We start from the raw sequence: 57,671 nt of genomic DNA on the forward strand, positions 1-57,671 counted from the left end.
TTAGCGAGTATTGATGCTGCCGAAATTGCCTGCACCTTATCGTCCCCTTTAACAATTGCCTCAGCGCGCACAGCCATCACCGGGCAACGGTTACCATCAATTAGGGCCAGCGTCGGCAACAACGATAAACCTTCGACTGCCCGCCGCATCGCCAACATGCTGGCTTGTAAAATATTCATCGTATCGATTTCCTTCTCGGAGCATTCGGCAATGGACCAAGCTAACGCGCACTCTTTGATTTGCACAGCCAATAGCTCACGTCGTTCAGCGGTCAACTTTTTTGAGTCGCGCAAGCCCACAATGGGGCGCGCTGGATCGAGTATTACCGCAGCTGCAAAGACCGGTCCGGCTAGTGGCCCGCGCCCGGCCTCATCGACTCCGCAAACAATTTCATCTGGGTAATCGTAATCAAATAACGGTAGTTTATTTACAGGAGGTTTAGAGGATTTCAAGGAAGGGTCCGTACAGGTGACTATTAAAAATATTGAAATCCATCAGAAGCGCCAGGCAAACAAAATTAAAAATCACGTACGTCGTTGCTCTATGATTTTTAATATTACTTGTGCGCTCTCATTGGCTGTGTCGCGCAACAGGGCATGATGCATCTCGGCAAAGCGCTCACGTAGCTTCACTTGATGCGGTACGTCTTGTAATTGCGCCCATAAAGCATCGGCTAGTGCTTGAGGCGTCGCAGCGTTTTGGAGGAGCTCTGGCACAAGGAACTCACGGGCCAGAATATTTGGCAGTCCGATCCACGGCTGGTAGCTCATATGGCGCAAGATTTCCCATGTGGCACGCATCATCTTGTAGGCAATCACCATCGGCTTTTTGAATAGCGCGACTTCTAATGAGGCAGTGCCGGAGGCGACCAATACGATATTCGCAGCCGCCATTGCAGTATGTGATTGACCATCAAGCAATTGGATCTGAACGTCTTGCAAGCCAGCATCTTTAACTAACTCAGCAAACAAATGACGTTGTTTGTCACCAGCCATCGGGGCGATAAACCGTATATTCGGGTCCCGTAACGTCAGCAATTTAGCGGCAGCGACAAAACTCACCGCGTTGTATTTTAACTCTGACATCCGGCTACCGGGCATGATCGCCACCACGGTTGCGGTGGCTGGCAAGCCGAGCGCCGCGCGCGCCGCGGCAACATCAGGCACCATCGGAATGACTTGCGCCAGCGGATGACCGACGTAAGTTGCAGGTATCCCCGCCTTGCGATAAATGTCTTCTTCGAATGGAAATACCACCAGCATATGCGAGCCGGAACGCGCAATTTTCTTGATACGACCACCGCGCCAGGCCCAAATCGATGGCCCTATAAAATGGGCGGTGGGAATACCAGCATGATTGAGTTGCGTTTCGAGACCAAAATTAAAATCTGGGGCATCGACGCCAATAAAAATATCCGGTTTTTCAATTAGCAGGCGATCACGCAAAGCGATCTGGATACCTTTGAGCTCGCGATAATGCGCAAGCACTTCAAATAAACCATTCACGGACAGTTTATCCATCGCCCATTGGCTAACGAATCCATATTCAGCCATCTTCGGGCCGCCGATACCGTACATCGATGCCTCCGGCAGATGCGGCCGCAGTCCAGATAACATACGGCTCGCCAGCAGATCACCGGAGGCTTCCCCTGCAACCATTGCAATTGAGATGGGAGATGTGATTGGCACGTTAGCGAATAATGCCGCGGCTCGATGAGGCGATAAATTCGCGCAGCATGTAGAGATATTGTGCAGAATCGGTTGACTTGGCTTCTTCTGTCGCGAGCGCGACTTTGGCGTCTTCCAAAGAAAGACCTGAGCGGTAAATCAATTTATAAGCACGCTTGATGCTCAAAATTTGTGCATCAGTAAAACCTCGTCGCCGTAGACCTTCACTATTAATCCCCGCAGGGACAGCCCGATTACCGGCGGCAGTCACAAACGGTGGAATATCCTGGCTTACAGCCGCTGTGAAGGCGGTCATTGCATGAGGGCCGATGCGACAAAATTGATGTATGGTCGTAAAACCACCGAGCAACACCCAATCGCCTATATGGACATGTCCGGCCAACGTAGCATTATTGGCAATAATTGTGTGACTACCGATCTGACAGTCATGCGCCACATGGACGTAAGCCATCATCCAATTGTCATTGCCAAGCCGTGTAACACCACCATCTTGGGTCGTCCCACGATTAAGGGTCACAAACTCACGGATTGTATTGCCGTCACCAATTTCCAGGCGCGTTGGTTCACCAGCGTATTTTTTGTCCTGAGGGGCTGCACCGATCGAACCAAATTGAAAAAAATGATTGTCGCGACCAATGCTGGTATGGCCTTCAATCACGATATGCGGACCAATTTTGGTACCGGAACCGATAGTAACGTTGGGGCCAATAATCGAATAAGCGCCAACTTCAACAGTACTATCAAGCATCGCATTCGGATCAACAACGGCAGTAGGATGGATTCGGTTCATCGGCGATCACGCAGAAGGATAGTTCACAGTGGCTACCGCTGACGAATGATCCGGCGTTACTGCATGGCGCATGGTGCACATAAATTCTGCTTCAACGGCCAATTCGCCATCAACACTGGCGACTGCTTTGTACTTCCAGATACCACGAACAACACGCAGAATTTCAACTTCCAGCCTAATTTGATCACCCGGTTCGATAGGACGACGAAAACGCGCTTTATCAATACCAAGGAAATACACAACGGTATTTTCATCAGGCTTGCGCCCCTCCGTCAAAAATGACAGTAGCGCGGCAGTTTGTGCCAGCGCCTCAATCGTCAAAACGCCCGGCATGACTGGCTTGTTCGGAAAGTGTCCATTGAAGAACTCTTCATTGATCGTCACGTTTTTGATCGCAGTAATTGTTTTACCGCTTTCCCAATTCAACACACGATCCACCAACAAGAGCGGATAGCGATGTGGCAAGTATTCCTTGATTTGGCTGATATTGAGACCGTTATTAAGACTGTTCATTGGATTTTTCTGTAAGCTGATTAATGAGTTTTTCCATAGCCCGGATTTTTTCGCGCATGGTGCTCAAATTACGCACCAACGCGGCCGACTTTTCCCAGGCACCATGTTTTGCAATTGGATAAAAACCTGTGTATTGGCCTGGCTCAAGAATGGAACGCAGAGCCAGCGTACCAGCCGATACATGCACATGATCGACAATGGTGATGTGACCATGGATCATCGCAGCACCACCAATAGAGCAATATTTTCCAATTTTTGCGCTACCCGCGATTCCCGCACATGCTGCAATTGCCGTGTGTGCACCGATATGACAGTTGTGAGCAATCTGTATCTGATTATCTAACTTCACCCCATCTTCGATCACGGTATCGGCTAAAGCCCCACGGTCAATCGTCGTATTCGCACCGACTTCAACATCATCACCGATTAGGACACGACCGCTTTGAGGGATTTTCACCCAAGCGCCACCATCGTTGGCGAAACCAAAACCGTCAGCACCAATCACTGCACCGGAATGAATCACACCACGCTGGCCAATTTCACAGCCAGCATAAATCGTGACATGCGCGTGCAAGCAGGTCATTTCCCCTATCTTTACAGCGCGACCAATCACGCATCCTGCAGCGATGTGTACATCGTCGCCTATCACAGCCTCAGCATCGATCACGACGTTTGGGCCAATAAAAGCTGTTGCGGCAACCCGCGCGGATGGATCAATTACTGCAGACAAATGAATACCGGAAGCCACCGATGGTGCGTTCAACGCCGCAAAAAATTGCGCAGTACGCGCAAAATAAGCGTACGGATTAGAGGTCACGATCCGTGCACCCTTATAGAGAGGGCTCACGATGACATCATCAGCAGCAGACAAAATCATTGCTGCTGCCTGACTTTCAGTAGCTTGGGATCGAAACTTGGGGTTGGAGAGAAAAGTAATTTGTGTCGCCGTTGCATCGTTCAACGGTGCGATGCCGGATATCTGAACATCCGCATCGCCAATTAACTGCCCGCCCAAGCTTTCGACCAGTTGTTTCAGCCGAGTGCTCATTGTGGCCCTGTATGATTATTTGTTGAGTGCTTTCAGCACTTTATCGGTGATATCGATACGCTTGTTAGCATAAACTGCATCTTGAAAAACGATATCGTATTTTTCTTCATCAGCAATTTGCTTGATAACCTTGTTGGTGCGCTCCAGCACAACTGCCAACTCCTCGTTGCGGCGTTGATTCAAGTCCTCTCGGAACTCGCGTTGCTTACGCTGAAAATCTTTATCCAGATCTGCCAACTCTCGTTGACGTTTGAGTCGCTCGGACTCTGCAATTGTGGCTGAATCCTTATCCAATTTATCAGCCATGCCTTTAAGACGGGCCGCCAAATCCTGTAGGTCTTTATCGCGTTTGGAAAATTCCGCCTGGATTTTTGCATCGGCAGCCTTCGCAGGAGCTGCCTCACGGAAAATGCGCTCGTTACTGACAAAGGCGATTTTAGAACTTTCCTGCGCATGAACAGGTGCCACTGAGGTTAAGCAAAGCGCCAGAATAGCAACCGGCTTGAGCGAAGCGAATAATTTTGTAAGGGACTTCAAAGCTGTTCTCCGCTATTCAAATTAAGCATTATGGCATTTATGTACAATTGTGCTCCCTAAGAGTTTGTCGGCCTCAGGAAATCAAAGCAAGAATAGGCTAATTGAAGACTGATTTTCCCAGTTTCTTGACTGATAGCCAATGTCAGTCAAGAAACTTGTGAAATACATACCATTCAAATCATTTTATAGCCGATTTTCCTAAGACCGACAGGATCCTAGAATCCAGTACCTAACTGGAATTGAAAATGTTGCACTTTATCTGCGACCGAAGTTCCATTTATAATTTCTGTTTTGGCATTCAAAGGCATACCCCAACTTAACTTCAATGGTCCAATTGGAGACACCCAGCTCAAGCCAAAACCTGTCGAGTAACGCAAATCCTTGAAAGCCATCGGGGTCTTGTCAGCAAATACCTGACCACCATCAAGAAAAGTGAACCAGCGCAATGTACGATCATTACCTGAACCCGGGAATGGAAATTGGAGCTCAAGATTACCAAACACACGCTTTGCGCCACCTAAAGAATCGCCATATTGGTCGACCTTAGAGCCTAGTGTTGAACCCTCAAAACCACGTACAGTGCCAATACCCCCAGCATAATAATTTTTAAATACTGGATATGCCGCACCACCAAGTCCAGCACCGTAATCAACTTCACCATTCATCGCTAACGTTACAGCATTACCAAACAAAGGCTGAAAATACTGATGCTGATAACTTGCGCGGTAGTAACGTAAGCTACCTACAGCAGAAACTTCAAGATTGGCACGTTGATAACGGCCCTTAGTCGGAACAAGTGCACTATCGCGACTATCACGCTGCCAGGCAGCCGTCAGTGGGAAACTCGTTGTCCCTGCTGAACTTGGATTTGTAAGAAAACCCGTTGTAGGATCAATCTTGCCATTACCAAAGTCTGCAACATATTGCTGATAAAGGCTTGGACTGAGACCATCTGCATACACTTTGGTATTTTCAACACCTATGCCAAAGAAAATGGTATCAAGTTCTGAAAATGGCACACCAAATTTGATATCACTACCGATAGTACGTACCTTATAACTACCTTGTGTGTACACAGAAGGGCTCACGGTACGCAGATACAGATTATAGGTCCGACTAATACCATCGTCCGTGAAATATGGATTAGTCTGCGATAAAGCGATGGTCCGATTAGTCTTGCTGGTATTAACGTCGAGACCAATTGTGTTGCCACTACCAAATGCATTTTGTTGTTGAATCGAACCAGTCAGACTGACTTTGTCCGTTTGCGAGAAGCCAGCACCGACCATAATATTACCCGTCGGTTTTTCAGTCACAGCCATCGTTATATCAACCTGATCGGTAGTTCCTGGAACTTCCGGCGTTTCAATACTGACATCCTTAAAATAACCTAGTCTATCAACGCGGTCACGTGACAGCTTAATATTTGACCCGTCATACCAAGAGTCTTCAAATTGCCGAAACTCACGTCGCACTACTTCATCACGTGTCTTGGTATTGCCGACAACATTAATATGCCTAACGTAGACGCGCTTACCCGGATCCACCAAAATCGTGAACGCCACTTCTTTTTTATCGCGATTGAGTGTGGGATTGGCGTTAACATTGGCAAAGGCATAGCCGAAGTTACCTAAACGCTCAGAAATTTTCTTGGTGGTGTCCGTCAACTTCTGACCGGAGAAGACTTCACCCTTTTTCAGTTGCACCAGAGATTTGAGCTCTTCCTCGCGTCCAAACATCTCACCTTCGAGCTTGATGTCTGAAACTGTAAACTTTTCACCTTCATTAATATTTAATGTGACGTAAATATCTTTTTTGTCTGGTGTAATCGATACTTGACTAGACTCAATTTGCATTTCGATATAACCACGATTCAAATAATATGAACGTAAAGTCTCGATATCGCCAGCCAACTTTTCTTTGGAATATTGATCCGCTTTGGTGTACCAAGTAAACCATCCAGGTGAGCGTAAATTGAGTTGTTCACGCAATTGTTTGTCTGAAAAAACCTTGTTACCCACAAAATTAATTTGCTTGATGCGAGATACATCACCTTCATCAACTGCAAAATTAATATTGACGCGATTCCGCTCTACAGGGGTTACTGTCGTAGTGACTTTCATGCCATATAAGCCGCGCGACAAATATTGGCGTTTTAGCTCCTGCTCGGCACGATCCACCAAAGCTTTATCGTAAATGCGGGATTCACCCACGCCGATTTCTTTCAATGCTTTAGTTAGTTGGTCTTTATCAAATTCTTTGGTCCCAGAAAACGCAACCCCAGCGATTGCCGGCCGCTCCTCGACCATGACTACTAAAACATTACCATCCGACTCGACACGTACGTCCTTAAAAAAACCGGTAGCGTAGAGTGCCTTGATGGAGGAAATTGCCTTTTCATCATCAAATGTTTCACCGACTTTTACCGGCAAATAATTGAAAACGGTACCCGCTTCGGTCCGTTGAATGCCTTCAATCCGAATGTCTTTGATGACAAAAGGCTGCACTGCCATTGCTTGTCCTGAGCAAAAGGCGAAAGCTGCGACAGCGATCAAACGAAGGGGAAGAATCGACAAAGGGAAATGCTGGGAATGTAATTTCATTAGCGATCGTTTGTTATCAATGTCCTTGTCGACTACGATTGTCGTACAAGTGGAAAAACCATGGGTGAATTTTGCCATCAAAAATCAACAGCAAAGTACAACACTAAAATATAAGCCTGACGATGTCATTAAACATAGCAACTACCATCAACGTCAATAAAATACCGATTCCTGCACGCTGAGCAATCTCCGCAAATCGTTCTGGAACGGGACGTCCGGTCAAAACTTCCACCGAATAATACAGCAAAAGACCGCCATCTAAAACTGGGATAGGGAGCAAATTCATCACACCTAAACTGATGCTGATAAATGCAATAAAACTAAGATAACTAATTGCCCCAACACGCGCAGTCTGACCTGCATAGTCGGCAATAGTAATTGGGCCAGTAATGTTTTTCCAGGAGACCTGCCCAACCAACATCTTTCCGATCATTTTCAGCGTCAAAACACTGCTATCCCAGGTTTTTTTCACACCTTTGGCGAGTGCAACCAAAGGTGGACTACTCGCAACGATCATTTCTGGCGCCAGAGGTACTTCAACCTTAATAAGTCCAAATGCTTCACCGTTGGTATCCTGCCGCTCTGGCGTAACATCTAAAAGGAATGTCTGTCCATTCCGCACGCCAGCGATATGTAGCTTTTGGCCTGGTGAGGCCCTTACTTTTTCAACCAGCGCCAAACCATCGTTGACAACGAGTCCATTAATACTAGTAATTAAATCGCCGTCTTGTAAACCAGCCTTCATCGCAGGACCATCCGCGATTACCTTACCTAAAACCGCTTTTGGTCTTGCTAGTGAAATACCTAATTTACCTAAAAAATCGCCCTCCAAATCCTTGGCATCAATACTATCCATCGGTAAATTTACCGTATCCAACAGGTAACCATCAGACGGGCCAGGATTTGGCTGCTGAACATTCAGCGCTACATTTCCCTTCTCCAAAGCAGCTTGCATCAACTTCCAGCGCAAGTCCGACCAAATTTGGATAGGCTCACCATTGACCGCGGTAATGAGTTCACCACCACGCAGACCCGCTTGATAGGCGGCAGATTGTTCAGGGACAGCGCGTAGTTTCGGAGTTGGCTCTGGTATTCCATGCACATACAAACCGGCGAATAACAAAATGGCGAGGATAAAATTTGCCAATGGACCTGCAGCAACGATTGCCATACGACGCCATACAGATTGGCGAGTAAATTCACGCTTTAGATCGGCTGGAGACAGGTTGCCAATGTCTTGCTCACGCGCATCCAGCATTTTTACATAGCCGCCTAATGGCAAAATGGAAATTACCCACTCAGTCTGGTCTGGCCCGAAACGCCGTGAAAAAATAATTTTTCCCATACCGACGGAAAAACGCAAGACTTTGACGCCGCACAGGCGCGCAACGGAGTAGTGACCTAGTTCGTGAATGATGACAAGCGATCCCAGTGCAACCACAAAAGCTAATACTGTTTGTATAAAAATCATCAGCAGACTATCCAGCGATAAGTGAGCGAACTGTCCGACGAGCAAGTTGGTCCTGCTCAAGCAGTGATTGGATGTCGGACACGGGACACAACGGCAACTGATCCATGGTACGAGCGATTAATTGATCAATCATGCGAAATCCAATTTTTTCATCTAGAAATGCTTCCACAGCAACTTCATTCGCTGCATTCAATAGCGTCGCCGCAGATCCACCAGCCAACAATGCATCATATGCAAGTTTTAAGCAGGGAAAACGATCCAGATCCGGTTTGGCAAACTGCAATTGACCGATAACAGTCAGGTCTAGCGGAGATACACCAGATGCTATCCGCTCAGGGTAAGCCAACGCAGACGCAATTGGTGTACGCATATCAGGATTACCAAGCTGGGCCAAGACAGATCCATCTACGTAAGACACCATTGAATGAATCACACTTTGAGGATGAATCACCACTTCAATTTGGCTTGCTGGCGCACCAAATAACCAATGCGCCTCGATAACTTCCAGTCCTTTATTCATCATCGTCGCAGAATCAACTGAAATTTTGCGGCCCATTACCCAATTAGGGTGGGCAACAGCCTCAGCTGGAGTGACTGATTCCAGCGTGCTGACTTCTCGATGCAAAAATGGACCACCGGACGCCGTCAATAAAATTTTAGCGATGCCTACGGAAGCCGGATCGCGCTGATACGCATGTGGCAAGCACTGAAAAATAGCATTATGTTCACTATCAATTGGCAATAGCGTAGCGCCACTATTACGCACAGCATCAATGAACAATTGACCAGACATGACGAGCGCTTCTTTATTCGCCAAAAGGATCTTTTTGCCTGCATGCGCCGCCGCTAACGATGGAGCCAGTCCCGCCGCACCGACAATTGCAGCCATAACGGTATCGCAACTGGTATTACTAGCTACATCGCATAGAGCATGCTCACCATACACAACCTGAGTTTTCAAGCCTTTTTCTAGCAACAGCTGCGACAATAATTTTGCAGAGTCGGCACAACCCACTACTGCAACTTGCGGCTTAAATTGCTCGCATTGCGCAGCCAGTTGATGAACTCGGCTGTGCGCGGTCAATGCATATACTGAATAGCGCTCTGGATGGCGCGCAAGCACATCTAGTGTGGACACACCGATTGAACCAGTTGAGCCAAGAATTGTAATATTCTGCATGCTTAACCTTAAAACCAGTAGCCAAGCAACGCCACCAGCGGTAGTACAGGAATGAGCGCATCAATTCGATCTAGTACACCGCCATGCCCTGGCAATAAATGACTACTATCTTTGATACCCGCTCGACGCTTGAGTAATGACTCAAATAAATCGCCGATGACACTTGCCACGACCAAGACTGTCATAACACCCAACAGACCAGCCCAGCCCCAAACTGCAAAAAGCTGCACCGGGAAGGTATCTGCCAACGGTATCGCAGCAGGGCTTATGCAGATGCCACCCGCGACTGCCAATACAAGCAACCAACCTCCGATAGCACCTTCCCACGATTTACCCGGGGAAATCGACTGCGCCAATTTATGTGATCCAAAAGCTTTACCACAAAAATAAGCGCCAATATCTGCAGTCCAGACAATAACCATTACTGATAATAAATAAAGCGGTGAATGTAGGAATAATCCGAGAATAGCAAGAAAACAACCAAAAATTGATATACCGTAAGTAAACCCAACGATGCGATTGCCAATACTGTTGAGCGGCGGCAAACCGAGGGCTAACGAGGGAGTAAACCGTAAACACCAAATCGCTACGCAAAGTGTAAACAGCAGACCAAGGTTTGCACCGCCACCTCTGACTAATACTAAAATCAACAGTGCTACTGCAGCAAGCGCACAAGCCAAAGCACGATTCCCAACGGCACCAAAAATACGAGCGCACTCCCAAATAGCAGCGCCAAAGAAAAGCACTGAAACAACAGCAAATGCGGGGAAATGATTAAAGTAAAGAATAGGAAGCAGCACTATTAACAATAATAACGCTGTGATGACACGCGTTTTTAACATCAGGACGCCTTATTTTTATTTACCAATTGTTCACTAGTACGTCCAAAACGACGTTCACGTTGCCGGTAGGAAGCGATCGCTTTATCCAGTTCAGCAGCGTCGAAATCAGGCCAATAAGTATCGGTGAAATAGAGCTCACTGTAAGCGAGTTGCCATAGTAAAAAATTAGAAATTCTCTGCTCGCCACCGGTCCGAATAAATAAATCAGGCTCTGGTGCATAGGCCATCGCGAGGTGCTGTGCCAGTTGATCCTCGGTAAAAGATGGGCCATTGCCTGAACCGTCCACACCTTCATTCAACATTTTTTGAATCGCCTGCATAACATCCCAACGACCGCCATAATTGGCACAAATCGTTACGGTTAAATTCGTATTATTCGCAGTTTTACGCTCTGCATTAGCGATCATTTCTTGTAACTTAGTATCAAAACGACTGAGGTCGCCGACGACCTTAAGACGAATGCCGTTGTTATGCATTTTTCCGACTTCACGTTCAAGCGCCTTCACAAAAAGACGCATCAACAACGACACCTCCTCTTCTGGACGACGCCAGTTTTCAGAGCTGAAAGCGAATAAAGTGACGTATTCAACTCCGCGCTCGACGCAAGCCTCAACGATGTTACGCACCGCCTCAACGCCTTTTCCGTGACCCGCAAAACGCGGGAGAAATCGGCGCGTTGCCCAGCGACCATTACCATCCATAATGATCGCAATGTGTCGAGGAACTGCCGTATTTGTCGGCACCGATAGGGTCGAGCTTGAATGTTTCATGAAGATTGAGATAAGAATGATTGTTTAGAACCTGACACATGTAGTTAAATACATACATCAGGCTTTCAGACGGTACTGAAGGCGTTATACCGTCAAAATCTCTTTTTCTTTATCCACAACCTGCTTGTCAATATCTGACACTGCTTTATCAGTCAATTTCTGAATATCATCTTGCGCACGGCGCTCATCATCATCAGAACATTCTTTATCCTTGACGAGTTTTTTCAGACCTTCGTTGGCATCGCGGCGAATATTCCGAATGGCAATTTTTGCATCTTCGGCTTCACTTTTTACCAGCTTGACCATTTCTTTGCGGCGCTCTTCCGTCAACGGCGGTGTTGGCACGCGTATGATTTCACCTTGCGTTGATGGATTCAGACCAAGATCGGCCTCACGAATAGCTTTTTCAACCGCGGCGATCATTTTCTTATCGAATGGCTGAACACCGATAGTACGCGCATCAATCAAAGTCACGTTCGCTACCTGACTTAATGCTGCTGGGCTACCGTAATATTCGACCTGCACATGATCCAGAATGCCTGTATGCGCACGACCAGTACGCACTTTGGCAAGATCTGCACGCAAAGTCTCAAGCGACTTCTGCATTCTCAGATCAGTATTTTTTTTAACGTCAGCAATGCTCATGCTGCACTCCTATTCTTAAGCTTAATTTTTAACAATCAACCCTACAGCGACTATCATCACACTTCGAGTCATCTATATTTAATACTAAGAGTATCTCTTAGCTAACTTAAACGTGCACCAGCGTTCCCTCATCTTCACCCATAATCACGCGCAATAATGCACCAGGTTTATTAATGGAAAATACTTTAATTGGCAATTTTTGATCACGGCACAAGGCGAATGCCGTAGCATCCATTACTTGCAGATGCTTGGTAATAGCCTCATCAAATGTAATGGTTGTGTAACGTGTCGCTGTTGGGTCTTTCTGTGGGTCAGCGCTGTAGACGCCATCAACTTTAGTCGCTTTAAGCACAATTTGTGCCCCAATTTCAGAACCACGCAGTGCTGCGGCGGTGTCCGTAGTGAAAAATGGATTACCTGTACCGGCTGCAAAAATCACGACTTTTTCTTCTTCCAGGTATTGCAATGCCTTAGGTCGCACATATGGCTCAACAACCTGCTCGATACTGATGGCCGACATGACCCGTGCAGTGAGCCCTGCTTGACGCATGGCATCAGCTAAAGCAAGCGCGTTCATTACTGTGGCCAACATTCCCATGTAATCAGCAGTCGCCCGATCCATTCCTTGCGCACCAGGTGCCACGCCCCGGAAAATATTACCACCGCCAATCACTATCGCAAGTTCCACGCCTAGCGCGGTAATTTCGGCAACATCCGCCACCATCCTGTCGATAGTTACGCGATTAATACCATAGGCATCATCGCCCATCAGCGCTTCACCGGAGAGTTTAAGGAGAACACGCTTATATGCTGGTTTGGTCATGATCTGAGTCCTTCGTTCTATTCCGATTAACAATTAATCATTACGTATTTTTATTATCCTGCTCACCAGACAATGATGCCACTTTTGAGAAAGATAGCATCACACGGTAGTGACCACCACGGACTACAAACTTTGAGGGTTTATCAGCGTACAACCAAGGAGTACGGATAACCAAAAAAACGGGCCTTACGGCCCGCTCTTTCTTTTCATTTAAGCTTGTTTAGCAGCAGCAACGGTTGCTGCAACCTCCGCTGCAAAATCGTCCACTTTCTTCTCAATGCCTTCACCAACCACAAACATAGCGAATGACTTGACGCTAGCGTTTGCTTGTTTGAGCATTTGCTCAACGGTTTGCTTATCGTTTTTGACGAAAGATTGATTTAACAACGAAACTTCTTTCAAGAACTTCTGCACCGATCCTTCGATCATTTTCGCGGCAATATCAGCAGGCTTGCCGGATTCGGCAGCCTTTAAAGTGGCTACCGAGCGCTCTTTTTCGATCAACTCTGCAGGCACTTCATCCGAAGACAACGATACAGGCTTCATGGCAGCAATATGCATCGCAACATCTTTACCAACTTGCTCGTCGGCACCATCATACTCAACCATCACACCGATACTTGTACCGTGCAGGTAAGAAGCCAGCTTAACGCTAGTTTCAAAACGCTTAAAACGACGAATCGACATGTTTTCACCGATACGGCCGATCAATTCGGCGCGCTTTGATTCGACAGTACCACCATCCAATGGCAGTGCAGACAACGCAGCAACATCCACCGGATTGTTTTCTGCCACCAACTTGGCGCATGCATTTACCAATGCGATGAATTCGTCATTTTTGGTCACGAAGTCAGTTTCGCAGTTAACTTCGACCAAAGCGCCAACGCCACCTGCTACGAAGGAAGCGACAACACCTTCGGCAGTAACACGTGAAGCTGCCTTGGAAGCCTTACTACCTAATTTAACGCGCAAAATTTCTTCAGCTCTGACCAAATCGCCATCGGCTTCCGTCAGCGCTTTTTTGCACTCCATCATAGGTGCATCAGTTTTTGCGCGTAATTCACCCACCATTGCTGCAGTAATTACTGCCATTTCATTCTCCTAGAGGTATCGGTGCAGACTTGCCGCGTTCGTCATCAGTCTTTTAAGAATGCAACGCGCTATCGCTAGCAATCATCCACACCATCAACAATCAAAATTATTCAGTTATACAAAAAAAGGGGCCATCTCTGCCCCCTTTTAATGTTGAAACATATTACTTCGGGCGCAAGCTATGCGCCTGATTTGTATTAGTTATTAGCAACTTCAACGAAGTCATCACCAGCTGCATTCTTGATCGACTCAACAACGTCGTTGACGGCGTTAGCACGACCTTCAAGAATTGCATCAGCAACGCCGCGTGCATACAAAGCAATCGCTTTGGACGAATCGTCGTTACCAGGAATAACGTAAGTGATACCTATCGGAGAATGGTTTGTATCAACCACGCCGATAACTGGAATACCCAGTTTTGCCGCTTCAGTGATCGCACCTTTATGGTAGCCAACATCGATAACAAAGATTGCGTCAGGAATGCCGCCCATATCCTTGATACCACCGATAGCTTTTTGCAGCTTGATCATTTCGCGTTGAAACATCAAACCTTCTTTTTTGCTCAAGTTTTCGAAGGAACCGTCAGCGATCGACACTTCCATTTCTTTCAAACGCTTGATCGAAGTCTTGATGGTTTTGAAGTTAGTTAGCATACCGCCCAACCAACGTTGATCAACGAACGGCGAACCAGAGCGCGCTGCTTCAGCGGCAATGATTTCACGTGCTTGACGCTTAGTACCAACAAACAGGATGTTGCCGCGATTGGAAGCCAATTGACGAACATGCTTCATCGCCTCTTGGTACATGCCAAGGGTTTTTTCCAGGTTGATAATATGAATTTTATTACGATGACCGAAGATGTACGGAGCCATCTTTGGGTTCCAAAAACGCGTTTGGTGACCAAAATGGACGCCAGCTTCCAGCATTTCAAGCATTGTTACAGACATAATTTTCTCCAGGGTTGGGTCTGGAATCTGCTCAGTCACCAGACTTGCGTTACAAGAAGGGCACCCTTTTCGAGCAGATTCGCGATTTAAAACAATGAGTTACTATAAAAACCGTATTTCTTAATTAACTATCAAACTACAACTTCGCATGAATACCAATTCAGGCTAGGCCAAGATTCTACCCTAAAACAAGAGCATCCTTCAAGCTGCATTACAGCGAATGTCCGCTAGCTCGTCTATAATTCGTCAATATTACTTAGACTCGCCGCAGAATCTCGATCTGGGTTGCTTTATTCCCACCTCACATTTCTGCAAACTCTATCTCGCTATTCACTACCCGATTACTTACCTATGTCCTCTATTTCCATAAAAACAGCTGAAGATATCGCTGGCATGCGCATTGCTGGCAAACTTGCCTCGGAAGTACTCGATTTCATTACGCCCTACGTCAAAGTCGGCGTCACCACTGGCGAGCTGGATCGCCTTTGTCACGAATACATGACGAATGTACAAGATACGATTCCTGCACCGTTAAACTATTGCCCTCCCGGCTACACCCCCTACCCCAAAGCTACTTGTACTTCAGTTAATGATGTCATCTGTCACGGCATCCCCGGCGATAAAGTATTAAAAAATGGTGATGTCGTCAACCTTGACATCACCGTTATCAAAAATGGTTACCACGGCGATACCAGTCGTATGTTTTATGCTGGCGAGCCATCCATCATGGCGAAACGGCTTGGCGATATCACCTTTGAATGTATGTGGCTAGGCATTGCCAAGATCAAGCCGGGCGCACACTTGGGCGATATCGGCTACGTGATTCAACAACATGCAGAAAAAGCTGGCTATAGCGTCGTTCGCGAATTTTGCGGTCACGGCATCGGCAAAGTATTTCACGAAGAGCCGCAAGTCCTCCATTATGGTCGTCCCGGCACACTAGAGAAGTTAGAAGCAGGCATGATCTTTACCGTCGAACCGATGATCAATGCCGGTCGTCGCGATATTCGCGAGATGGGTGATGGCTGGACCATTCGTACCAAAGACCGTAGCCTGTCTGCACAGTGGGAACACACTGTATTGGTCACTGACACCGGTTACGAAATCCTGACCACATCGAAAGGCGCGCCTCCACCGCCAGCCTTTATTACTCCAGCCATGGCTGCTTAACTCTTTGCAACGTACTGAAGAAAAGGCGACTTAAAAGCGCCTTTTCCTTTTTTGAATTATATTTTTTGCAATCTATTTGTAATCTGCGTAATACTTCCGGCAATTGCCCCCTCCCCGCACTCACTGCGTAGCCATGCCGACACTTGCCCAAACCCTAAAAAATCAACTCAGAACTGAACGCCAGACAGTCATCGATGCGTTTTTAGAAAACGGCAAGCCTGAGCTGCTCCTCAAACATTTGCGACAAAATGTCGACACCGCGCTAACACTTGCGTGGAAAATGTTGAAGTTACCCACCTCTGCTGCACTCGTTGCCGTTGGTGGATATGGGCGGGGCGAGCTCTTTCCGTACTCAGATGTCGATTTATTGATTTTGCTAGACCGAGTGCCCGACGCCGCACTAAAAGACAGCCTGGAGCAACTAGTTCAATTGTTCTGGGACATCGGCCTCGAAATTGGTCATAGCATCCGGACCATCGACGAATGCATGACCGAGGCGGCAGCCGACATCACGGTCAAAACCAGCCTGCTCGAAGCCCGTCTGATCACAGGCAACAAGCTGCTCTTTGGCGCAATGCAAAAACGCTATAACGCTGCAATGGACCCGCGCGCTTTCTTTCAGGCAAAAATGCTGGAGATGCGTCAGCGCCATGTCAAGTTTGAAGACACCGCCTACAGTCTTGAACCGAATTGCAAAGAAAGCCCCGGCGGCCTGCGTGATTTGCAAGTTATTTTGTGGGTGGCGAAAGCCGCTGGCCTGGGTGACTCATGGAGCAAGCTTGCCAGGCAATCATTGATCACCGCAACTGAAGCCCGTCAGCTAACGCAAAAAGAACGTGCCTTCAAAGATATCCGTATTCGCCTGCACATTCATACCAACCGGCGCGAAGATCGTCTGGTATTTGACGTCCAGACACCGATTGCCGAAACGCTCGGCTTCAAAACTACAGAAACTCGCCGCGCCAGTGAATACCTGATGCAGCGGTATTACTGGGCCGCAAAAGCAGTCACGCAGCTCAATCTGGTGCTATTGCAAAATATTGAAGCGCAGCTATTTCCACAGCCTATCGTTCCGCAGCCGATTAACGCACGCTTCAATCAAATCAACGGCCTTATTGATGTCGCCGCCGACGATCAATTTGAGAGTGCACCATCAACCATGCTCGAGCTATTTTTGCTCATCGCGCAGCACACGCAGATCAAAGATATGACCGTGCGTACGCGTCGTGCGTTATGGCATGCGCGCTCCAAAATCGATGCCGCCTTCCGGCGCAATCCCTACAATCGCTCACTATTTTTGCAAATTATTCAGGCACCGCAAGGCATTACGCATGCTTTACGCGCCTTGAATCAAACCGGCGTTCTGGGACGCTATCTGCCTAACTTCCGGCGGATTGTCGGCCAGATGCAGCATGACCTGTTCCACGTCTACACCGTCGATCAACACATCATGATGGTGGTGCGCAATGTGCGCCGCTTCACGATGATTGAACACGCGCATGAATATCCTTTCTGTAGCCAGTTAATCGCCAATTTTCCACGCCCGTGGACACTGTATGCAGCCGCCCTGTTCCACGATATCGCCAAGGGCCGTGGCGGCGATCATTCACAACTAGGCATGGTCGACGCCAAACAGTTTTGCCAACAGCACGGCATATCAGAAGAAGACACCGAGCTCATCGTCTTTCTGGTGCAACAGCATTTGACAATGTCAACCGTCGCCCAAAAGCAAGACATGTCAGACCCCGACGTGATTCTGCATTTCGTCAATACAGTCAAAGATGAACGCCATCTGACAGCGCTCTATCTGCTCACCGTTGCCGACATTCGCGGCACCAGCCCGAAAGTATGGAACGCCTGGAAAGGTAAGTTACTGGAAGATTTGTACCGCATTACGCTGCGCGTACTCGGCGGCGAGACCCCCTCTGCGGACCGTGAATTAAAGAACACCCAAGAAGAAGCATTGAAGACATTGCGTCTCTACGGCTTACCCAACGATGCCCACGAGCAATTATGGAAGCAGCTCGATGTCGCCTATTTTTTACGCCACGAGGCCCCGGACATCGCCTGGCAAACGCGCTCTTTCTACACGCTCGTCGATAGCCCAAAACCGATCGTCCGCGCCCGCCTCGCGCCAATAGGCGAAGGCTTGCAAGTAGCGGTATACACCAGAGATGAAACTGATCTGTTTGCACGCATTTGCAGCTATTTTGACAGTAAAAATTTCAGCATCATGGATGCCAAGATTCACACGACTAAGCACGGTTATGCGCTCGACACATTCCTACTTAGCGCACCTTTATTTGCCAAACATTACCGCGACATCATTAACCTGATCGAGCATGAACTGACCACGCAACTAGAGGCCCGCGGCCCATTGCCGGCACCAACCCAAGGCCGCATGTCACGCCTCTCGCGTACCTTTCCGGTAACGCCGACGGTGGACTTGCGTCCTGATGATCGTGGTCAGTATTATTTACTGGCAATCACCGCCAATGACCGCGCCGGTCTCCTGTATTTAATTGCCAACGTGCTTGCCAAATATAAAATTAACTTACACACCGCCAAAATCATGACGCTGGGCGAGCGGGCCGAAGACGTATTTCTGGTCGATGGCAGCGCACTCAACCATAGCCGCAGCCAGATTCAACTCGAAACCGACTTGCTCGATGCATTGCAGATTTAATTCAGACGCATTATTTAACTCTTTCTACACTCATAGCATCCCATGACTGAACCACTACGCCTCTCCAAACGCATGTCCGAACTCGGCCTTTGCTCACGCCGCGAAGCAGATGAATGGATCGCCCGCGGCTGGGTCCGGGTTGATGGCGTCATCATCTCCGAACTTGGCAGCAAAGTCCTCCCGGATCAACACATCACCGTAGAGCGCCAGGCCAGCGCCGAACAAGCCAGACGCGTCACCATTCTGATCAACAAACCCATGGGCTACGTCAGCGGTCAGGCCGAAGACGGCTATAAACCCGCCGTGGTGCTGGTCAATGCTGCTAGCCGCTGGAAAGAAGATAAGTCGGTACAAGAATTTCACGGTAGCCAACTGCGCAACCTCGTCCCAGCCGGTCGCCTCGACATTGATTCTGTCGGCTTGCTGGTGCTCACGCAAGACGGTCGCGTCGCCAAACAATTGATCGGAGAAGACTCCGCCATCGATAAAGAATATCTGGTCCGCGTGCAGTATCCAAACGGTGGAAAACTTCCCGCCGAGGATTTGCGTCGACTCAATTTTGGCTTATCGCTGGATGGCAAACCGCTCAAGCGGGCTATCGTCAAATGGCAAAACGAAGATCAACTCAGTTTTACGTTGCGAGAAGGTAAAAAACGGCAGATTCGCCGAATGTGTGAAGCTGTTGGCTTGAGAGTTGTTGGACTCAAACGCATCAGGATTGGTAAGGTTGTGCTTGGAGATTTGCCTACGGGCGAGTGGCGGTATTTGAATTTGGATGAGAATTTCTAAGCATCCCCGGCTAGCATCCACGAAGTACTAACCGTATTAATTAGAGGCTGTAACCAGAGCCTGTTGACATTCAACATTTATAAAACACCATAAAACCGTTCGGACTGAGTAGGCACAAAGTGCCGTATCGAAGAATCGCCACCGCAGGCAACTACTTCGATACGCCCTGAAGGGCTACTCAGTACGAGCGGTTTTTTATGAACTCAAATGTCAACACGCCCTGAGTCATCTTCAACAAAAAAGCGCACCTGAGTGCGCTTTTTTAAATAACTCTGTCACAGCAAATTACTTCGCTTCCAAAGCCTTCTGGTAAGCCGCAACCCCTGACAAAATCTCTTGTCGCGCATCATCAGGACCACCCCAACCATCAATCTTGACCCATTTACCCACTTCCAGATCCTTGTAATGCTCAAAGAAATGCTGGATTTGGTTCAGGCGCAATGCATTCATGTCTTCCGGTTTTTGCCAATGAGTATAAATACTCAACACTTTATCCACCGGTACGGCCAACAACTTTGCATCCTGACCCGCTTCATCCGACATCTTCAAGACGCCGATCGGACGACAACGCACAACAACGCCGGGGAAAAGTGGGAACGGTGTAATCACCAATACATCCACCGGATCGCCATCGTCGGACAAGGTTTGTGGGATATAGCCGTAATTGCACGGATAGTGCATCGCAGTGCCCATAAAGCGATCAACAAAAATCGCGCCGGATTCTTTGTCGACTTCGTACTTGATTGGATCGGCATTCATAGGAATTTCAATGATCACATTGAAATCATTAGGCAAATCGCGACCGGAGGATACGTCATTCAAGCTCATGTTGTGCTCTCGTCTTAAAAGAAAGGGGAAAAAATTGTTAGCGGCGAAATTATAACGGGTCTGGCCTGCATCATGCGCTGCAACATTTAAGAAACACTGATAACTATTGTTAAATATCCACTATCGACACGCCTCATCACGCAGTTGCAACACTGCGACAACAGAACTGTTTCAATATGAAGCAACTCCTCACTCAATCAATCACACAGATCATCGATTACGCTGGAGGATGAGAGTGCGGAATAAGAGCACCCGGAATATCGCAACGCCCCAACCCACCCTCCTCCAGCCAGCGGCGTGTTTCGCTGGCCGCCCTATCGATCAATAATCCACACTGACTGTAATCATAAGGTGAGACATCGAGCGGGCACAGTGGCGCGACCACCGTGATAGCCGCGTGCGATGCCCAACGTTCCAGATCCGATACTAATTGACGCGCCACTAATAGATTAAGCGCACGCATTGCATGCTCAAGCGGCCCCTTTGGAGCACGCCGCTCGGCACAGGTAAAACCGGTGGAGAGCACAATCACCCGTGTTGCCCCCAACTGAATCGCGGTGGAAATCGGCGTATTGTTGGCGACCCCGCCATCGATCAACATATTACCCGCCATCGCTACCGGCGGAAAAACGCCCGGAATAGCGGTACTTGCCAGCGTCGCTTCGACTGCCGACCCGGAAGAAATCACCACTTCGTTGCCGGTTTGCATATCGGTTGCCACGACATACACCGGCAACTCAGACTCCTCCAGCCTTCTGTCACCAAATTGTGCGAATAAAAATGCGCGTAGTTTTGCCGGATTGACCAGATGCGTGCTGCGCGACTCAACATCCCTAAACAAGCCCAACGCTCCTAAAATCGAAAAAAATGACCAGGGCATAATCTGCTGGCGTCGAATACCGCGCCACAAAACCGCTAACTGCATTGCTCCCGTCATGCTGGGCTGAAAGGCAAAGAAAGCGCTATTAATCGCCCCTGCTGATGCACCCACCAAAAAATCCGGGCGTTCACCAGAAGCAATTAACTCGCGCAACATACCAGCCTCAATCGCGCCGAGACTGCCGCCACCGGCGAATACAAATGCGGTTTTTTTCATCGAGGTAACTTTTAGTGGACTGAGGAGGATTGCGGCTAGCACAGCCTACCCCAGCATGTCGCACTAAAATAATCGGAATAAAACATGTCTGAGCGAAGACAAATTTTGCTGACTTTTAACAGCAATTACGGAACTATTACTGCAATTTATACAAACTGTGCTTCCAACCATTAGCACCAAAGCAGCGCTCACGACAAACTTTAAAGAATTGCCCATGGGCACTATTAGTGATTGCAAATGTCTTTGAAATATCATATATTTCAGTAATTACTGAAAATTCAAAATAAACAATCCATGCCATCCAACTCTCCAGACCAAGAATCCAGCCCCCTCCCTCCCCTCACGCCATTAACCTCACGTTTCATTTCACATTTCGGTGAAATGGGAAGCCGTTGGGGTATTAATCGCACTGTGGGCCAGATTTATGCATTGCTGTATGTCCTTGGGACACCCCTCAATGCTGATCAGATTGCTGACTATCTGGCGTTTTCCCGTTCCAACGTCAGCATGGGGCTCAAAGAATTGCAATCCTGGCGCTTGGTAAAACTATTGCATCGGCCGGGCGATCGTCGGGAATACTTCGAACCGCCTAAAGATATCTGGGATATTTTTAAAGCCTTGCTCGAAGAACGTCGCCGTCGTGAAATCGAACCGACACTCTCCATGTTGCGCGATGCCTTACTTGAAAATCCCTCATCAACATCCGACAAACAGGCACAACAACGGATGCGCGAAATGTACGATCTCATTGAGCTATCCAGTGCATGGTTCGACGATGTGCAGCGACTTTCACCGGAGACGCTGGCCTCTTTGATGAAGATGGGATCAAAAATCGGCACGCTGCTGGACGTACGGGATAAATTTCGCTTGTCGCCAGTGAGCAAAAGAACCAAGCACGAAAAAAATGCAGATACAGGATCGGCCCATTCTGACGTGGAATCGAAAGAATAAAGATGGCCTTATTCAATATACGAAAACATTATCGAAAGCGCTGGCCACGCTTGCCTCTGTGGCTAGAAATTACGCTCATTCTGATCATCAAACTAGCGCTCCTCTTCGTTCTATGGAAGCTCTTTTTTTCAACGCCGCAAACAAAAAAAATGCGCATGCCGACTGATCTGGTTGAGCAGCACTTACTTAACAAACCCTTTAGCAAACCCTTGAGCAAACCCTCCATTCCCGCAACCACGCCATCCAATATACTTTCACCCTCCTTACCATCCGAGGCGCCTCATGATTCCAATTGATGAAGTAGTCAATTTATCGCGGTTGCAGTTTGCTGCCACCGCGATGTTCCATTTTTTGTTTGTTCCACTCACGCTAGGTCTTGCCTGGATTCTATTCATTATGGAGTCGGTCTACGTCATGACCGGCAGCCAGATCTACAAAGATATGACCCGGTTCTGGGGCAAGCTATTCGCAATTAATTTTGCGATGGGCATCTGCACCGGGATCACGCTGGAATTTCAGTTTGGGACTAACTGGTCTTATTACTCACACTATGTCGGCGACGTGTTCGGCACGCCATTGGCGCTCGAAGGAATGACAGCATTCTTCCTCGAATCAACGTTCGTGGGACTGTTTTTCTTCGGCTGGGATCGGCTCTCAAAAACCCAGCATTTATTTATCACCTTTCTAGTGGCTCTGGGGTCAAGCTTGTCGGCGCTGTGGATTTTGATCGCCAACGGTTGGATGAATAATCCGGTCGGAGCCGAATTCAATTACGCCACCATGCGCATGGAACTGACCAGCATGACCGACATCATTTTCAATCCGGTAGCGCAAGTGAAGTTTGTTCACACGCTCTCCGCCGGGTATGTTGCCGCGTCGATGTTTGTACTCGGGATCTCTTCCTACTACTTGCTCAAGGGCCGCGACACCGCCTTTGCCTTACGCTCATTTGCCATCGCTGCCGGCTTTGGACTGGCGTCCACGCTGTCGGTGATTGTCCTTGGAGACGAATCAGGCTACACCGCCGGTGAAGTCAACAAGGTCAAAATGGCAGCGATGGAAGCGGAATGGCATACCGAACCAGCCCCTGCCGGAATCACGGTCTTTGGCTGGCCCAATGAGAAAGAACAGCGCACCGATTACGCCATCAAGATTCCGTACGTACTCGGGATTATCGGGACGCGTTCGCTCGACAAACAAATTACCGGCATCAGTGAACTCAAAAGAGATCATGACGTACGTATTCGTAACGGCATGCTGGCTTATGCCACGCTTGAACGCCTCAAATCCGGTGACAAATCGGCAGAGGCGATTGCTGCTTTCGACGCGCTCAAGGACGATCTCGGCTACGGTCTTTTGCTGAAAAAATACACCCCGGCAGTAGTCGATGCAACGGAGGCGCAAATTCAGATGGCGGTCAACGACACCTTCCCGAAAATCGCGCCGATGTTCTGGTCGTTCCGGTTAATGGTCGGGCTAGGCATGCTGTTTCTGTTTATTTTCTCGATGTCGTTCTACTTTCTGGTACGCAAAAAACTGGCCGAACAACGCTGGCTATTGCGTCTGGCGCTCTACAGCATTCCGTTGCCGTGGGTCGCTATCGAACTCGGCTGGCTGCTGGCTGAATATGGCCGCCAGCCGTGGACCATTGCCGGTATTTTGCCTACACATTTGTCGGCATCAACCCTGCAACCGTCGAACTTATATTTCAGCCTGATCGGATTGCTGCTGTTCTATAGCTTCCTGTTTGTAATTGAAATGTTCCTGATGTTTAAATACGCCCGACTCGGCCCTAGTAGTTTGCATACCGGGAAATACCATTTTGAGCAATTGGACAAGCCCGTGCCGCCTCCCATTGCACAGCGTGAAACTAACCCTGTAGTCTGAGGAAAGACGCCATCATGTTTGACTATGAAACCTTAAAAATAATCTGGTGGGGCTTTGTCGGCGTACTGCTGATCGGCTTCGCCCTGACCGGCGGCTTTGATTTCGGTGTCGCCATTACCTTGCCATTTATCGGCAAAACCGACACCGAACGCCGCGTCGTCATCAATTCCATTGGCAGCACCTGGGAAGGCAATCAAACCTGGTTCATCACCGCAGGCGGTGCGCTATTCGCAGTCTGGCCGCTGGTGTATGGGACGGCATTTTCCGGCTTTTATGTGGCCTTGATGCTGCTACTGTTTTCACTCTTTTTGCGCCCGGTCGGTTTCGACTATCGCAGCAAAATTGCGGACACCCGTTGGCGCAGCTTTTGGGATTGGGGTCTATTCATCGGCGGCCTGGTCCCGGCACTGATTTTCGGCATCGCTTTCGGCAATCTGTTATTAGGCGTGCCATTTCATTTCGATGACACCATGCGAGTCGAATATCTCGGCGGTTTCTTTGGACTGCTAAACCCATTCGGCCTGCTCTGTGGCTTGCTCAGCATCGCCATGATGGTCATGCATGGCACCAGTTATCTACAGGTTAAAACTGACAACGTCATCGCCTTGCGTGCACGCAAAATTGCCGTCGTCGCATCCGTGATCACGATGACGTTATTTATCATCGGCGGCTTCTGGATTGCCTTTGGTATTGATGGCTACCGCATCACCGCCATGCCAGACGCCAACAGTGCCTTCATGCCACTAGCTAAAACCGTCGTCACCGCCAGCGGCGCATGGATGGACAACTATGCACGGTGGCCGATGACCTGGGCCTTTCCGATAGTCGCGGTACTCGCAGCATTGCTGTGCATCATATGCAGTCTGGCACGCAAGGCATTGCCAGCATTCCTGTGTAGCGGCTTTTCAGTGGCGGGGATTATCCTCACCGCTGGCACAGCAATGTTCCCGTTCATCATGCCGTCCTCACTGGACTTGCGCAGTAGTCTGACGATCTGGGATGCTGTCTCCAGCGAAAAGACACTTAACCTGATGTTCTGGATCGTCGTGATCATGCTACCGATCATCATGCTCTACACCAGCTGGGTCTATAAGATCATGCGCGGCAAAGTGACGGAGAAGGATATTCACGACAACGAGCACACGGCATATTAAAAACGTGTTTTAAAAAGGAAAAAATATGTGGTATTTCGCATGGATTTTAGGAGTCGGATTAGCGCTCGCTTGCGGCATCATCAACGTGATGTGGCTCGAAGCCAACTACGCCTTTGGTAGCCGCGACGAAGAAACAACACGCAAACGGTTTGAGGCTGCTGCTGAAGAGGAACAAAAACGGTTGCCCAAGTAGCGACCGACTTTCATCAATAAAAACGCCAACCGATGCAGGTTGGCGTTTTTATTTGAAAATACATCATTCAACATTTTTTACATATCTTTTTTTGACAACTCTGAAGCAACGGTTCGAAATGCCGCAATCGTGGCAACCTCATCTTGCACAGCTCCATGATCACTTAATTTTACAATGACGGTTTGAGTCGTTGGATTGATATAAATGAACTGACCATGTATCCCTATGGCCATGTAATCATCATGAGGTGACCTGACTTTAGGTAGCCACCAACCGTTACTATAATCAAAATCATGATCAATGCCGGTAACCCTTTGCTGGCGATCCGTCCAGGCGAATGGCAACATCATCTTGCCATTCAAGCTGCCGTGATTCAAATATAGCGCACCAAACTTGAGAAAATCAATCGCCGTGGCATTGAGACAGCAAAATCCTTTTTCAACATTATTTTCTGCCCCATCGATACTCCATGTTGCGGCATATTCAGCACCCATTGGCTGCCATATTTTGGCGTCCAAATACGCCGATAGCGTGCTACCTGTTGCGCTAACCAACACCTGTGACAACAGTTGAGAGTCAACACTCCGATACGTATAGTGGTTGCCAGCAATGATTGGTATGCGCCCAAGATATGACATAAACCAATGTAAATCGGTGGTCACGTACAGATAGGCGATTTTAGAGAATGGACTATCGTAGCGTTCACTGACATCGATACCTGAGCGCATGTTTAATAGCTGATCAACAGTGATACTGGAATACGAACTCACTGACGCCAATGCCGGAATATAGTGCGAAACAGGATCATCGAGCGATTTTATCGCGCCCTCATTGAGGGCAACACCAACTAATGCCGAGACCACCGATTTTGCTAATGAATATGAGGGAAAAACAGTATCGCGTGCCGCTCCGTTGGAGTAATTCTCGTAGACTAATTTTCCCTGATGAAGAATGAGCAAAGCATTGGTGTGGGTTTCCTGCTGGAATTCATCGAATGAAATAACTACGCCATCATTCCACCGCACCGCACTGGTAATGGCCGTTGGATGCACCTCAAAATGCAGCGGCGCATTGGAGCGCGGCAATGGCGTCTCATCAAAATAACGGTATGAATGCGAAGGCGGGGAAACTCCAAGCGCCAGAGCAAGTAAATGATGCGGCGGCGGTAGTCTCGCAAGATGACACAGGAAAAATGAAAGCACTGTAATGAGTAGTACGGGGATCAGTAGATAACGAAAAAATCTATTCCCTATATTTTGCATAAATCGCGCTCCAGGTATCTGTCACTGCGCCATTTATCTCACTAAATATAAGTGGCACAACAGAGGGTATTCAAAACGTTCACTTAGTGGGTTTGATCCGATACTGGCTACGATAGACATCGATACCTTGGTAATGACTAATATAGGAAGGCGGCGCGGCGACGGTATTTCGCGCCGGATCAGGGTCGGGAGCACTAAATTGCATTTTTGCCGGAATCACACCGATCCATGTTGGCCAGTCTGGCGTATCGGTTTCTTCATCCGGAAATTCATCGCGTATTTTGCCAACCGCTTGCGCCAGACTGACTCGCATCACCGTAATGGCCTGAATCTCTTTCGGCTGAACCGGACGAATATCTTCCCAACGCCCCGGCAACATATGCGCCATAAATGCCTTCATTGACGCGACTTTATCCTCAAACCCCACGACATCCTCAACTATTGCGTGCACCACTACTGACCGATAATTATAAGAATGATTGAAGGCACTATGCCCCAAAACAAGTCCGTCGAATTGCGCCACCGAGATACAGATATCCTGCCCGATCAAATGCTTACTAAGCCGTCCTTTATTGGCCGAGTGAAAATACAGATAGTCACCCTCACGCCAGCATGCCAGTGGAATACTGGTTGGCCGGCTATCGTAGATAAAAGCAATGTGACAAAGGTAAGAACTATCAATAATAGCGTAAATATCCTCTTTGACATAGTTCGCCCGTTCAGGGATGCGTTTGACACGAAATGCAGGATCGATGTGGGAGCTTTCTTCTTTATTTTTCATTTTCTGCCTAGGTGAATGCCGATTCTTTTTCACTTGGTTCAAGTCTTGTACAAGCAATTGAAGATGATCCGCGTTTTATAAAATGGGAAAAATAAGAAACTGCACCTAATTTATCCTTTAATTCAGCGGCGACATTACCGGGATCACGCCCGCAAGTAAAAATATCCACGGCAATATAATTACTTTCGGGATAGGTGTGATAAGAGCAATGTGACTCCGATAATAAATAAAAACCTGTAACTCCTTCACCACCTTCATTAAATTTAAAAAAATCATATTTAAGGATAGTGAACTCACGTAAAACATCACTAAAAATTTCATCTAAATTTTTTGGTGAAGTCAAAATTTTATTTGATTTTAATTTGAAATCAAATATGTAGTGATAACCGGTATCATCCATATTTTCTATCTCTTTAAAAGGTTATTGAAATTGATATACATGAAATGACCATAACCGCGTCGCTTCGATATTTTTTAGATGCAAATATTGCAAACTAATATCGGTATAGCCATTTATTTTTGGTCGAATCACACGTAGATGTGCGCGAACAATAACGATTGCACCCTTGGCAAGACCAGGTTTCATTTTTTCCAGATAGTCAGCCTCTTTTTCAGACGAAAGAAAAGAAGGTACGTCAGAGAGGGACAAAAAATCAATATTTTTAGAAGTCCGAACTGTTTCGAAAATATCCCCTTCAACGAATGAGACTTTACAATTTCTGATTGCTTGTTGCGCCAGCAGATACACCTCAGGATCACACTCGATAAGATAACCATCGGAATATACGAGCTTGCCGAAAAATATCATTTGTAAGAAAAAACTCTTCTTTGCTAACTGCTCGGTAAAGAGTTGTTTAAAAATATTTTTGTAAATAGAAAAATAGCTTCCACTAATATTTTTCTTTGGAAAATCACCTTTATACAATAGCGAATTCAAAACAGTGGCATTTCCAAGTAAGATTAATACGAATCCCCATCGTAGTCTGGGGAAGCCTCTTTTATAAAATGCAACCTGAGCATCAAGATCTGCACTATCAAAAATAGAAATGCCGGTCCGACCAATAAGAAAGCGGTTTACCTTGGACAAGGTTCTTAACATTTTTTCAAATTTTCCGAAATAGAGCATGACGTCCCAATCGATATGCTCAAACATCTCCTGTAATACCTGTTTACATTCAACATCTATTTCCAAATCAAGAAAAATTTGTTTTCGTTCTAACGCAGCCATACCTTCTTCATAACCCAGAAAGGCTTTAAATGTATGCAACTCACATTGCTTAAGTAAAGCCAAACGCAATTGACAGACCGCCAATTGTTGGCGATTGATATCAACGCAAGTTATTTCCTTCGGTGCCTTCGCCAGTAGAGGAATGATCCGACTACCGCAATCTGCGACAGCCATCACATGCTTTGTCCCATTAGATAGCAGATGCATTTCAGGACTGGCATCCTCATCTCCCATCGTATAGTTGAGATGACTAAAATAGTTCGCCATGTTAAGCGTCGTCGATCTGGGCCAGAAATGCGTAACGCAACGATGCCCCGGATTTGAATTTTTCGTATTCTAAATACACCGCCTCCAATACTTTTCCTGTCAGACGGAGGGTTGCATCCATTGCATACACCACACTATCGATATCCTGTCGAGTTTTACATGTCCTCCTAATGATATTTTTTACATCGTTAAAATGATCAGCGTCAATGTCCGAATGTGCAATAAAAAAAGTCAGCTGCGATGCTTCTAACATTAATGTGTTGCGTACCTTGGCTATCATCGGATTAATGTAGGCGTAACAATTTTCTGCCCAATAACTATAGCCAAGACGTTGCAATGGATTACCCGTAAGAGAAATCCAATAAAGATAGGCGATCAGTGTTTCCGTTTCTGGCAATGGTCGCGGAATAGTAAACTCAATATCCTTCAGACCAATACTGAGCACATCGTGCAATGCCATTTTCTCGTGACCGACCTCTTCCGCCGCATGCTCATAACAAAACCTGCTATAAACTGAATTACAATTTTCACGGGTCCCAACCAATGCCTGGTTGCGCGCATTATGGCTAGTGTAATGAAAGGTTTCGACCATATAAATCGCATACAATTCTTTCGTCATTTGACCTGACTCAATGGCATTAATAAATCCAGAGGTAGAAAATATTTCTTTCCATACTTGATCTACTTTAACGTCTAGTTCTTTAAAAAAAAAATCAAAGTCGATTTTATTATCATTGGTATTCATCGTGTATTCCATTTAAAAATGTACATTCATTTTGTTATCCTATTCGCTCTATTACCGAGCACAAAATACTTTGACAACTTCCTTCAAGCATCCAATAAGAACCGCTTTTTCTATCCGATAAAATCAATGCAGTTTTATTTATTGAATACAGGCCGAATCGTCCGAACAAACGCTTCTGTGGTGTACGACAAATGGCGACAATTCCGCTATAACCATTTTGCAAACTATACAAAAAGGCAGACGCTATCAACATTTTTGCAATTGCTTTTGAACCGTTATCCGAATCGATAACTAAACGCCCAAATTCAATATGGTTTTTATAACTCTCTCCTTTTTCTTTAAAATAGCCTCCAACTACCAATAATTCAAATGGGTAAGGTGTGGCACGCAAAGTGCCAACAATTTTTGAATCACATTCAACCCAAAAATGTTGACTTCTCTCATCGCACCGATGATTACGCTCATTTTCTTCGCTCACGTCTCCGCATAAATAATCAAGTTTTCGCCCAAAATACTCCCTGTTTCTAAATGCAATTATTTTCCCCATCGGTGCACTCTTGTAGTCTGAAAATTTCACAACGAGATCATCGTGATCAAGAAGAATGGAGGCAACATGATCAGAAAATATTTTTTGTATTTTACAGTTCATTATTTTTTATCGTCTATTTACGGTCGGGAAATTCATGACAATTAATACGAAAATATTAATAATTTTTCTGGATTTAAGATAAAATATTTTTATGGAGAGTAAGTGATAACCGGGCGTATTTACTTGGGAGTTATCTACAAATTATGGTGATTTATCTGGGTAAATTGAGTAATACCCCACCAATAGCAGTCTTTCTTAAAAAATTCTTGATGGTTGCATATGTCAAAGAGGAACTTGACAGAAATAATCTGCTCCGAAATCAATATAGTCATCTGCAATCATCAATAAAAATGCCAACCGAGGTTGGCATTTTTATTGGGAAGTAAGTAAGACTGCATAATTGTTTCGACTAAGACCTGTTAACATTCAACATTTATAAAAACCATAAAGCAGTTCGGACTGAGTAGGCACGAAGTGCCGTATCGAAGAGTCGCCACCGCATGCAACTACTTTGATACGACCTGAAGGGCTACTCAGTACGAATGGTTGTTTATGGACTTTAATGTCAAAACACCCTGATGCAGGACACACACAATGCGCTGCGCTGGTGGAATGCGTTCGGTTTGGTTGAGATACGCGACGGTTAAAAAAAGAAGAGCACCTTTCAAATTAACAACGCCACTGTGAGATACAGCTAAAACCATTGCGGCGGCTGTGGTATCGACCGTGTCGCTCAAAAAGAGGGCATCGTCGCCAAAGTAATGCAAAATATTCATAGTATTTAACAGGCTTTATTACGATTAATCATTATAATTGACAGCAATAATAGTATCCGCTGGAAAACATTCTGCTTGATGTGCTTAGCTTGCTACAGCATGATCAGCGGTATAAAAATAGCAACAATTCGTATTCTATAGGGCTGACTTCTTAGGCGTTATTCGATCCTAATTTTCCCAAGAGTCAATCCAGCGCAAGGACGCTAACTATGTCGGTAAGAGCAGCTCGCGAATGTATTGCACGGCTGTCGTATAAAGTGACCGCGCCGGTCATGTTAGCAATGCTGACGACCCTGCTTCATCCTATCAACGTACGGGCTGAGGATAGCGGTACGCCGATTTTTTCGTTTAACGGTTTCGGCACACTAGGCGCGGCCCATTCCAGCGAACGTAATGCAGACTTCACTTCTAGTAGCCTAAAACCCGGTGGCGCGGGTTATAGCCATCACTGGAGTACCGACGTCGACAGCCTGATAGGTGGTCAGGTCAGTACCGACTTCACGCCACAATGGTCGGCGGTTTTGCAAGTCATTGCGCAACAGAATTACGACAACACCTACCGGCCCCATATCGAATGGGCAAATATCAAATATCAGTTCACGCCAGATTTCAGCGTGCGCATCGGCCGTACTGTGTTGCCAACTTTTCTGCTTTCCGACACCCGCACGCTGGGTTATACCTACCCGTGGGTACGCCCACCGGTCGATCTGTATCACCTCAGTCCGGCCACTACCGGTGATGGTATCGATATCAGCTACCGCCTGCATGTCGGGGATGCGACTAACACGCTGCAAGCTAATCTTGGTAAAAACAACACCGACCTCCCCAATAACGGCGGCGTCTCCCGAGCCAGACATCTATGGGGTATCTCAAACACTACAGACATCGGTGCATTGACCGTGCGCATCGCCTACCAGAAAACCAAGCTCACTGTGGCGGCGGTCGATCCTCTGTTCGCTGCATTCCGGCAGTTCGGCGCGCAAGGCATTGCGCTGGCGAACACATACGATGTGGACGACAAACCCTTTTCACTGCTCGAGATTGGCGCAAGCTACGATCCGGGCAATTGGTTTGTAATGAGTGAATGGGGCAACTTCTCCGGCCACTCCATCATCGGCAAAAATACTGCCTGGTATGTCAGCAGCGGCTATCGGATCGGGACGTTTACACCTTATCTGACCTATTCCAAAGTAAAGTCGGACAACCTCTCGGATCCAGGATTGTCGGTGGCCGCTTTACCTGCTTTTCTGGCGGCACCTGCGAGTAGCCTCAATGCCGTCCTGAATGCCATTTTGAGTATGAAATCTGTGCAAAACACTATTTCCATCGGCGGGCGCTGGGATTTCATGAAAGATACCGACCTCAAACTACAATTCGACCACATCCGTATCAGCAACGGCTCAAAGGGCGTGTTGACCGACATTCAGCCGGGGTTTCAACGCGGCGGCAAGGTCAATTTGTTGAGCGCCACTATTGATTTCGTATTCTGATGAAGCCGACTATGATCTTTATGCACGGCATCGGATTGATACTTATCAGTCTGATGTTCGGTCTGAATGCCGATGCCGCCACAGCCGATATCGTTGCGATAGTCGCGGCTCGGAGTGCCGTAAACACGCTGAGCCAAAATCAAATAGCAGATATTTTTCTGGGCAAAACCAATCACTTCCCGAACGGTGAACAGGCCATACCGTTCGATCAGGTCGAAGGATCGATTGCGCGCGAAGAGTTCTATGCAAAACTTACCGGCAAAACCGCCCCGCAACTGAAAGCCTATTGGTCTAAGCTGATTTTTACCGGACGTGGTCAACCCCCGAAAGATTTCGCCAACAGCAGCGAAGTCAAGAAGCATGTCGTAGCAAACCCGAATGCCATCGGCTATATCGAAAAGAGCATGGTTGATAGCAGTGTCAAAGTAATGCTCGCGCCGTAACTCCCGCAAGTTCGGCTGCCAAAGTTAAGTTCATTTGTACTGACGCGATCGTGAGAGAAAAAAGTAATGCATTTGAACGCTAGTAAGGAGTTTTCCAACAGTAGAGTTAAGCGCTGGTTTAGTCGAACTACCGAGACCAGCCTGCTGTTCCCTGTATTTGCCATTGCGGCATTGGTCGCAATCTGGGGCACTACTCTTCACCTCAACACCATCGAACGCACAGGCGCGCAGCGTGCCGCAGCGGTGTCGAGTCGCGCATTGAGCGAGACTTACGAGGCGCAAGTTGTACGCGCACTGCGTGAAATCGATCTGACTCTGAAGTCTGTCAAATATGCGTACGAGCTGGGGGGGCGGCCCGACACCTTGCAAGAGCTTAAGACGCGGGCGTTATTGCCGCCCGATCTATTGTTTGTCGTCAGTATTGCGGACCGTCATGGCGATGTTATTGCAAGCACGCGTGCGTACAACACCGACAACAAGATCAACGTGGCGAATCAGGATTACTTCCAGATGGAGCGTGGGGACGATATGTTCTCGGTCGGCCAACCACGAAAAAATCCAGGCAGCGAGGAGTGGTCGCTCTACTTTACCCGCCGCCTGAATGCACCCGATGGGTCTTTTGCAGGGGTAGCGGTCGTGATGGTCGATGCCGCCTATTTTGTCAGCGGTTATGACAGCGCGACATTGGGGGAACACGGTGTGTTGGGTATCTTGGGGACCGATGGCGTATTCCGGGCCAGACGCAGTGGCGAAGCGATATTCGCCAGCGATGTAGTCGATTATGCGTCGGTATTGGCAAGTGTCGCAGTCGATGGTGACGCCGTGGTTTTGACCAATCCCTGGGATGGCGTACGCCGCTATACGAGTGCACGTGCGTTGTATGATTTTCCTTTGACGGTCATCGTCGGCCTGTCTGAAATCGATCAATTAGCGGCGGTCAGGCAGCGCATGCAGGAACACCTGAATTGGGCAGGTTTCAGCAGCATCTTACTCATTTTGGTGGTGGCGGCGTTGGCGCGCTTGAGTCGCCAGCTCAGCGACAGTCGACGACGCGCGCATGAGACGCAATTAGCCCACGCGCAAAGAGTGGAATATCTCGCTTATCACGATGGCCTGACCACCTTGCCCAATCGCAGTCTGTTTAGCAAACTTCTCAATCAGGCGGTCAGCGAGGCGACCCGCTACGATCGACAGCTTGCAGTACTGTTTCTCGATCTCGATCACTTTAAGCAGATTAACGATACGCTCGGACACGAGGCGGGCGACCAACTGTTGCAAGAGGTTGCGCGCAGACTGCGCTCATGTCTGCGCGACAGCGATACCGTCGCGCGTCTCGGAGGTGATGAATTCGTGGTATTGCTGCCTGACCTCAGTGAAGAAATGTACGCGGCCACGGTGGCCCAGAAAATACTAGTGGCGATTGCTAAACAGTTTGTCTTGTCTGGTCAGGAATTTCGTATCACGGCAAGCATTGGTATTTGTATCTATCCAGAAGACGGTATGGATGAGCAGACGCTGATGAAAAACGCCGATATCGCTATGTATCATGCCAAGGAACAAAGCAAAAACAATTTTCAGTTCTACTCCGAGAAACTCAACGTGACGTCGCTTGAGCGACTTACCCTGGAGTTGGGTCTGCGCCATGCGCTGGAGCACAACGAGTATCTCCTGCATTACCAAGCAAAAAAGGAGCTGCGTAGCGGCCTTATCACTGGCGTGGAGGTCTTGCTGCGCTGGCAGCATCCTGAGCTTGGGATGCTGCTACCAATGCAATTTGTCCCTATCGCTGAGGAAACCGGTCTTATTGTACCAATCGGCAAGTGGGTGTTAAAGACCGCTTGTGAGCAAAGTGTGGCATGGCGAAAACAAGGATTACCGGATTTGAGCATCGCCATCAATCTGACCGAACGCCAATTTTTCGATGACCATCTGCTGGCCGATATTGCCGCGATACTGCATGTCACTGGTATGCAGCCAAGTCTGCTTGAATTAGAAATCAATGAGGGTGTGTTGCTGCGCAATGCCGACAGAGCGCTACGGGTATTGATTAAGTTAAAGGCGATGAATGTACGGATCGCGGTCGATGATTTCGGTGTCGGCTACTCTTCCCTCACCACACTCAAACAATTCCCGCTCGATACCGTCAAGATTCATCGTTCGTTTATCCGCGATGCAAGCAGCGTCTCGGAAGACAAAGCCCTGACTGAAGCGATTATGGCGATGGGTCGAACGCTGAGCCTGACGGTCGTCGCGCAAGGGGTGGAAACCAAAGAGCAAGCCGATTTCTTAGACGATTATGTGTGCGACGAAATTCAGGGATTTTATTTCAACAAGCCGCTCTCGGCAGCGCAGTTTGCAGCTGCATTGCTTGAGGACAGTGCACAGGACCAGATGATCAGTGCAGATATCAGCGATTAGCAGAATCCCCTAAGTCCAACAGGCTGCCAGGGCGTATCGACATATACAGTTTGTGAAGCACCCTAAGCCCGTTCGGACTGAGTAGGCACAAAGTGCCGTATCGAAGATGTACCGAGGCATGCAACTACTTCGATACGCCCTGTCGGGCTACTCAGTACGAACGGTTTTTTGGAATTTAAATGTCAACACGCCCTCGTGTTCTGCTTTTCAGATAAATTTTATTTCCATCATTGCAAGCGCTCGCGTGCTATCAACGCCAGCAGCGTATCCATCCGACTCCCCTCGCAAGCAATCGCCAATCCATCTGCAAATATCGGCGCGGTGAGATTAGTCAATACCGTGCCACTCGGCATTTCGATGGCGAGCCGTGCACCGCGCTCCCAGGCTAATCTGACTGTCTCGGACCAATGCACCTGGTGCGCCATATTGGTCGCCAGATCGAAGGCGATCAGTGCGGGATCGAACAATGCGCGGGCGGCGCTGGCGCTGAGATATGTGGCGCGAGGCCGGTTGAGTTTGATGTGTGAAAAGTCTTCTTGCATAGTCTGCGCTGCTGCGTCAAATAGCGCGCAATGTGAAGGTACATTGACCGATAACCGGGTCGCTTTGGTGGCGCCCGATGCCAGCGCCAACGACATGACTGCCTGCAGTGCGGCCTCTGATCCGGAGATCGCAATTTGCTTTGGCCCATTCAGATTGGCGATATATACCGGGGTCGCCGTTGTATGGTGTTGTTCGATTAGTAGGGCCAATTGATAACGGTCCAGGCCGCTGATGGCGGCCATGCCGTAACCATGTGGATAGGCGCTCTCCATCAATTGTCCGCGCCGCTGCACCAGACGTAGCGCATCGCCGTAGTCCAATGCTCCGGCAATGACCGCGGCTGGATAAGCGCCTATCGACAGACCGGCGACCATGTCGGGAGATGCGCTATTGGCGGCAAAAACACGTGCCATGGCAACGCCTGCGATGAGCAGACAAAGTTGCACGGCATAGGTGGATGTCAGTGCTGCGGCGGTATCGAGCAGCAATACGTCGGTACCAATGATGCTGCTGGCCTCATCGATTGTGCGTGATACTTCCGGTGTCTGCGGTAGCGCGTGCAGCATGCCGGGGCGTTGTGCGCCTTGGCCGGGGAACGTGAATAGGATACTCATAGTGTGCTGCTTTTGTGGATATCGGCCCATGGGTCGGCGGTCAGAATCGGGCCGGTGTCGGTCTTTAGCAATACTGTCTTACGACCGCTTTCCCACTCTGCAAAAGCGAAGCCGCCGTAGCCGGTATCGATTTGGATATCTATGTGGCATAACGATGATGCGCGTATGGCTTTCAGTGCGGCGTATTGATCGGCTGACAAGGGAATGCTCGCTCGCACTAGCAGGTCGAGATCACTTTCTGCTCGTATGACCGGCAGGCCGCTTGCCAGCGCAAAACCTGTGCTGCCGGTCGGGCCCCAGCACAGGCCGGTTGCTGAGAGGTCGGCGGCTATGGTGGAGAGCGCTTTTATTGCTGGGAATATCGACCATTGGGGGTGAATATTCCATGCCTGGGTTTGTACCAGCGATTCCGGGGATACTGATTGCGTTATGGCGTCCGTTGGTAGCAGGGCTTTAAAACGGTCGCTGCGGGTTTTTCCGCGTAGGCCTACTGGTAGGTGATGTGGATTTTCAACTTTCTCGCGACGGATTACTACCGGGGCTTTGGTTAGCCATTCGGCGCTGACCCAGGGTGGTAATGGCTGGTCTGCGATGAGCTTATCGAGGCGCGTTATCCATAGCAGATCGTGTGGACATGGAATCGTTTTATTATCGTCGGGTTGAAAATTTTTAGGCATCGCAAGATGGGGTCGATGGTTTTTGTTTAGTGGACGATTTTCGGTTGTGGATGATACTTATCGGTAGTGATCCGGCGGTCGGCCACGCACTTATTTGCTTCGATCAACCTAAAAAGTAGCAAAGAGATAAATATGATACGCCACGAATCAGCAATAGTCGTCATCAGTAGCGATCCGGAATCAGTTGAATGGAAATCTGCGCTTGCCAATAAAAATAAGAAAAGCGACGCATCAGCGTCGCTTTTCCGGGTGCATGGAAAAACCTCCAATAAACTGGGGTCGTCCGCCTGCAATTTACTTCTTCAGCACTTTCACAATATCAACTATTTAGGAACAATATTGACAATGTGTGAAGGTGTTATTGCCCATTTTCGGTCTGAGAATGTTGCTTTAACCCCAATAGAATATTTTCCCACTGGCAAGGTTGACAGATCCAATTGCTCTAGCGAGCCGCTTAAAGCTACGTTGTAACGGCTATTGAACACCATCCATTTGTAAATGGGCGCACTGCCATCAGCATTGGTCTGGTTTACTTTTGCTGTCAGACTGCCGGTTCCTTGCTTGAAGGAGGTTGGGCCGCTGATAGTGACCTTTGGCTCTGCGTAACTTTTGCTCTTAATCTCAAACTCGCGCGACTGCTTACTTGCGCTGCGTGACCCGTCCGGAGATGAAGCGTGCGCCACAGCGATATATTTTCCTGCCGCCAGAGTCGATAGATCGAGTTGCTGCCCTGTCGCTTGCAAGACCTCTTTGCCGCCATTGAAATTACGAACATTCCAACGGTAAGTTAATGCGCTGCCACTCGTCGCCTGAGCAAAGTTTGTTTCCGCAGTCAAATACATCTTTTGCCCCTGATCAATAGACTTAGGGCCGGTCACAGTCATACTTGGGTGTGCAACATTGATTTTGATCCTCGCGGTCGATTGCTTGCCATCTTTGCCGGTAACAGTGAGCTCATAAAAATGCCCAGTCGAACTAATCGCAGTACTTCTGGGGACAACGAACTCAGCTATCGCAGAGTTGCCTTTACGGACTGGAAAAGGATTGCCGGGCATACTTTTCCATTGATAGGTCGCAGCATTCTTACTTTGGCTACCATCCAATTTATAGGTGCGAGAGTTATCAGATGTTGAAATAAGATTGAGATCGCTACCAACGATAGCCTCAGGGGCTAGCGGAACTTCGTTTTCTTCCTCGGGATCTGGTGACTCACCATTCAAAAGCTGCTCACACTGATCCTTCGACAAATTGACACCACATGTTTTATAAATAGCTTCACGTCTTTCTTTATCTGTATAAATACTATCAATACTATGCCCCTGACCTTCATTGAGCGCATTGACTGTATGTCCCAGATAATCCTGCTCAACGGTCCAGACAAAAACGCCTCCAAGCCCATTGTCTTTCGCGTATTTCGCTTTCATATAGGCTGTACGTGGCGTGTCAATACTGAAATAGACCTTGGATTTTGCATTGTAGAAATAATCTGCGTTATAGCCTGGATCAGTATATAAATTGAAGCCATTTTTACCCTTCAGATCAGCATCGACAAGATTTCCAAAGAGATCATAGCCTTCTAATACCGTTGCCTCGTAGGTGCCGAATACCTGTGTAGCGGTCACTCCGGTCGCAGAAGAAGGATCATTCATATCAGAAATCGTTCCCTGTTTACCACGCGAATAATTAGCGACACCCAGAACGATCTTGTGCTTTGGAACACCCGCCTCTGCCAGTAATTTAATCGCATTAACTGCACTGTTGGCTCCGTCTGGAGATCCCTCAGGCACCACAAGGTTGGAATGATGACCGAGATTAGTCGACCAGGCACCCCAGTAGTCATAATTCATCAGGTAAATGTTATCCAGCGCTTCACCTAGCTTGACGTAATTTTTAGCACCAACCAAGTCAATGTACTGCTTGGTTGCACCCACGGCACTTGAAATCTTGATATTTTTTGCCAACACAGACTTGAGTTCATTTACCAATAGAACAAAATTATCACCATCGATCGCACCAGAAGTTATACCTGACTCTCCACCATGACCTGGGAATTCCCAATCAACATCGACTCCATCGAGTTGCCACTTTTTGACAAAATCATTCACAGAATTAATGAATATTGCGCGACTTTCCGGATTCGCCGCCATACGGTGAAAGGGCTCAGAAAGTGTCCAGCCACCAATACTGACGGAAATTTTCAGATCTTTATTTTGCTGCTTCATCCAGTGCAACTGCCCCATCAATCCACGCGTATTACCAAGGTTGAGAGCTTTATAATTTTCTGGTGAGACACCATCGTATGCGCTAATCCAATTCTGCTTTTTTTGTCTGTCGCTAATCGCACTCTGGAATCCTGCATAAAGATCCAAAGGTACGATTTGAAATTCTTTCAGCCCTAATTCTGTACAGGCCTTTGCGACAACACCTGCTTTACTACCTTTATCGCCACAAATACCGAGAAACGAATAGACCAGATGGTTATAGGCAGTCGGCTCTAAGGTTTCCAGATCAAACTTGCGATCATATTGCGACCATTCTGAAACATATCCACCCACGATATCGTTACTGTGCCGGCTAAGCACCGGTTCAGCATCCATTTTTTTCTGAGCATTCTTCGGTATGACAACCGTAGTCAGTCCGGATGTGCTGTTCGCATAATCGAAGACGGGTGCTGCAGCCATGGTCTGGCCGGTTATTACGAATAGCATCAAGCCAGATAAAGATGCGGACAATACAGTCCGTCGCATCATTGATTTTTTCATATTTTTTTATCCAATAAAAATGTTGATAAAGGTTCATTCCAAAACACAGGTGGATTGGATATTGAATACATCTGTGCTGTGCATTTCTCACCCGGCACATTCAAGCGCTGCATCAACTGTGCAATCGGAGTTCCAAAGATGTTTTCAATTACCGCACTCATCTGAAGCAAGGAGTGTAGGGATGTAGGGAAAGGCGAAACATCAGAGGTATCTCATTTGTAAAGAAGATTTATCTAAAATTGACAGAGAAAAAGTCTCTATTGAGATGGCAGGCTAAACGCCAGTCCGGCGAATTTCTATAAGATTGTTCTGACAGAGATGACGAAATTTCAGTAAGTAAAGCGCGCAATACATCTGCATATACCGCGCTTGCAATAGCGAGCGACTTGGCGCAACTAACAGATTAATGTAACGCCGAAAATTGATATCCGTTCACAAAAAAAAAGGCTGCAGATAAAAATCTGCAACCTTTTTTTTGACATTTTGACGTTTTGACTATTTCGTGAAAATCAATATTTTTCCATAGAAATTTCTATCTTTTAATAGAGAAAAATCAGCAATAAAACCAAGCGGTTTCTCATATTTTTCATCACATTAAATTTCTATAATCGCAGCGCTGAAACTAACTTAGCGCTAGCGTTTAGCTTATTTCAGATGTCCCAATATTTTCCGCCCACGACACACAATCGGCACTACTGATTACTAGTCTAATTCTAATTAGAAAAAGATAGTCGCCCATTCAAAAAATACAGGAAGCGATAACCAATGAAATTTCGAAATAACATCCCTTTCGCTGGGTCTCTGGGTCTGGTCGCCATCATGGCCGTTCTGACAAATACCGCCACTGCAACAGAAAGTAACCTTGAAATCAAACAACCAAAATGGGCCTTTGACACAAATATTAAAAATTCGAATTTAGTTAAACCTCCTACTGGCCATGACCGGCTGAGTATCCAGACTCTCGGTGTCGGAATCGATAGTGAAGGCAAAATTCATGCTGGACTATGGGGCACGATGCTGCATGTACCACCAAATAAGGGCAGTATGTTTGGCCAACTAATTGACTATGGCACAAGCGGTGGCATAGGCAATTCCTATACGACTATTTCAGATCAAGCGGGGTCAGCTCCTGTCTTTGATGAAAAAAATCAACGCGCCTATTTCACCACGATGAGTAAATCATTAATCGCCGTACCAATTAATGTTGTTGGTGCAACGGTTTTATGGAAAAGTCCTGAACTCGATGATGGCCGACTCAGCATGCCCGCGCTCAGCCAAGATGGTGAAACCATTTATCTGCAAGGCTGTAAAGACCCTAAGGGAGACAAAAAAGGGACACCTGTCTTCTACGCATTCTCATCAAGCGGAGATCAAAAGTGGCGTGTAGAAGGAGTTCCCGGTGCCAATATGTGCGATCCGGATATCACCCCCTATGCACCGGTTATTGACGAACAAGGACGCCCCTACTTTACCAACTACATACCGGAATTTTTCAACAATAAAAACGCGCGAGCAATTGAAACCGTTTTTGAAAATACAGAAGGAAAAATAGAACGTACCGGCGCACTCGAAGCCTATGTTGCAGCTGGTGTTCCCGCCATTCTCAATAATCGCTTATATTTTTTGGGAACGACGTATAAAAAAGAGGATGGCTTACTCATAGCGGCACTCCAGTCAGCTCCTGCTGGGGTGACACTTGGCAAGCAGGTCACCACACATGTTGAGTTCGGAAACTTTGTTGGTGTAGCGAAAAAGAATGCCATGCAATCCCCGGTAATTGCAGGCAATACCGCTTATATGGTTGACCCCTATCGCGGTACCGTTTATGCCTTCGCCCTGAACCAGGAAGACCCCACCGGAAAAGCCACCAAACTATGGGAGTTCAAGCCCGCTGAATTACTACCACCCAGCGCCTCTATCGCCGCCAACGTCAGCGTGACGGTCAGCAAAAATGGCATCGTTTATGTCACCGCCGGACGTCATTTGCATGCATTAGACAGCAATGGCAAAGAGCAATGGCGCTATCAATACGAGGCAATTACGGATGAAAACCTCGCTAAAACTTCTGTGGAGATTGGTGCAGGTATTCGTACAGTCAACCTGGGAAAACATGGCGAGGTATACGCCACAGCATGCAAAGATAACAGCGACAAATGCGGCCTACTTGCTTTCGACGGTGACGGCAGTCCATTGGCGGCTCCTTGGGGCAAGGTCGGTGGCAATGCTGCGAATACGGGACATGAGTCCGAGAAGGAAGAGGTGGTCCCTGAGTTGACTATTGATGCAAAACTCGAAGGGCCTGCCAGCTTAACGTACGGTAGTTCCGTGAACCTGTCTGCGGCAAACTCCAGCGCATCAAATGGTGCTCAATTACGCTATGAATGGATTATTCCTGGAAACCTGAGATACAAGGCAGTTGGGAGCTTGATTAACATCTCGTCCCCTAATCCGTCAGAAGATACCCCCATCACCGTCCAGGTAAAAGTCAGTAGCGGTGGCAAGACAGAGACGGTCAGTCACACATTGACAGCATTGAAGCGGGCGTACCCGCTTCAGGCAAGGCTGGAAGGACCATTTGCATGGTCCATTATTCATGCCGATCAGTTGGTGGTCTTGTCTGCAGAGAAATCGACAGGTAACAATTTAAGCTACAAATGGAGCCTTCCAGAAGGTCTTCATGTCACGGTAACCGGTGGCAAGATAGTCTTTCTCGCCCCAGCATTGGCACAAGATACTGCGTTCACCTTCAAGGTGATTGTTAGCGACGGACAAAAAACCGATACGCTAATGCGTACCTTGAACGTGAAAAAACAGGTGTATGCACCCAATACGCAGACGGAAGGTCCGGCTACCGTCGATTCTGGTGAGCAGGTGCAGTTGTCTGCTTCTCAGCGCAACTTGAATGTAGTCGCCCCATTGGAATACTTCTGGATCATTCCCCGCAACGTTACTAAGTTTAAAAGAAATGGTGCAAATCTGACCTTTACTGCTCCCAATGTAAAAACCAACACCACTATCACCCTCAAGCTACGTGTGCGCAGTAATAGTGGGCATGAGCAGACAGTCGATCACATTGTAAAAGTGCTCAAGAAATAAGCTGCAACCAGACGGCCCCTGTGCATTAGGATTGGTTTCCATGCATCCAAAAAGCGACGCTGATGCGTCGCTTTTTTAGTCCCTCCGACACAATTACCCGCCCTACCCCATCACCGCTTTAGTCGCAAAAAATAATACCGACGGCCCTAGCAGGCAACCGATCCCGGTATGAAATGTCGCCACCAACGCGCCGTAGGGGACCAGACGTCGATCGGTTGCCGCTAGTCCGGCCGAGACGCCGCTGACGGTCCCTGCCAGACCACCGAATACCATCGCTGACCTGGGCGTCTTCAGTCCCAGAAAACGGGCAGCAAGGGGAGTGCCGACCATCACCATAATCGATTTCAACAAACCGGTGGCGATGCTTAAGGCCATCACGTCAGAGCTGGCACCTATCGCGGCTCCCGTTACTGGTCCGACGATGTAGGTAATCGCGCCGGCACCTATCGTCGTCATGCTTACTACGTCTGAATAACCGAAAGCATAGGCTACGCTGGCGCCGACGATAAACGGCACTACGGTGCCTAGCAGAAGCGCTATTACGCCGATCAATCCGGCTTTGCGCGCCTCGGTGGCCTGTACTTCAAATGCGGTGGCAACGATCGCAAAATCGCGTAGCATTGCGCCGCCCATAAGGCCGATGCCGCCGAATAATGAGATATCGGCTAAGCCTTTTTGGCCGCCGCTATGAATGCCGCCCCAGTACGCCAATATCAGGCCGATCAAAATCGCAAACGCTGAGCCGTGGACGCGGCCTAAGGTCAGGTACCGTGAAAGATAACTTGATACGAAGACGACAACGCCGACGATGGCAAAGGCGGCGACCAAGCCGTTTTGTAACGCGGCTTTTTCAAAAATTTCTAGCATGATGTTTTCCCGTTTAAGCTACTGGCACTGGATCGGCTGCGAACGGATCTTCCGTCGTTGCAGGTTCCATGCGATTGATCAAGGCGATACAGCAGGCGCACAGGACTACCGAACCTAATGCTGCCAATAGCGCTACCGGTCCGCCGCGTAATGCTGCAACGACATTTTGCTGGGCCGCCATGGCGACAACTACCGGGATGTACATCGCAGCCCAGAAACCGACGCCTGCTTCGGTCGGCTTCGGTAACAAGCCACGCGGTTGCATGTAAAGCCGGGCAAAAATAAGTAGCAGCATGGCGATACCGACACCGCCAACGTTGGTTTTGACGCCGATCAAATGGCCTAACAAATCGCCTAAAAATATACCTAGTAAATGGCAGATCGCCAGTAAAGCGGTTCCGTAAATAATCATGCTTGTCTCCTATGAGGATTTCAGTATTTGTCTGAAGGTGTTTTAGCTTTATCGCTAATTTTTTATATACGATCTGGCTCGTTATACCAGTGACAGTTGCTCCTTCCACTGCGCACGCAACATCGTGCGCACTTTGGCTGAAGCCTGCCGATTCTCCGCACCCAAACGACTGCGCAAGTCGCGCACCGGATCGGCCGCAATATCCACCAGCGCGGCGTGCAAACTGCTGCGCACGGTCTCAAGCTCGGTCGCGCCCGGCATATCTGGATGCGCCAACGTCAGGGATTGCCATAACAGACCCAACGACGCATAACTCTTAATGTCATAAGCCATCGGTGCAATTTTTGCCGCGAACGCTTCCATGGCTTCCACCGAACGCAATGTAATCCGTGCCGCCGATGCCTTGCCCATGGCATGCACCATCACTTCAGGATCATTGATGGCAATCAAACGATTAGCTTGATAACCATGCGCCAGAAATGCACCTGACATCGCCTTGCCAACGATCAAGCCGATCACCGGATGACCGGCCAGTCGCGCACTGGCGTAGGCATCGGCAGCACCGGCTAACGCCTGATGAATCCCGTAGCCTTCTTCGCGGCGGCCATAGGCCTGACTGGCGACATCGATCACGGCGACTATCGGGGTTTTGTTATCGCTGGCATGGTCCGCGGTAATCACCTCTTGTACCGCCCGCGCCAACTGCCAACCTTCGACTAAACCGATTTCGCCGTTGCGCACGCGGGGGAACCGGTTCTCAGGGTCAGGAACCACGGCGATATAACGCGCCGGTCGCCCTGCCAGATCAGCATCTACTACCAATACCGACGCCGCATAACCGGGATGGTGCGGCGCGTTGCCGGTCAGCGCTGCAAACCAGATGGCACCACGACTTTCAATAGCTACGCTCATGATGACAACCCTTTCTGATAAATACTGCGCACCATCTCTGGCGTCGCTTGCACGCTGGCATCGACATGATCCAGACAAGCCAGAAATTGCTGCGACTGTTGACTGCGATGCTTAGTCGGCACGCCGCGCAAGATACATTCACGCATCGTCGTGCGCATCAACGCACTATCGTCCTCGATACAGGCATCGGCAAGACCAGACGCAAAGCGTTGTTCACCACCGGTGAAACGCCAGATGAATGGCCGATCGCGTGAGTCGTACTCGGCAACGCCAGCTTCTTGCTCGATCACCGCAGGGCCATTCAATCCCACTCTGGCCTCTTTTGTGACGACCAGATAACTGCACAAAGCTGCCGCAATCGACATCCCGCCAAAACAACCGACCGTCCCCGCTGAAATGCCGATGACCGGCTGATAGCGGCGCAAATCAACAATCGCCGCATGAATATCGGCAATCGCAGCCAGTCCCAGATTGGCCTCCTGCAAACGCACGCCGCCGGTTTCAAACAACATCACAGCGCCCGTTGGAATGCCATTGCGATTATCTTCGGCCGCCAGTTCCAGCGCCCCGGCAATCTTGGCCCCGCCCACTTCGCCCAGACTGCCGCCCTGAAACGCCCCTTCAATCGCCAGCACCACATAGGGCTGACCGTCGAAAGTACCTTTGGCCACCACCACGCCATCGTCCGACTGGGTGACCACGCCCTGCATCGCCAGCCAGGGGGAATGCATCCGGTCAAACGGACCGATCAACTCACGCATCGAACCGGGGTCAAGTAAGGCCTGCGCCCTGCTACGTGCGGACAGCTCAATGAAGCTCTCGCGCTGGAGTAATTGTTCTGTGTTCATCGCCTATGCCCCCTCAACAGTTGCAGCGTTGGCGACACCGAGCTCTTCAAATGCTTGCTCAATACGCATACGCACCACGCCCGGCGTGGCACCGAAGTCGTTAATCTCCATCTGCATAGCTGGTAATAATGCGGCTGTAAAAATGCGGCGTAATAATGCTTCCCATACGCTGGCCATGCCGTCTACAGAAGTGTTGACCTGTATCTTTGTGATCCCTGCTGTGTGCGGCTCAACCAATACTTCCAAGTCACCAGAACCGACTACGCCGGTTAATACACGGTCTGTCGCCGGTGGGCCTGCTACGAATTCATACGAAATCTTTTCCATCGTTGTCTCTCTTTATTTATCCAGTTGATCAAGGAATAAGGTTGCCGCCAACAAATCCGCAGCCCCGCCCGGCGATACATGGCGCGCCAGCAAGTCATCCTCAAAATGCTGCAAAGCAATTTTTCCCTGCACGCTTGCGGCGCCGCCCAATGCCAACACTTGCTGCGCACCGGCTTGCACCGCATCCAACGCAGCGACACCACCGCGAGACAGCACGCAGGTATCATCGAGCTCGGCGATGATGGACAGCAAAGCGTTGAGGCGTGCCGCGCTCTCGCTATCGCCGCGTGCACGGCTAAGAAACAACTGTGGTAGCGCCACCTTTATTACGTGCGGAAAACCTGCTTGCGCCTGTGCCTTTGCACCGCCAACGCCATAGGTCTGGCAAGCACGTTCGCCGTTATTTCCAGTCATAACAGGCGCAAACCGGTCCTGACAACGTGCCAGCAACGCCGCGCGCTTAGTGACAGCGCTAGCACCCAATGCATGCTGATTTTGTGCCGCCGCGCTGACCAGCAAACCCAATGCCCAGATCGCCCCGCGATGCGTATTAACGCCGCCGGTCGCGGCCATCATTGTGGCTTCGCCTTCGCGTCCGATCCGACCGATAGACTCACGTAATAGCATGACGTCTGCAATAGTCTGCCCGGCTGCCGCCATCGCATAAAAAGTCGGATGCAAGACCCACGCCGAATGGCACATCAAACTCCAGTTCAAATCACGATGCGCGCCGCGGCTGCGCATATCGACCAGACCGGGTTTGGGTGTCAGCGTGACTTCATCGATCAAGGCCGCAACCGCCCTGTCGGCTAAATGTTCGGCAAATGAGATTGCTACGGTCTTGACAGTACATTCAACGTCCGCAACGGCCATCATCACCAGCTCCTGAATTTTGCTGGCGGCTCGTATAAGCCATCCGACCAGGTCACCAGATCGGCCACACTCTTAGCTGCGAGTAGCGAACGCGTGGCTTCGTTGCGATTGACGCCCATATCCTCAGGCAAGGCGATCAGGCCATCCTTGCGTAATTTGGCAGTCGTTGCCGGATCGTGATGCATGCCAATCGGCGTCACACCGGCGACCGCAGCGATCATCAATTTACGTTCTTCCAGCGAGCGGGCCTTGTACAAATAAGCGATCCCCTCCTCCGTCAATACGTGGGTCACGTCGTCGCCATAAATCATGATGGGCGCAAGTGGCATGCCGGATTCTTTACCAACAGCCACCGCATCGAGGGTTTCAACAATGGTCGGCTGACCGCCGCTCTGAAAGGTTTCGACCATTTGCACGACGAGTTTTTTGCCACGCGCTAACGGATCATCGGTCTCAATCAAATCCAGCCACGCCGGCGTCGGATGACGCCGACCGCCCGGATCGTGACCCATATTGGGCGCGCCGCCAAAGCCGCTTAACCGTCCCCGCGTGACGGTGGACGAATTGCCGAGGCCATCCATCTGCAAGGTCGAGCCGATAAACAAATCGACCGCATATTGCCCTGCCAACTGACACAGCGCCCGGTTAGACCGCATCGATCCATCCTTGCCGGTAAAAAACACATCGGGCCGTGCCGCGACATAATTTTCCATCCCCAGCTCACCGCCAAAACAATGCACGCTCTCGACCCAGCCGGACTCAATCGCGGGGATCAAAGTCGGATGCGGATTGAGGGTCCAGTTTTTACAAATTTTGCCTTTGAGGCCGAGTTTTTCGCCGTAGGTTGGCAAGATCAGTTCGATCGCAGCCGTATTAAAGCCGATCCCATGATTCAGGGATTGCACTTGATGGCGCTCATACACGCCCCGGATCGCCATCATCGCCATCAGTACATGCACCGGCTTAATCAGGCGCGGATCGCGGGTAAATAGCGGCTCAAGAAAAAATGGTTTATCGGCCTGGACCACAAAATCTATCCATGAACCAGGAATATCCACACGCGGCAGATCGGCAGGATCATCGACGATTTCATTGACCTGGGCGATCACGATACCGTCCCGGAAAGCCGCCGCCTCCACCAAGGCCGGGGTGTCTTCGGTACTCGATCCGGTGTACAAATTGCCCTGACGATCCGCTTTAAAACCGGCCACCAGGACGACATTCGGGGTCAGATCGACATACAGTCGTCCATACAATTCAACGTAAGTATGGATCGCGCCGACTTCTAAAACACCGTCTTGCAATAGCTGGGATATCCGCAAACTTTGTGCACCGGCAAACGCAAAATCAAGTTTGCGGGCAATGCCACGCTCAAACAAATCCAGATGCTCGGGGAGACTGACGCTGGGCATAATCAAATGCAGATTGTTCACCTTGGCGGGATCAACTTGCACCAGCGAGCGCGACAGAAAATCGGCCTGCTTTTGGTTATTACCTTCCAGCACCACCCTATCCCCGGAGGAAATCAGGATTTGCAAGGCCGCGACGATATCGGCGCTGCGCAACACCGGGCCATCGGCCAGATGCGCCACCGAGGCTAAGCGCCGCTGCTTTTCAGTGCGGCGTTTGCTCCACTTCGGATCAAGCGGGCGCTTGGGGGTTTGTTGAGCTTGCATCTCTACTCCGGTATTGAATCATGGTGCGAATGACATTAAACCAACCACGCTACACTTCAATCAACCTTAACGTCGCATTATTACTTTGAGAGTAATGATTCCGCGCTAATATGCAATACTCAGGATGGCATATAAACACCAAAAATACATGAATTAAAACGGAGAAGATATGGCCATCGACGATGCAATCACGCTCAAGAAACTGGAAGTATTTCTGGCGTTCATGAAACTCAACAACATGGCACGCGTATCCGAAATGCTGGGACAAAGTATCGTCAGCGTGCATCGTTCGTTGCATTCATTGGAAGAAGCGATGCGCTGCCCGCTGTTCAAGCGCGAAGGCCGCAGCCTGATTCCGCTGCAAGCGGCCTACACCTTTGCCGACTACGCGCAACGAGCCAGAAATGCCTGCGAAGAAGGCGTACAAAAAGTACAGGAAGCCGCCGGATTTAATGCCAAACGTCTCAAGATCGGCTCGCTTTATTCCCTCACACTGCGTTGTATTCCGCAATTGATGATCGGGTTAAAACTACGCAAACCAGCGCTTGATATCGATCTCACGCTAGGCTCGAATCGCGATCTGATACAGCAACTTGAGGATGGACGGCTAGACGCCATCGTGATCGGTTTGCACGAAGAAAACGATTTGAACGATCCGGAAACCCATCAAGCCTTAATCGCCGTGCCGCTCTTTGATGACGACGTATTCTTAGCCGCGCCGCTGAACTCTCCCTACGCAGGCAAGAAATCCATCGACTTGCCGGACTTACGGAACGAAAAATTCGCCACCCTGAAAGAAGGCTTTGTAACCTCACAAGACTTTGCGCTCTGTTTTGAGAAAGCTGGCTTTGCACCCGACATCAGCATGCGCGTGCAAGATATTTTTTCGCTCATCAATCTGGTCAGCGGCGGTATCGGCTACAGCCTGCTACCGGGCCGCGTGGGCAAATTCAGCGCGCACATCGAACTCATTCCGCTTGCATCGAAATATGGTGCGCGACAACGGATTACGTTGCTGCTACCGAAAGCGCGGGAGCGGGACCCTAATTTGTTGGCACTGGCGGCGGAGTGTCGGATGTATGGGAGGCATGATGGGAAGAGTGCGGGTTTTTTGTGATGGGCCGAGATGAGCGCAACAAAATCAGAGGCAGCGTGATGCACAGGATCAACTTAATCTCTACATCTCCATAAAAAAATAGCCAGTAATTTTATATAATTACTGGCTATTTTTAGGAACTCAGAATGACGATAATAACGATTATCGTTACCAGTCAATTTCCATAGAAAGAAACAACTGCTCTAAAGCGCTCATGAATAACACTTCATCAGGATTTTTTGGATCTGCACTATAAATATCAGCTGCAAATATCCTACCTTCCTTCCCGAAGTAAAAGGACTTTTCAATCTTTTTTAAAACACCCATATCACTCACCCAACGGTGGCTCAAAACAGTGGTTGTTCCAGTCACACTAATATTTTGATAAATTGAAAAAAAATGACGCAATCCTTTTTTTTCAAATTGCTTAATATATTCCTCATCATAAAAATTTAAATCAGTAATCCACTGGATTTGTGAAACGTCAACTTTTGTTTTTATATTACCTTTTTTATTTGTTACGATAAATCCATATTTACACGTATAAGGATCACCTTGTTTTTCAATTAATTTTTTATTAAACAATGTAGGAATATAAAATTTTAAATTTCCACCACAGTAGGAAAATTTCTCCTCTTCAGCAGCATGAACTGAGAAGCTTTGGATAATCAGAAATAATATTAAAAATAATGCCTTATTCATTTTTTATTACTCTCACTTGAGACAGGCTTAAAATTCATCGAAGGCGTTACCGCATCATTAAGAACATACCAGGCATGCTCAAAACACGGCCAACGAATGTCCTTAAAATGTTTACCTCCGGGATTAACACATTTTGTCACCTGAAAAGTCGCCTCTTCAGTAACGCCCAGATCAGCCCAGTAACTAATCCCTGCCTTTCCATATAAAACATACTCGTTCTTCGCCCCATATCTATATCGCTGCTTCGATACCCAGAAAAACCCACTGGCATCGCACGTCAGATTGGCATCCGTAGTTAGTAACTCGACATCTTCATCCAACAAATAAAACCTTCCTTTATATTTACCGTAATGAGTGTAATTCTCACGTCCAGTAAGTTGAAGTAGGCCGCGTCCTTTGAAACGCTTACCATCCCCCTTTAAAGTATTCCCTAATTTATTAGTTTTATTTGCAACAGGTTCGTACATATCAAAGTAACTATCTTTGCCGAGTTCCACCATATATGTCAGACGAGCTGTTTCCGCCGCTAGTTGTCCAAAAAGATGCGCGATCCGATGGGTCTGAGTAATCCCATATTTGCGCATAGCTCTTTGTAGTGCTGGAGACAGATTGGCGGGACGCTTATCCGCGGCAGAGCGGAGGCGAGTTTTTATATCTGTACGCAAGATAGGTGCACTCTCTTTGCCATTCTTATCAAAAACAGTCTCTCGCACCACCCGCACCACCTCCTCCTCACTCAACCACCCGCAATTCCTAAAGTGCCGAATAAACTCCCCCGGATGAAAATGCCATTGCGCTTGCCTGAATGCATCAGGCAGATTCGCCACGCTCATCGCAATGAGGTGGTGTTTTACTTTTTCCCAGTTTTCATCCGTGAGTTGAAACTCTTTTTGTATGAAGGCGTAACGTTTGAGTATGCCGTCCTGATCCCATTCGAACGGAAATTTGCAAATAGTCCGGGCTAGTTTAGGCAGTACGTCTTTATGGCCGATGCGTTTAGCGAGTTTGGTGCGATCGAGGATGCTTTCGGGATTGGTCGGGTCGCGGATCAGGCATTTCAGATCGACTGAGTCACAACGTTGATCGTCGACTTTAGCGTCGTCGCCGAAACAGTTCCAACCAAACTGCGGCAGAAAATCGGCATCGCTGAATTGATAACTGCTGGGGGTATTGAGATCGGCCCAATACTCTTTGCCGTCTGGCGTCATGATTTTTCGCCAGTGAACGGCTTCTCGTGGCAACGGATCGGTGCCGAGATTGCGGCCGAAGCGCAGGAGTTCGTACCAGCCGCTGGGGGTGGAGTCGGTGACATCGTACTTACGGAGGCTGGCGTGGCGCTTGTTGGCTTCATTGAAGAGGTCGTATTCGGCATCCTTGTCCTCGCGCTGGTGCAGGATTTGTCCGTTGACGTGGTAGCTGGTGATGGTGCAACTACCGGGGGCGACGTGGTAATCGAGTGAGACCCATAGCGGTTTACCGAGAAGCGGACCGGGACTATGGATGCTGCCGCGGAGATGGTGCGTTGGCGGCTTGGCCCGAATCGGCGTGGTGTCGGGCAGGTAAATATAGACCTTACCAAAGACACTGTCGGTGCGACCGTTGTCAGTCGGGGCGGACTTCGGATCGGTCCAGAGCGGAACACGTCCGATGATGGTTTGCAGATTGGCAGCGTCGCAGCAAATACCGAGTTCGAGTTGACCGCTATGTCCGTATATTTGCCCGGGTTGACCGAGGATATCTTTGCGGCGGATAGCCTGACCGACCTGGTGCGTCGCCTCGATGGTCGATAAGTGCATATACGACGAATAAAAAGTGACGCTAGTCGCCGTATTACCCGAGGCACCGATATCGGTGGTGTGGGCGATGACGATCATGCCGTTATCGGTCCAGCTGACTTCTGGACCAAAGGCGTTATAGGTCTGACCGTGAGAACGGTCTTTTACCTCTGCGCTGGGCTTTTGTATAAAAACGATATTTCCACCAGCGATGGCGCGCACCGGATGGTGTCCGTTGTGCTGCGGTGGCGCTTTTACATGCAAGCCGGTATGCCATGTCAAATTCTGACTAACCGGAAAATTGCCTTCGGGTGCGCCGGTCGTCGCGTGTCTTGCGTGGACCGGTTGCAGTCCTTTGTTGAGCAGGTCCTGCGCATCCGATGGGTTGGGGAGTAAAAAAGGTGGGCTGATGATCATGGGCTGTCTTTCTGCTGTATCGGGATGCGTGTCTTAAATCGATATGGGGGGAGCGGCCTGATCTGTCTCTTGTCGCATCGCCGGTATCTCGGGCAATAGGGATTCCACACTTTGAGGCCCGAGCTGCGCATGGCCTGCCGCGTGTGTCGTCCAACTGCCGTTTGTGCCGTTAGTGATGCCGCTCGCGTTCCAACGGGTAAAGCTGCCACCGCCATTAATGACGACCTCTTCTTTCGCCTCGATGGTGATGCGATTGGCGGTGTGGGTAATGTTGAGTTTGGCGAGCAGATTGATGCTGTCTTTGAGTGCTTGCAGATCGATATCGCCGCTGGCTGCGGTGGCCTTGATGCCATCTTTATGTGTAAACAATCGCATCCCTTTTTTGACGCTGGCGACTAGCCGTTGTCCGACCGACAGACTGGTATTTTTGCCACTGGTGAGGGCCAGATGTTCACCGCTGGCGATGTGGGTTGAGTGTGGAGTGGTGGTGGCGATGCCGGCGGGGCTGGCGAGGATTAAGTGCGGTTCTGCCAATTCAGGGAAATGGCCTTCTTTCGTCTCCCCGCCGCTGCCTTGGATGGCATCATTTTGTTGTTTGAGTACGCTGGCAATGGCGTTGTGATCCTCCGCATCAAGTGCGTCGTGTTGCTGCGCCAATGCGCCCAGACTGTCCTGATGACTCTGTGCAGAAATCAGGCGTTGCGCAGTTTCGCCGAGATCGGTGATGTGGTCTTGGGCCTGATGACGGGCTTCAGTACTAATTAATAGTCCGTCTTTGGCGCGGATCGCACCATGGCCATCGGTGCGTAGTTCAAACCCTTGACCACGGCCATCTTTGCGCCCGACCTGACCGTCAATGCGGGTGATATGGCCTAGCGATAACTGGCTATGTTGATGGTCGCTTTTGAGTTGGGTTTGAATGTTTCCCTCGGTGTCGTCCATGATGAAATGGTTGCTGCGACCGGGCGCGCTGTTGCCGCCGTCTTTGGTCAACTCACGAATCAAGGCGTGCAGGTGACCTTTTCGACGGTGACTTACGGGGGTAACGCTTATTCAAACGGTAGTCAGAATTCGGGTGCGGACGGGATTGCTTTTTTTCTCATGGATGGCAGCAAAACGCCGTTGCCGGGCGCTTTTGGCGGCAGTCTGGGGTATAGCTGTTCGCAGGGAAAGACACCCGCTGATGGGGTCAATGGCGGCTATCTTGCGGTAGGGATTGATGAGTTTGGTAACTTTTCTAACCCTGGCGATGCGACTGCAAGCGGTCCCGGCAGCCAGCCAGGTTCCATTGTCGTACGTGGTTCCGGCAGTATCACGGGGGCGGCATTAAATGCCGCTTACCCAAGCTATTATCCAGGCAGTTTAAGTGCGGCTAACTTGCTGAGCGCGGTACAAAATACTTGTTCGACAGGCTTCTTGCAAAACTGGAGTGGCGCTACCATTACCGATGCCAATGGTAAGAAAATTAAAAATCAGGCTTCGACCACGCAGGCGGTGGCCGATTACAACTTCCTTTCATCCACATCTGTCACCGCTGTGACCAGCACCAACAGCAACACCACCGCGCTTTACAACCAGGAAGCCATGAACCTGCCATTGCGCGCCAATGCCAATATTTTTACCTACGCACTCAGTATTACGCAGGATGGACTGCTGAGTCTTTCCTATAACGTCAATGGTGGTGCGACCAACAATCCCATCACAAAACAGTCGATTACTGCTGGCAATGGCCCGTTGCCAGCGAATTTTCTGTTCGGCTTCACATCCGGGACGGGTGGCGGCAGCAACGTGCATGAGATCCTGTGTTTTAAGGCCGCACAAATTAACGCAGCGACCGATTCAGCGGGTGCCAATGTGCAGCAGTCGGGGCGTGTGCAGATTGGCTCGCAGTTGTATCTGGCGCTCTACCATCCGGTCAATTCCTGGGGTCAGCTGACAGCATCGAGTTTGCTGACCGATACTTCGGGCAACCTGTCGATTAGTGCTACGGCGAACTGGGACGCCAATTGCGTCTTGACCGGCGGTGCCTGTACGGCCACCGGCGTTGCCACCACAGTGCAAGCGCCGACTGCGCGCGCGATGTTGAGCTGGAATGGGACCACGGGGATTCCCTTTGAGTATGCGAGCTTGTCAACTGCGCAGGCAACGCTGATAGGCGGCACCGTCGACGGTTCTACCAGGACCTCTTTTTTGCGCGGCGACCGTACCAATGAAATTACTTCGCTGGGTGTCGGACCGTTTCGCGCACGTAACAGTGTCTTGGGCGACATCATGAGTTCGAGTCCGGTCTGGGTCGGCTCGCCATCGTCGAGTTATGCCGCCACCGGGACTGACTTTCTGACGCAAACGTCGATGCCAGAATTCGGCACGACTTACAGCACTTTCAGCACCAATAACGCCACCCGCGCCAATATTGTCTATGTCGGTGCCAACGATGGCATGCTGCATGGTTTTCGGGCCGGGGCCAATAATGCAGCTGGCGCGTTCGTCACGACGGGCACGCCGAACGATGGGAAGGAAGTACTCGCTTACGTGCCAGCCGCGGTGGTGAGTAGTATTCATCCTCCTTTAGCCTCGTTGACCACGAATCTGGATTTCTCGTCACCGCAATATGCGCATAACAATTACGTCAACGCCACGCCAGGCACGGGTGACCTGTATTACAACGGCGCATGGCACACATGGTTGGTCGGTGGACTGGGAGCGGGCGGTAACGTCACCGGTACTGTCAATGACACCGTGAGCACGACCAACGGCGTGATCTACGCCTTAGACATCACCAATCCGACTCAATTTGCAGAGGCAAACGCAGCCACGCAGGTGATCGGAGAGTGGAATTCTGGCAGCATTACCTGTAGCAACGACACCGCCACCGTGAAATGCGCCAGCAGTCTGGGCAGCGTCTACGGCACACCGATTATTCGCAGGCTGCACGACGGCAACTGGGCGGTGATTTTTGGCAACGGGCATAACAGCGCCACTGGCACTGCGGGCGTCTACATCATGACGATCAATTACAGCACTGGCGCGACCAGTTTCCGGTTCCTTAACACTGGCGCGGCAAGTACTACCAACAAAAATGGGATCGACTACGTATCCTCTGCCGATCTGGACGGCAACCATGTCACCGATTATTTATATGCCGGCGATTTTCAGGGCAATCTGTGGCGCTTTGATTTAACTAGTAGCACGCCAGCCAATTGGAGCACTGGCAGCAAAATGTTTACCACCGCTGCCGGGCAACCGATCACCACGCGCGTGACCGTCAATTCTGTGGTGCAGGCTGTGGGTCTGCCAAGGATCATCATTGCCTTCGGGACCGGGGAGCAATTTCCGCAAACCCTCACCAGCGCGGCAACCTATACCAGCGGCACGCAATCGCTGTATGGAATATGGGACTGGAATATGACCGCCTGGAACGCATTGGGCAATACCGATTACGCCACACTGGCGTCGCCGCAAACGTACACCACAGCCAACTTGGCAGCGCAAGCGATCACGACCGTCAACAGCACCAGCGGGAGCATTTCAGGCTATCGGACCGTGACCCAGAACCCGGTCTGCTGGTCAGGTCAGGCCGCAACAACGGCTTGCCCGACGGGGACCAATACTCAGTTTGGCTGGAAGTTGCCGCTCTCGACGACAACCTCGACCACGGCTAGCGAACAGATTATTTATAACCCGGTCGTGGCTTACGGCACGTTTGTGGTCAACACCATCATTCCGACGATTAATCAGACGCTCAGTTGCAGTAATCAACCAGCCTCTGGTTTTACGATGGCGATTTCGGCAGGTACGGGCGGTGCGCCGACCAGCTCATTTTTTGCCAGCGCTGCTGCTAACGCTGGTTTTGTCCCGACCGGTTCGGCCATTATTGCCGGGTTGGGATTGAGCGGCACAGGTACCCCGGCATTCTTTACCTCCTATGCAAAAACCTCTATGGCACAGCAGACCGGTTCAGGTCAGGGTGTTATCACGCAAGTTAATCCGCCTAGCGGCAATGCCAGTCGGTTGACGTGGGTGAAATTACGATAATCACTACCAAAGAGAAAGCCAACTATGCGCAATGACCACCTCCATCCACGCAGGGCAAGCGGTTTTACCCTGATCGAACTAATGATCACGGTCGCTATTCTGGGGATTTTGGCGGCGGTCGCTTTGCCGTCGTATAAAACCTATGTCTTGAAGAGCCATCGCACAGACGCAAAAAATGCGCTGCTGGACTTAGCCGCGCGGGAGGAAAAATTTTTCGCCACCAATAACGTCTATTCGATTTCAGGCACGGCCCTGAACTACGGCGCGGCGCTGCCGATCGCGGTCAGTTCCGGCGGCACGAGTTATTACACACTCTCAGTCACACAGGTGACGACCA

General features: G+C 49.1%; 52 protein-coding genes and 1 pseudogene (2 of these 53 running past the window's edge). 16 read left to right on the forward strand and 37 right to left on the reverse strand.

Translation table 11 applies throughout. The annotated features are described in order from the left end of the window. From rnhB to rpsB, 15 genes are all read right to left on the reverse strand, one after another. On the reverse strand, positions 1–452 hold the 5' portion of the coding sequence (rnhB, locus tag ACVBEF_RS00485) for a ribonuclease HII (RefSeq protein WP_447121977.1). It extends 190 nt beyond the left edge of the window; 452 of the gene's 642 nt are visible here — the first part of the coding sequence; its start codon is at positions 450–452; its stop codon lies beyond the left edge, outside the window. A 72-nt stretch (positions 453–524) separates the two neighbouring features. Continuing rightward, on the reverse strand, positions 525–1,670 hold the full coding sequence (gene lpxB / locus ACVBEF_RS00490) for a lipid-A-disaccharide synthase (RefSeq protein WP_447122089.1): 1,146 nt from the start codon (positions 1,668–1,670) through the stop codon (positions 525–527). 19 nt (positions 1,671–1,689) lie between these two features. Next, positions 1,690–2,478, reverse strand: coding sequence for an acyl-ACP--UDP-N-acetylglucosamine O-acyltransferase (gene lpxA / locus ACVBEF_RS00495; RefSeq protein WP_447121978.1), 789 nt, complete (start codon positions 2,476–2,478; stop codon positions 1,690–1,692). A 6-nt stretch (positions 2,479–2,484) separates the two neighbouring features. Then, positions 2,485–2,991: a 3-hydroxyacyl-ACP dehydratase FabZ gene (gene fabZ, locus ACVBEF_RS00500; protein ID WP_447121979.1), complete on the reverse strand. Its 507-nt coding sequence runs from the start codon at positions 2,989–2,991 to the stop codon at positions 2,485–2,487. After that, on the reverse strand, positions 2,978–4,039 hold the full coding sequence (gene lpxD, locus ACVBEF_RS00505) for a UDP-3-O-(3-hydroxymyristoyl)glucosamine N-acyltransferase (protein WP_447121980.1): 1,062 nt from the start codon (positions 4,037–4,039) through the stop codon (positions 2,978–2,980). The genes fabZ and lpxD overlap by 14 nt, the downstream gene beginning before the upstream one ends. 15 nt (positions 4,040–4,054) lie before the next feature. Further along, complete coding sequence (locus ACVBEF_RS00510; protein ID WP_447121981.1) at positions 4,055–4,576, reverse strand: OmpH family outer membrane protein; 522 nt, start codon at positions 4,574–4,576, stop codon at positions 4,055–4,057. A 215-nt stretch (positions 4,577–4,791) separates the two neighbouring features. After that, on the reverse strand, positions 4,792–7,179 hold the full coding sequence (bamA, locus tag ACVBEF_RS00515; RefSeq protein ID WP_447122090.1) for an outer membrane protein assembly factor BamA: 2,388 nt from the start codon (positions 7,177–7,179) through the stop codon (positions 4,792–4,794). Between the two features lie 103 nt (positions 7,180–7,282). Then, the gene (gene rseP, locus ACVBEF_RS00520) at positions 7,283–8,650 is read right to left on the reverse strand and encodes an RIP metalloprotease RseP (protein ID WP_447121982.1); all 1,368 of its coding nucleotides are present in this window, start codon (positions 8,648–8,650) and stop codon (positions 7,283–7,285) included. 7 nt (positions 8,651–8,657) lie between these two features. Beyond that, positions 8,658–9,830, reverse strand: a complete 1,173-nt coding sequence (ispC, locus tag ACVBEF_RS00525; protein ID WP_447121983.1) for a 1-deoxy-D-xylulose-5-phosphate reductoisomerase — start codon at positions 9,828–9,830, stop codon at positions 8,658–8,660. Between the two features lie 8 nt (positions 9,831–9,838). Beyond that, the gene (locus ACVBEF_RS00530; protein WP_447121984.1) at positions 9,839–10,672 is read right to left on the reverse strand and encodes a phosphatidate cytidylyltransferase; all 834 of its coding nucleotides are present in this window, start codon (positions 10,670–10,672) and stop codon (positions 9,839–9,841) included. Then, a complete protein-coding gene (locus ACVBEF_RS00535; protein WP_447121985.1) occupies positions 10,672–11,442 on the reverse strand; it encodes an isoprenyl transferase in 771 nt (256 codons plus the stop codon). Before ACVBEF_RS00535 ends, ACVBEF_RS00530 begins: the two co-directional genes overlap by 1 nt. Before the next feature lie 84 nt (positions 11,443–11,526). Further along, on the reverse strand, positions 11,527–12,087 hold the full coding sequence (gene frr, locus ACVBEF_RS00540) for a ribosome recycling factor (RefSeq protein WP_447121986.1): 561 nt from the start codon (positions 12,085–12,087) through the stop codon (positions 11,527–11,529). A 106-nt stretch (positions 12,088–12,193) separates the two neighbouring features. Continuing rightward, positions 12,194–12,910, reverse strand: a complete 717-nt coding sequence (gene pyrH / locus ACVBEF_RS00545; RefSeq protein WP_447121987.1) for a UMP kinase — start codon at positions 12,908–12,910, stop codon at positions 12,194–12,196. Between the two features lie 210 nt (positions 12,911–13,120). After that, positions 13,121–14,002, reverse strand: coding sequence for a translation elongation factor Ts (tsf, locus tag ACVBEF_RS00550; protein WP_447121988.1), 882 nt, complete (start codon positions 14,000–14,002; stop codon positions 13,121–13,123). A 197-nt stretch (positions 14,003–14,199) separates the two neighbouring features. Next, the gene (gene rpsB / locus ACVBEF_RS00555; RefSeq protein ID WP_447121989.1) at positions 14,200–14,949 is read right to left on the reverse strand and encodes a 30S ribosomal protein S2; all 750 of its coding nucleotides are present in this window, start codon (positions 14,947–14,949) and stop codon (positions 14,200–14,202) included. A gap of 351 nt (positions 14,950–15,300) precedes the next feature. Between rpsB and map the strand changes: the two genes are divergently transcribed. The 3 genes from map to ACVBEF_RS00570 all read left to right on the forward strand — a co-directional run bounded on the left by map (position 15,301) and on the right by ACVBEF_RS00570 (position 19,594). Then, a complete protein-coding gene (map, locus tag ACVBEF_RS00560; protein WP_447121990.1) occupies positions 15,301–16,119 on the forward strand; it encodes a type I methionyl aminopeptidase in 819 nt (272 codons plus the stop codon). Between the two features lie 133 nt (positions 16,120–16,252). Then, positions 16,253–18,805, forward strand: a complete 2,553-nt coding sequence (locus ACVBEF_RS00565) for a [protein-PII] uridylyltransferase (protein ID WP_447121991.1) — start codon at positions 16,253–16,255, stop codon at positions 18,803–18,805. A 42-nt stretch (positions 18,806–18,847) separates the two neighbouring features. After that, complete coding sequence (locus tag ACVBEF_RS00570) at positions 18,848–19,594, forward strand: pseudouridine synthase (RefSeq protein ID WP_447121992.1); 747 nt, start codon at positions 18,848–18,850, stop codon at positions 19,592–19,594. A gap of 285 nt (positions 19,595–19,879) precedes the next feature. Here the strand turns inward: ACVBEF_RS00570 and ppa are convergent, their stop codons facing one another. Together ppa and ACVBEF_RS00580 are read right to left on the reverse strand one after the other, a co-directional pair. Beyond that, the gene (gene ppa, locus ACVBEF_RS00575; RefSeq protein WP_447121993.1) at positions 19,880–20,422 is read right to left on the reverse strand and encodes an inorganic diphosphatase; all 543 of its coding nucleotides are present in this window, start codon (positions 20,420–20,422) and stop codon (positions 19,880–19,882) included. Between the two features lie 217 nt (positions 20,423–20,639). Continuing rightward, positions 20,640–21,518 carry a patatin-like phospholipase family protein gene (locus ACVBEF_RS00580; protein ID WP_447121994.1) on the reverse strand — a complete coding sequence of 293 codons (879 nt, stop codon included), beginning with the start codon at positions 21,516–21,518 and terminating at the stop codon, positions 20,640–20,642. Positions 21,519–21,812: 294 nt separating this feature from the next. Between ACVBEF_RS00580 and ACVBEF_RS00585 the strand changes: the two genes are divergently transcribed. Genes ACVBEF_RS00585 through cydX form a run of 5 tightly spaced genes read left to right on the forward strand, consistent with a single transcriptional unit; the run spans position 21,813 to position 25,703 of the window. Next, on the forward strand, positions 21,813–22,469 hold the full coding sequence (locus tag ACVBEF_RS00585) for a GbsR/MarR family transcriptional regulator (RefSeq protein WP_447121995.1): 657 nt from the start codon (positions 21,813–21,815) through the stop codon (positions 22,467–22,469). A 2-nt stretch (positions 22,470–22,471) separates the two neighbouring features. Continuing rightward, positions 22,472–22,765 carry a cytochrome oxidase putative small subunit CydP gene (cydP, locus tag ACVBEF_RS00590; RefSeq protein ID WP_447121996.1) on the forward strand — a complete coding sequence of 98 codons (294 nt, stop codon included), beginning with the start codon at positions 22,472–22,474 and terminating at the stop codon, positions 22,763–22,765. Then, positions 22,752–24,356, forward strand: coding sequence for a cytochrome ubiquinol oxidase subunit I (locus tag ACVBEF_RS00595; RefSeq protein WP_447121997.1), 1,605 nt, complete (start codon positions 22,752–22,754; stop codon positions 24,354–24,356). The genes cydP and ACVBEF_RS00595 overlap by 14 nt, the downstream gene beginning before the upstream one ends. 14 nt (positions 24,357–24,370) lie before the next feature. Continuing rightward, positions 24,371–25,510 carry a cytochrome d ubiquinol oxidase subunit II gene (gene cydB / locus ACVBEF_RS00600; RefSeq protein ID WP_447121998.1) on the forward strand — a complete coding sequence of 380 codons (1,140 nt, stop codon included), beginning with the start codon at positions 24,371–24,373 and terminating at the stop codon, positions 25,508–25,510. A gap of 25 nt (positions 25,511–25,535) precedes the next feature. Further along, a complete protein-coding gene (cydX, locus tag ACVBEF_RS00605; protein ID WP_447121999.1) occupies positions 25,536–25,703 on the forward strand; it encodes a cytochrome bd-I oxidase subunit CydX in 168 nt (55 codons plus the stop codon). 77 nt (positions 25,704–25,780) lie between these two features. On the opposite strand, the gene ACVBEF_RS00610 is transcribed toward cydX, so the two are convergent. Next, positions 25,781–26,788, reverse strand: coding sequence for a serine hydrolase domain-containing protein (locus ACVBEF_RS00610; protein WP_447122000.1), 1,008 nt, complete (start codon positions 26,786–26,788; stop codon positions 25,781–25,783). Here ACVBEF_RS00610 and ACVBEF_RS00615 point away from each other — a divergent pair. Next, positions 26,788–26,910, forward strand: a complete 123-nt coding sequence (locus tag ACVBEF_RS00615) for a hypothetical protein (protein ID WP_447122001.1) — start codon at positions 26,788–26,790, stop codon at positions 26,908–26,910. The genes ACVBEF_RS00610 and ACVBEF_RS00615 overlap by 1 nt on opposite strands. A gap of 134 nt (positions 26,911–27,044) precedes the next feature. On the opposite strand, the gene ACVBEF_RS00620 is transcribed toward ACVBEF_RS00615, so the two are convergent. The 6 genes from ACVBEF_RS00620 to ACVBEF_RS00645 all read right to left on the reverse strand — a co-directional run bounded on the left by ACVBEF_RS00620 (position 27,045) and on the right by ACVBEF_RS00645 (position 31,351). After that, positions 27,045–27,746, reverse strand: a complete 702-nt coding sequence (locus ACVBEF_RS00620) for a pyridoxamine 5'-phosphate oxidase family protein (protein ID WP_447122002.1) — start codon at positions 27,744–27,746, stop codon at positions 27,045–27,047. Between the two features lie 7 nt (positions 27,747–27,753). Next, positions 27,754–28,146 (reverse strand): adenosylmethionine decarboxylase, encoded by a 393-nt coding sequence (gene speD / locus ACVBEF_RS00625; RefSeq protein WP_447122003.1) that lies wholly within the window; start codon positions 28,144–28,146, stop codon positions 27,754–27,756. 21 nt (positions 28,147–28,167) lie between these two features. Then, positions 28,168–29,241, reverse strand: coding sequence for a DUF3419 family protein (locus ACVBEF_RS00630; RefSeq protein WP_447122004.1), 1,074 nt, complete (start codon positions 29,239–29,241; stop codon positions 28,168–28,170). Position 29,242: 1 nt separating this feature from the next. Then, positions 29,243–29,986, reverse strand: a complete 744-nt coding sequence (locus ACVBEF_RS00635; protein ID WP_447122005.1) for an iron-containing redox enzyme family protein — start codon at positions 29,984–29,986, stop codon at positions 29,243–29,245. 34 nt (positions 29,987–30,020) lie between these two features. Next, positions 30,021–30,635 (reverse strand): hypothetical protein, encoded by a 615-nt coding sequence (locus ACVBEF_RS00640; protein ID WP_447122006.1) that lies wholly within the window; start codon positions 30,633–30,635, stop codon positions 30,021–30,023. 473 nt (positions 30,636–31,108) lie between these two features. Then, positions 31,109–31,351 (reverse strand): hypothetical protein, encoded by a 243-nt coding sequence (locus ACVBEF_RS00645; RefSeq protein WP_447122007.1) that lies wholly within the window; start codon positions 31,349–31,351, stop codon positions 31,109–31,111. A gap of 209 nt (positions 31,352–31,560) precedes the next feature. Between ACVBEF_RS00645 and ACVBEF_RS00650 the strand changes: the two genes are divergently transcribed. The 3 genes from ACVBEF_RS00650 (at position 31,561) to ACVBEF_RS00660 (ending at position 35,702) form a co-directional block, all read left to right on the forward strand. Further along, complete coding sequence (locus tag ACVBEF_RS00650) at positions 31,561–32,841, forward strand: porin (RefSeq protein WP_447122008.1); 1,281 nt, start codon at positions 31,561–31,563, stop codon at positions 32,839–32,841. An 11-nt stretch (positions 32,842–32,852) separates the two neighbouring features. Next, on the forward strand, positions 32,853–33,284 hold the full coding sequence (locus ACVBEF_RS00655) for a phosphate ABC transporter substrate-binding protein (RefSeq protein WP_447122009.1): 432 nt from the start codon (positions 32,853–32,855) through the stop codon (positions 33,282–33,284). A 66-nt stretch (positions 33,285–33,350) separates the two neighbouring features. Then, positions 33,351–35,702 (forward strand): bifunctional diguanylate cyclase/phosphodiesterase, encoded by a 2,352-nt coding sequence (locus tag ACVBEF_RS00660; RefSeq protein ID WP_447122010.1) that lies wholly within the window; start codon positions 33,351–33,353, stop codon positions 35,700–35,702. A gap of 227 nt (positions 35,703–35,929) precedes the next feature. Here the strand turns inward: ACVBEF_RS00660 and mdcH are convergent, their stop codons facing one another. From mdcH to ACVBEF_RS00675, 3 genes and pseudogenes are all read right to left on the reverse strand, one after another. Beyond that, positions 35,930–36,859 (reverse strand): malonate decarboxylase subunit epsilon, encoded by a 930-nt coding sequence (mdcH, locus tag ACVBEF_RS00665; protein ID WP_447122011.1) that lies wholly within the window; start codon positions 36,857–36,859, stop codon positions 35,930–35,932. Beyond that, positions 36,856–37,536 (reverse strand): malonate decarboxylase holo-ACP synthase, encoded by a 681-nt coding sequence (locus ACVBEF_RS00670; RefSeq protein WP_447122012.1) that lies wholly within the window; start codon positions 37,534–37,536, stop codon positions 36,856–36,858. The genes mdcH and ACVBEF_RS00670 overlap by 4 nt, the downstream gene beginning before the upstream one ends. Positions 37,537–38,906: 1,370 nt before the next feature. Beyond that, a pseudogene (locus tag ACVBEF_RS00675) lies at positions 38,907–40,298 on the reverse strand (glycoside hydrolase family 18 protein); the annotation flags it as partial. A 765-nt stretch (positions 40,299–41,063) separates the two neighbouring features. Between ACVBEF_RS00675 and ACVBEF_RS00680 the strand changes: the two are divergent. Next, a complete protein-coding gene (locus tag ACVBEF_RS00680) occupies positions 41,064–43,394 on the forward strand; it encodes a hypothetical protein (RefSeq protein ID WP_447122013.1) in 2,331 nt (776 codons plus the stop codon). 102 nt (positions 43,395–43,496) lie between these two features. On the opposite strand, the gene madM is transcribed toward ACVBEF_RS00680, so the two are convergent. From madM to mdcA, 7 genes are all read right to left on the reverse strand, one after another. Then, a complete protein-coding gene (madM, locus tag ACVBEF_RS00685; protein WP_447122014.1) occupies positions 43,497–44,261 on the reverse strand; it encodes a malonate transporter subunit MadM in 765 nt (254 codons plus the stop codon). A 13-nt stretch (positions 44,262–44,274) separates the two neighbouring features. Beyond that, the gene (madL, locus tag ACVBEF_RS00690) at positions 44,275–44,673 is read right to left on the reverse strand and encodes a malonate transporter subunit MadL (RefSeq protein ID WP_447122015.1); all 399 of its coding nucleotides are present in this window, start codon (positions 44,671–44,673) and stop codon (positions 44,275–44,277) included. Positions 44,674–44,754: 81 nt separating this feature from the next. Beyond that, entirely contained in the window at positions 44,755–45,585 is an 831-nt protein-coding gene (mdcE, locus tag ACVBEF_RS00695; protein ID WP_447122016.1) for a biotin-independent malonate decarboxylase subunit gamma, read from the reverse strand. Then, positions 45,582–46,433 carry a biotin-independent malonate decarboxylase subunit beta gene (locus ACVBEF_RS00700; protein ID WP_447122017.1) on the reverse strand — a complete coding sequence of 284 codons (852 nt, stop codon included), beginning with the start codon at positions 46,431–46,433 and terminating at the stop codon, positions 45,582–45,584. Before ACVBEF_RS00700 ends, mdcE begins: the two co-directional genes overlap by 4 nt. A gap of 3 nt (positions 46,434–46,436) precedes the next feature. After that, entirely contained in the window at positions 46,437–46,760 is a 324-nt protein-coding gene (locus ACVBEF_RS00705; RefSeq protein WP_447122018.1) for a malonate decarboxylase subunit delta, read from the reverse strand. A 12-nt stretch (positions 46,761–46,772) separates the two neighbouring features. Further along, on the reverse strand, positions 46,773–47,633 hold the full coding sequence (locus ACVBEF_RS00710; protein WP_447122091.1) for a triphosphoribosyl-dephospho-CoA synthase: 861 nt from the start codon (positions 47,631–47,633) through the stop codon (positions 46,773–46,775). A gap of 2 nt (positions 47,634–47,635) precedes the next feature. Beyond that, on the reverse strand, positions 47,636–49,309 hold the full coding sequence (mdcA, locus tag ACVBEF_RS00715; RefSeq protein ID WP_447122019.1) for a malonate decarboxylase subunit alpha: 1,674 nt from the start codon (positions 49,307–49,309) through the stop codon (positions 47,636–47,638). 169 nt (positions 49,310–49,478) lie between these two features. On the opposite strand from mdcA, the gene ACVBEF_RS00720 reads away from it, so the two are divergent. Next, a complete protein-coding gene (locus ACVBEF_RS00720) occupies positions 49,479–50,426 on the forward strand; it encodes a LysR family transcriptional regulator (protein WP_447122020.1) in 948 nt (315 codons plus the stop codon). A 147-nt stretch (positions 50,427–50,573) separates the two neighbouring features. On the opposite strand, the gene ACVBEF_RS00725 is transcribed toward ACVBEF_RS00720, so the two are convergent. From ACVBEF_RS00725 to ACVBEF_RS00735, 3 genes are read right to left on the reverse strand one after another with little or no spacing between them, the layout of a single operon-like run. Continuing rightward, positions 50,574–51,107: a hypothetical protein gene (locus ACVBEF_RS00725; RefSeq protein WP_447122021.1), complete on the reverse strand. Its 534-nt coding sequence runs from the start codon at positions 51,105–51,107 to the stop codon at positions 50,574–50,576. Next, entirely contained in the window at positions 51,104–53,299 is a 2,196-nt protein-coding gene (locus ACVBEF_RS00730) for a hypothetical protein (protein WP_447122022.1), read from the reverse strand. Before ACVBEF_RS00730 ends, ACVBEF_RS00725 begins: the two co-directional genes overlap by 4 nt. 33 nt (positions 53,300–53,332) lie before the next feature. Further along, positions 53,333–54,241, reverse strand: a complete 909-nt coding sequence (locus ACVBEF_RS00735; RefSeq protein WP_447122023.1) for a DUF2345 domain-containing protein — start codon at positions 54,239–54,241, stop codon at positions 53,333–53,335. Between ACVBEF_RS00735 and ACVBEF_RS00740 the strand changes: the two genes are divergently transcribed. Together ACVBEF_RS00740 and ACVBEF_RS00745 are read left to right on the forward strand one after the other, a co-directional pair. Next, positions 54,215–57,334, forward strand: a complete 3,120-nt coding sequence (locus ACVBEF_RS00740) for a pilus assembly protein (protein WP_447122024.1) — start codon at positions 54,215–54,217, stop codon at positions 57,332–57,334. The genes ACVBEF_RS00735 and ACVBEF_RS00740 overlap by 27 nt on opposite strands. 24 nt (positions 57,335–57,358) lie before the next feature. Further along, positions 57,359–57,671: the 5' portion of a type IV pilin protein gene (locus ACVBEF_RS00745; RefSeq protein ID WP_447122025.1), read on the forward strand. It continues 137 nt past the right edge of the window; 313 of the gene's 450 nt are visible here — the first part of the coding sequence; its start codon is at positions 57,359–57,361; its stop codon lies off the right edge, out of view.

It is taken from the genome of Glaciimonas sp. GG7 (assembly GCF_052976905.1).

Coding starts and splice junctions, on each gene's coding strand:
- lpxA (WP_447121978.1), bottom strand. CDS start 2,478: ATGAACCGAATCCATCCTACTGCCGTTGTTGATCCGAATGCGATGCTT.
- fabZ (WP_447121979.1), bottom strand. CDS start 2,991: ATGAACAGTCTTAATAACGGTCTCAATATCAGCCAAATCAAGGAATAC.
- lpxD (WP_447121980.1), bottom strand. CDS start 4,039: ATGAGCACTCGGCTGAAACAACTGGTCGAAAGCTTGGGCGGGCAGTTA.
- bamA (WP_447122090.1), bottom strand. CDS start 7,179: ATGAAATTACATTCCCAGCATTTCCCTTTGTCGATTCTTCCCCTTCGT.
- rseP (WP_447121982.1), bottom strand. CDS start 8,650: ATGATTTTTATACAAACAGTATTAGCTTTTGTGGTTGCACTGGGATCG.
- ispC (WP_447121983.1), bottom strand. CDS start 9,830: ATGCAGAATATTACAATTCTTGGCTCAACTGGTTCAATCGGTGTGTCC.
- ACVBEF_RS00530 (WP_447121984.1), bottom strand. CDS start 10,672: ATGTTAAAAACGCGTGTCATCACAGCGTTATTATTGTTAATAGTGCTG.
- ACVBEF_RS00535 (WP_447121985.1), bottom strand. CDS start 11,442: ATGAAACATTCAAGCTCGACCCTATCGGTGCCGACAAATACGGCAGTT.
- frr (WP_447121986.1), bottom strand. CDS start 12,087: ATGAGCATTGCTGACGTTAAAAAAAATACTGATCTGAGAATGCAGAAG.
- pyrH (WP_447121987.1), bottom strand. CDS start 12,910: ATGACCAAACCAGCATATAAGCGTGTTCTCCTTAAACTCTCCGGTGAA.
- tsf (WP_447121988.1), bottom strand. CDS start 14,002: ATGGCAGTAATTACTGCAGCAATGGTGGGTGAATTACGCGCAAAAACT.
- rpsB (WP_447121989.1), bottom strand. CDS start 14,949: ATGTCTGTAACAATGCTTGAAATGCTGGAAGCTGGCGTCCATTTTGGT.
- map (WP_447121990.1), top strand. CDS start 15,301: ATGTCCTCTATTTCCATAAAAACAGCTGAAGATATCGCTGGCATGCGC.
- ACVBEF_RS00565 (WP_447121991.1), top strand. CDS start 16,253: ATGCCGACACTTGCCCAAACCCTAAAAAATCAACTCAGAACTGAACGC.
- ACVBEF_RS00570 (WP_447121992.1), top strand. CDS start 18,848: ATGACTGAACCACTACGCCTCTCCAAACGCATGTCCGAACTCGGCCTT.
- ppa (WP_447121993.1), bottom strand. CDS start 20,422: ATGAGCTTGAATGACGTATCCTCCGGTCGCGATTTGCCTAATGATTTC.
- ACVBEF_RS00580 (WP_447121994.1), bottom strand. CDS start 21,518: ATGAAAAAAACCGCATTTGTATTCGCCGGTGGCGGCAGTCTCGGCGCG.
- ACVBEF_RS00585 (WP_447121995.1), top strand. CDS start 21,813: ATGCCATCCAACTCTCCAGACCAAGAATCCAGCCCCCTCCCTCCCCTC.
- cydP (WP_447121996.1), top strand. CDS start 22,472: ATGGCCTTATTCAATATACGAAAACATTATCGAAAGCGCTGGCCACGC.
- ACVBEF_RS00595 (WP_447121997.1), top strand. CDS start 22,752: ATGATTCCAATTGATGAAGTAGTCAATTTATCGCGGTTGCAGTTTGCT.
- cydB (WP_447121998.1), top strand. CDS start 24,371: ATGTTTGACTATGAAACCTTAAAAATAATCTGGTGGGGCTTTGTCGGC.
- cydX (WP_447121999.1), top strand. CDS start 25,536: ATGTGGTATTTCGCATGGATTTTAGGAGTCGGATTAGCGCTCGCTTGC.
- ACVBEF_RS00615 (WP_447122001.1), top strand. CDS start 26,788: ATGGCGTCTCATCAAAATAACGGTATGAATGCGAAGGCGGGGAAACTC.
- ACVBEF_RS00620 (WP_447122002.1), bottom strand. CDS start 27,746: ATGAAAAATAAAGAAGAAAGCTCCCACATCGATCCTGCATTTCGTGTC.
- speD (WP_447122003.1), bottom strand. CDS start 28,146: ATGGATGATACCGGTTATCACTACATATTTGATTTCAAATTAAAATCA.
- ACVBEF_RS00630 (WP_447122004.1), bottom strand. CDS start 29,241: ATGGCGAACTATTTTAGTCATCTCAACTATACGATGGGAGATGAGGAT.
- ACVBEF_RS00635 (WP_447122005.1), bottom strand. CDS start 29,986: ATGAATACCAATGATAATAAAATCGACTTTGATTTTTTTTTTAAAGAA.
- ACVBEF_RS00640 (WP_447122006.1), bottom strand. CDS start 30,635: ATGAACTGTAAAATACAAAAAATATTTTCTGATCATGTTGCCTCCATT.
- ACVBEF_RS00645 (WP_447122007.1), bottom strand. CDS start 31,351: ATGAATATTTTGCATTACTTTGGCGACGATGCCCTCTTTTTGAGCGAC.
- ACVBEF_RS00650 (WP_447122008.1), top strand. CDS start 31,561: ATGTCGGTAAGAGCAGCTCGCGAATGTATTGCACGGCTGTCGTATAAA.
- ACVBEF_RS00655 (WP_447122009.1), top strand. CDS start 32,853: ATGATCTTTATGCACGGCATCGGATTGATACTTATCAGTCTGATGTTC.
- ACVBEF_RS00660 (WP_447122010.1), top strand. CDS start 33,351: ATGCATTTGAACGCTAGTAAGGAGTTTTCCAACAGTAGAGTTAAGCGC.
- mdcH (WP_447122011.1), bottom strand. CDS start 36,859: ATGAGTATCCTATTCACGTTCCCCGGCCAAGGCGCACAACGCCCCGGC.
- ACVBEF_RS00670 (WP_447122012.1), bottom strand. CDS start 37,536: ATGCCTAAAAATTTTCAACCCGACGATAATAAAACGATTCCATGTCCA.
- ACVBEF_RS00680 (WP_447122013.1), top strand. CDS start 41,064: ATGAAATTTCGAAATAACATCCCTTTCGCTGGGTCTCTGGGTCTGGTC.
- madM (WP_447122014.1), bottom strand. CDS start 44,261: ATGCTAGAAATTTTTGAAAAAGCCGCGTTACAAAACGGCTTGGTCGCC.
- madL (WP_447122015.1), bottom strand. CDS start 44,673: ATGATTATTTACGGAACCGCTTTACTGGCGATCTGCCATTTACTAGGT.
- mdcE (WP_447122016.1), bottom strand. CDS start 45,585: ATGAGCGTAGCTATTGAAAGTCGTGGTGCCATCTGGTTTGCAGCGCTG.
- ACVBEF_RS00700 (WP_447122017.1), bottom strand. CDS start 46,433: ATGAACACAGAACAATTACTCCAGCGCGAGAGCTTCATTGAGCTGTCC.
- ACVBEF_RS00705 (WP_447122018.1), bottom strand. CDS start 46,760: ATGGAAAAGATTTCGTATGAATTCGTAGCAGGCCCACCGGCGACAGAC.
- ACVBEF_RS00710 (WP_447122091.1), bottom strand. CDS start 47,633: ATGGCCGTTGCGGACGTTGAATGTACTGTCAAGACCGTAGCAATCTCA.
- mdcA (WP_447122019.1), bottom strand. CDS start 49,309: ATGCAAGCTCAACAAACCCCCAAGCGCCCGCTTGATCCGAAGTGGAGC.
- ACVBEF_RS00720 (WP_447122020.1), top strand. CDS start 49,479: ATGGCCATCGACGATGCAATCACGCTCAAGAAACTGGAAGTATTTCTG.
- ACVBEF_RS00725 (WP_447122021.1), bottom strand. CDS start 51,107: ATGAATAAGGCATTATTTTTAATATTATTTCTGATTATCCAAAGCTTC.
- ACVBEF_RS00730 (WP_447122022.1), bottom strand. CDS start 53,299: ATGATCATCAGCCCACCTTTTTTACTCCCCAACCCATCGGATGCGCAG.
- ACVBEF_RS00735 (WP_447122023.1), bottom strand. CDS start 54,241: ATGGACGACACCGAGGGAAACATTCAAACCCAACTCAAAAGCGACCAT.